Raw genomic sequence first — 57,671 nt, 5'->3', positions numbered from 1 at the left:
AAGCATTGTATTACTTCTATTTTAAATCAAAAAAGACTCCCGACAAGTACGATTTTCATCGAGTTTGTCGACAGTCTGAACTGCCTTTACGGCAGTCCATTTAAATTTCTTCGGATAAGAGGCTTTTCCTGGTTTTTAAACGGTAAAACCTTCTGAAGTCTTTTACCAGAACCTTTATGACAGAATAAAAAGGTATAGCAATCAGGATTCCGATAAAGCCATAGATCGATCCTGCAGCCATTAAGATAATAATGACTGTGAGCGGATGGAGGTTAAGGCTTTTGCCCATCACATGAGGTGAGACAAGATTGCCTTCAAGGAGCTGGACTGCAATCAGAACCATTATGATTTTTAATACCATTCCCGGACCCTGTAATAACCCGATGAATACTGCAGGAATAATTCCGAGAACAGGACCTAGAAAAGGTACAACAGTCAGGAACATGGCAAACACTGCTAATATCAAAGCGTAATCCAATCCGATAACTTTATACCCTGCATACATCAATACGCCATCGACAACTGCCACGATAAACTGGCCGATTACATAGGAAAATAAAGTTTTGTCTATATCGCACAAAATACGCTTGCCTTCTTCCTCGTGTTTATCGGGGAGGTATTTTAAAAGAAAAGGCCTGAGTTTATGATCATCCTTGAGAAAGTAGAAAAGGATAAAAGGTACAACGACGATTACAGTGACTATGCTTGTAATGGTTGAAAACACCTTCATTACGTTTTCTCCTGCCCCTGATAAAATGGTTTCCAGAAAGTTTAAAACTTTATTTTTGACACGATCATAGGAGAACATGCCCATATTATTTTCCTCAACCACTTTTTCCGTTTCATCCGATAAGTCCTCCATTTTAGCAGGAAGGCTTTCGCTGATTTCAGCTATCTGGCTGCCTATTGTAGAGCCGAGCAAGTTAAATCCTAAATACCCTAAACCCAGTACCACTGCAAAAATAAGGAGAATGCTCGCTGTTTTGGGCATAACCCTTGAAACAACCCTGATGAGGGGTCTTAGTATATAGTAAAAAATGCCGGCAATTAAAACCGGAAAGAAAATAGTTGCAATCAGGGCACGGATCGGCCATAAAAAATAATCAATCTTCCCGAGTAGAAAAATGATGATTAACACGAATATGGTGCCTGCCGCATATTTAAAAAATGGTTTATTGATCCACATGTATATACCTCAACCTTTATGTATGTATTTAGTATTCACTGTTCCTTTTTTTAAACAGTATTAAACACCGGTTTAAGAATCTATGTAAGAGGAATAGTTTAGGAATGAACCATATAACAGGTGAGGGAATCTGACTATGCTATTTTTTAAGAATGTAACGTTGCAACAGGCGCTGTTGTTTTTATTGTTTGCAGGAGTAATATTAACTGCCAAATGGACAGTTAACTTACTCGTGAAAAAGAAGAGTGGCAATTCCGTACATCATGACCGGATTATGCAGGGAGTTTCTTCACTCGTGAATTGGGCTGCTTTTTATGGAATTATCATTCTATTCTTGTTCTATTTTTCAAGGGAGAAGTGGCTCTTTTATACTTTGTTCACAGCAGGGGAAGTAGATGTGACGCTATATTTACTAATTGTAGCGTTTTTGACAGTCTCGCTTGCAAATCGGATCGTAAAAGTATTTACCAAATATGTATTAACATCTGTTTATGAATTCTATGGAGTCGATCGGGGACTGGGCTATTCATTCAACAGAATGATCTATTACACCGTCATGGTTGCAGCGCTCGCGATCAGCTTGACAACGGTTGGGCTGGATTTAACAGCGGCTGCAGCAATGCTGGGGGTTCTGGGTATTGGGATAGGTTTCGGCTTGCGCAATATTGCCGGTAACTTTATTTCAGGTATTATCATTCTCTTCGAACGGCCGATTGAAGTTGGGGAAGTAATAGAGATTAACAAAAAAATCGGTAAAATAGAAAGCATTCGTCTCAGATCCACTATCATCCGCACAGCTAAAGAGGGGACCCTGATTGTGCCAAATCAATACTTTATCGAACAGATCATTAAAAACCGGACAGGCTCAGAAATGCTGGCACAGGTTCAAATCAGCGTAGTATACGGTACTGATACTGAGAAAGTCGAAAAGCTTCTGAGAGAAGCAGTGGCCATGGCAATACCGAAAACAAAAGGAGTTCTAAGCGCACCTGCACCTGATATCCGATTTATCGATTTTCGCAGCAATGCCATGAACTTTCTGATTGAAGTCCCTGTTGCAAACTCTGAAGCCAAGCAGAAATTTGAAAGCCGGCTAAGACATGGAATTGCAGCAAGTTTTTATAAGAACGGAATTGAGCTTGCTTTAACACCGCTGCTGACCAGTGAATGACGGGTTCGATTAATAGAAAAAATAACAAAAACACCAGCCCGCTAAGCCGCTGGTGTTTTCCATAGTGAAAGCTACTTTCCTAACAAAGCTTTCATTCCAAGATAAAGAATAGCAAGACCAAAGATGATCATAGCCAGGCTGCCGACAATGGTGAAAAAGCTGGCAATACCTGAAGTAATAACTGCAGAAACAGGTACCATTGTCATGCCGTAGCCAGCAAGCATACACGCAAGATATAATAATGCCAATTGATACATTATAGATCCCTCCCTTCAATACTAAGGTATGTAAAGGAATGAATCTTGTTTGGTCTAATATCCCGAATCTTCCGAATAACTCAAAATAGTGCTTTAGAATTATTTATTGATTCTGCTTTGCTTCCTGTACAGCTATGATTTTCAGAGCAGTTAATTCTTCATCCGATAATCTTTCAGTTAAGAGACTGTATAGTTCCTTTTGCTCTTCAGCAGTCAGTCCGCCTTTTACTTTTGAGAAACTCTGCCGGATTTCATCCATCGAAAAGCTTTCTGAAATCTTCTTTACTGCCTCTTCTTTTGTCTTGATTGGCAATGACGTCATTTGAAGATCTGCAGCTTTTAACTCATCCATACTGTTCCCAAGCAGAGCCGCTACGTCGGGATCACTTGCAAGCATTTCAAGATCATCCGCAGTGATGCTTCGGGCAACTTCTGTCATTACTTTATTTGAAATCAAATTCATTGAAGCAAAATAAATGAGAAAACCCAATAGAATTAAAGATCCTCCGGTAATTAGCCAAAAAATAATTTTTTTCAAGGTTTGTGGCTGCTCAAGAAACGAACAGTTCCATTCACACTCCTCTCACTTTTTTCTTCTTAAATTTTATATGGTTATTTCCTTCTTTTGCAAATCTTTCTTTTATGCAGAACGTATGTGCTATAATAAGTGAATAGAAAATTAAGGGGCCGTTTCAATGGATAATAAGATAAAAATATCAGTAAGATCGCTGGTTGAATATATTTACAAGAGCGGCAGCATTGAAACAGGCTTCCGTTCAGCAGTGCCGCTTACAGAAGGAACAAGAATTCATCAGAGAATTCAAAAGCTTTATGGGGAAGAAGATCAAAAAGAAGTGTATCTGCATGCTGGATTTTCTTTCAACAACCTTGACTTTCATCTTGAAGGAAGATGTGATGGGCTTATCAACCAAAATGAAGAACTGATTATTGATGAGATTAAGTCTGTATCTTTCCCTTTATCACAAATTGATAAATTTGCTTATCCTGTTCATTGGGCTCAGGCTAAGTGCTATGCTTTCATGTATGCCAAAGACCATAATATTTCAAAAATGACAGTTCAATTAACATATGTACATGCTAAAACAGGTGAAGTGAAAAGATTTCAGCACAGTTATGCTTTTGGTGAACTGGAAGCATTTATAGTGCATCTTCTCGAATCATATTCACCATACGCAGAATTAAGGGTTCGACATCAAAAGAATTTATTAACAGGTCTTAAGGAACTGGCTTTTCCCTTTCCGGCTTATCGAAATGGCCAGAGGAAACTTGCAGGGGCAGTATATAAGACCATTGCTGAAGGGAAAAACTTATTTGCCAGCGCACCTACAGGTATCGGCAAATCCATTTCCACCCTTTTTCCAGCATTAAAAGCTATCGGGGAAGGACATATTCAGAGGATCATCTATGCCACGGCTAAAACCATTACCCGCCAGGCTGCAGAAGGGGCCATTAGCCTGATGAGGGATAAAGGATTGAATCTTAAATCGGTTACAATAACGGCCAAGGACAAAATTTGCTTTAAGGAAGAAACCGAATGCCACAAAGACAGCTGCGAGTTTGCCAATGGATATTACGACCGGATCAATAAAGCAGTACTTGATCTCCTGACAAAGGAGAACATGATAACCAGATCGACAATTGAAAAATATGCGATGAAACATAAGGTCTGCCCTTTTGAATTTTCATTGGATGCTGCATATGCAGCTGACATTATTATTGGTGATTACAATTATATTTTCGATCCTAAGGTCTCGCTGAAGCGATTGATGGAAGAGGAGAAAAAGAAAACGTCGCTCCTGATCGATGAAGCACATAACCTTGTTGACCGCGGAAGGGATATGTATTCAAGCGTGCTTGAGAAATCAGCCTTTCTTCAATTGAGCAGAAGATTTAAGGGAAAGGATGCAAGGTTACAAAAAAGTGCAAAACAGATTAATGGAATTTTTATTGCATTAAAAAAGAAATGTGGTGAAAATCAGGAAATCGCAGAAAAAAATCTCCCTGAAGAACTTTTTGAAGTTCTAGAGGAATTTGTTCATTGTGCCGAAGACTATCTGGGGCAAAACAGAGATAATATGGATGAAGAATTGCTGGAAGTATTCTTCGCTGCCCAGAACTTTATAAGAATAGGAAAACTGTATGATGAAAGGTTCGTAACGTATATTCAACAGCAGAGAAATAACCTGGTCATTAAGTTATTTTGCCTCGATCCATCGAATCTTTTGACCAAGGCCAGAAAAGGGTTTAAATCAGCTATCTTTTTTTCTGCTACCTTAATGCCTCTTACTTATTATTTGGATATGCTTGGCTTTCAAGAGGAAGATTATATTTTAGCCGTTCCTTCTCCTTTCTCAATAGATCAGGCAAAGGTTTACATACAGCCGCTCTCAACAAGATACCGTGACAGGGAAGAGTCTATAAAACCGATCGTCAGCACTATTAAGGACATACTAAAGGAACACAAGGGAAATTACTTGATCTTCTTTCCATCCTATCAATATATGGAGAATGTCCATCGACGGTTACTTGATGAGGAACTGACACTAGACATAATCATTCAAAAGACAGGGATGGATGAAGGAGAAAGGGAAGGGTTTCTGGATGCATTCAAGCCTAATCCTTCTGGAACTCTGTTGGGGTTCGCCGTCATGGGCGGAATTTTTTCAGAGGGAATTGATTTGCAGGGTGATCGGCTGAATGGTGTATTTGTAGTGGGTGTAGGGCTTCCACAGCTAGGATTTGAACGCGATATTATAAAAGCTTATTTTAATCAGCAAGGGAAAAACGGTTATGATTATGCTTATACTTACCCTGGAATGAACAAGGTTCTGCAGGCAGGAGGCAGATTGATACGTTCTGAAAAGGATACGGGAAAAATTGTCTTAATGGATGACAGGTATATGCAGGCAAAATATCGGGCCTTGCTGCCAGAGGAATGGAAGGATTATGAAGTATTAAGAAAGTAAAAACATCCTGCTCAAAGAGCAGGATGAGATCTTATTATTTAGTGATGACAGGGCCTTTCGGTGCCTGCATTTTTTCAAGCGCTCTTTCAAAAACCGGGTAAAAGAATTGTACAACAAGTCCGAGTGTCAATGTTACCACGATTGTGCCTACTCCGATTGCACCTCTGAATAAAAACGCAAGCAGCAAAGCAAAGCTTTCGCTGATGATCCTTGAATTCCTTAAGTTTAATCCAAATCTTGTATGAATCGCTACCATTAAGGTATCCATAGGGCTTGCCGGAAATTTAGCCTGCAGATAGATGGCAACTCCCATTCCCATCGAAAGGATTCCAAGGAACAGTATGATTGATTGCATTGCCAATGTCTGCGGTGAAAGGTCATCAAAAATAATGAGAAGCCAAAAGTCTATTAGTGCGCCAATTATCAAAATAGAAATGGCTGCAAGGGCTTCAGGCTTTTTTTTCATTAGAAAGGCATTTAAAAAAATGAGTACGATTCCATTTATAAAAACAAAGGTGCCGACTGTTAAGTTAAACATTTGCGATTCACCGACAGCCAGGGCATCCCATGCAGAAGCTCCGAGATTTGATCTGATAATCAGGGCTACACCCATTGTCAGGATCAGCATACCAAAAATAAAAAATAAAAGACGTTCTTTCATGAAGACTCTCCAATCCAACTATGTTTAATTTTAGCTTGGCCCTTTTGAACATCAATACTCCTTCAGCATTGAAATTATGAAGGGAAAATTCATTTTACCATTAAAATATAGTGGGTAACAGGAAATTATATTAAAAATTGTTGGCTTTTGAAGGAAAAAGGCGAAAGATATAAAGGAGATATCCATTTTCATTAATTTGAAATTGTGCTATATTATTTTACATTCGTTCACCATTTATTAATGAAGTTTCTACAAAATTTTCGTATATGTACAATTTAAGAGGTGAAACCACACTAATGAAAAAGTTATTCAAGTCGCCTGAGAAACTGGCGAAAAGCAGTCTTGCTGTATTCTTTCTGACTGTTATCCTTTTTTGGCTGAAAACGTATGCAGCCTATCGCATTGAATTTAATTTAGGGATTAATAATGACATACAGCGATTTCTACTGTTTTTGAATCCGTTAAGTTCTACACTGGTATTCCTGGGATTCGCTTTGTTTTTTAAAGGGAAATGGCAATCAGGCATGCTAATTGGCTTGAATTTATTCTTATCCTTCCTGCTTTATGCAAATGTTGTTTATTATCGATTCTTTAACGATTTTATCACTGTTCCTGTTCTCATGCAGGCCAAAGTAAATGGGGGACAGCTCGGAGATAGCGCACTGTCGTTAATGTCTCCGTGGGATATTTTTTATTTTACAGACACTCTTCTGCTTCTTTTCCTGGCAGTTAGGAAATGGTATAAACCTGGTAAGAAAATTAGCCGAAAACCGGCGATAGCTGTTATGGTTGCAGGGATTATTGTCTTCTTCATTAATCTTGAAATCGCCGAGAAAGACCGTCCTGAACTGCTTACACGTTCCTTCGACCGTAATTATTTGGTGAAATACCTTGGTGCATACAATTTCACGATTTATGATATAGTCCAAAACGCGAAGTCTGCCAGCCAGCGAGCTCTTGCAGATACGAACGATGCGACTGAAGTAGAGAACTATGTTAAAGCGAAATACGCACCTCCGAACCCTAATTACTTTGGAAAAGCCAAGGGCATGAATGTTATTTATGTATCCATGGAATCACTTCAGACTTTTATTATAGACTACAAGCTGAATGGTAAAGAAGTTACCCCATTCCTGAATTCACTTGCACATAGCAGCAAGACATTCTACTTTGATAACATAGTCAACCAAACCGGACAGGGAAAGACTTCAGATGCTGAGTTTATGATGGATACATCACTATATCCCATGTCACAGGGAGCTGTTTATGTAACGAAAGCTCAAAATACATTCCATGGCACACCAGCTATTTTAAAGCCGCATGGCTATACTTCAGCAACTTTCCATGGAAACTACAAGACGTTCTGGAATCGTAATGAAATGTATAAAACCATGGGATATGATAAGTTTTTTGATGCCGAGTATTATGATATGAACGATGAAAACACAAAAAACTATGGTTTAAAAGATAAGCCGTTTTTTAAGGAATCCATGCCGATGCTGACCAGTCTTCCACAGCCGTTTTATACAAAATTCATTACTCTTTCTAATCACTTCCCCTTTAAAATGGATGAGTGGGATACTGAATTTCCAGCAGGAGAAACAGACAATGATGTGGTGAATCATTATTTTCAGTCAGCGAACTATATGGACCAGGCACTTGAACAGTTTTTTAATGATTTAAAGGATTCCGGATTGTATGACCATACAGTAGTTGTTCTGTATGGCGATCATTACGGAATTTCAGAAAATCATAATAAGGCAATGGCTAAGGTGATTGGAAAAGAAATTACGCCATTCCAATATGCCAAGCTTCAAAGAGTGCCCGTGTTCATACATGTACCTGGAGTGAATGGCGGCATTGTCCACAACATCGGCGGACAGGTAGATGTGCGACCGACATTACTTCACCTGCTGGGCATTGATACAAAGAATTACCTTGAAATGGGATCAGATCTTTTATCAGAAAAACACCGTGAAGTTGTCCCATTCCGAAACGGCAACTTTATTTCACCGACATATACCCAAATTGAAGAAACCTGCTATTATACGGAATCCGGGGAAATAGCTGAAGCTAATGCTTGTAAATCACTTTTCGATCAGGCGAAAAAAGAACTGGAAATGTCAGATAACATTGTTTACAAAGACCTCCTGCGATTTTATAAGCCGGAAGGATTTGTTCCAATCAACCGGAATGATTATTCATATGTAAAGAAAGAGCTGCCATTTAAAGAGGAAAGAAATGGGACGGGTATACAGAAGTAACATTTTAGGAGCGGAGAGATAACTCTCTGCTCTTTTTATGCCGATATTGGCAGTTTACTACCGGAATGCAGGGGTAGAGTATCTTTGGATAGAGTTTATAGAAAGGTGGATATAATGTTTACTCAATCATATGAAGAATGTGTTCAGGCTTGTATAGAGTGTATGGAGGCCTGTAATGTATGCTATGACGCTTGCTTAGGGGAAGAAGATGTTCAAATGATGGCAGACTGTATTCGGTCGGACAGAGAGTGTGCGGAAATCTGTGCCTTTGCAGCTAAGTCAATGCAGTCTAACAGCCCTTTTGCCAGACAAATTTGCACTCTGTGTGCAGACATTTGTGAAGCGTGTGGAAATGAGTGCAAAAAACATAATCACGCTCACTGTCAGCGCTGTGCTGACGCTTGCTTTAAGTGTTCGGAAGAATGCCGTAAAATGGCTGCTTAAATTAGCAGAGAAAAAAGACATCCAGCAGGGTGTCTTTTTTTAATTTAGGTAAATTAAAATATTTGTTTATAAAGGTTGTATATGTTTTTATGCAAGGGGGAGTATTAATTTAGTATTATTTCATACCTGTTCCATAATTTCTGCACAATTTATTGCCATACTAACTTCATGAAGTAAAGGAGGAATTGAATATGTTATCCAAAAAAAAATTCGCCATTTGGTTTGTTTCTCTGACTGCCGCGCTTACTCTAACTGCCTGCGGCGGAAATAACGGCGATACTGGACAGAATGGTACCAGCAAAGACGAGAGCACTACGAATAAAGAAAGCAACGGCCATTCAGAAGGAACAGCAGACCGAGTTTCACAGAAAGTTTTTTCAAAGAACTCACTCCATTTCAAATCAATTACTTCTATAATATAGTCGAAATGTTTGAAGAAACGATGCAGTAGAGGTATATGTTTTAATAGGACTCTAGAAGGTAAAATAGAATAGTGATTAATACTTACGAAAAAAAGTATACAGTTCATTCAGGAGGTTTTATTAATGAGCGAATGTAAATTGGACCATACTCAGGAAGATGTTCAAAATAAATTTGAACAGCAGAGAGGTTTCCTTCCGGAAGATATGCACCCGCTGTTTCAGTCATTTTTCCAGCAGGAACATACACAGGATATTTTAAATGAGGTATTCCATCTGCTGAAAAAATTTGATCTTGCTTCTGAAGAAGAGCAAACAGAGCGTGTCAACAGGCTTTACCTTGTATTAAAAAATGTGTAATGATGAATTGCCGCATCTGACTTATGCGGCAATTTGTTTGTGTATTACAATTTTTTTGTAGCTATTAAAATTTTATTTTAATTATATTGTTTTCATGTTATTATTAATTGAAGAGAAATATAGATTAGTAAAATATTGAAAGCGATTTCATAAAAGGGAGTGACAAAGTTGAAGGAATGCCATAGACCTGTTTTTGATTTGGCGATCCGGACTGCAGATATGCTTGTGCGAATGTTTGGTTCCCGCTGTGAAGTGGCCGTGCACGATTTCAGCGACTTAAAAAAATCGCTTATCCACATAGCAGGAGATATAACAGACAGAAAGATTGGCTCTCCCATCACCGACCTTGTATTGAATGAATTAGCCGAACATAAAAATGATGTAAATGATATTGCGAATTATAAAACACAGTCCAAAAAAGGAAATGTCATGAAATCATCTACGATTTTTCTCCGGGATGATGAAAATAAAGTAATCGGCGCACTATGCCTAAATTATGATATAAGTCTGCTCATGCAATTCGGAGGAGAAATTGAACAATTTATCAGCTTTGATGAACATTCGTCTAAATCGGAAACCTTTTTTAATTCTGTGCAGGATGTTATTCATGAGATGGTAGATCAGGTTCTTCAGGGCTTTAAGAAGGCACCTTCATTGATGACGCTTGAAGAAAAAGTTGAGTGTGTACGCCAGCTTGAAGACAAAGGAACATTCCTCATTAAAGGGGCAACTGATTATGTCGCATCTGTTCTGGGTGTTTCAAAATTCACTATTTATAATTACCTTCAGAAAATCAGGACAATAAATGAGCTCCATCCGGAAGCAGCCTTGGAGCATAAATAAGACGAGTTATTAAAATAGACGCTGTTAGCAAAACAGCTATATCCATATATTACAATAAAAATAAAGGGGCATACAAAATGAAATACAGATCAGCATTTGATATTATCGGCCCGGTTATGATCGGCCCATCAAGCTCTCATACAGCTGGAGCCGCACGTATTGGACGTGTTGCCCGAACTCTTTTGGGAAAACAGCCGTCCAAAGCAGAGATTTCCTTATATGGTTCATTTGCAAAAACCTACAAAGGACATGGAACGGATGTGGCAATTGTCGGCGGTATCCTTGACTTTGATACCTTTGACGAGCGCATCCCTTCCGCCCTGCAGTTAGCTGAAGAAGCTGGAATTGATGTCATTTTTACAGTAGAAGATACCGTCACTGACCATCCTAATACGGTAAGAGTGAAGCTATCTGAAGGTGATCGTGAAATTGAACTTGTAGGGATATCCATCGGCGGCGGAACCATTGAGATAACTGAACTGAATTCCTTTGAACTTAAATTATCCGGTGAACATCCTGCCATTTTAGTTGTTCATAACGATCAGTTTGGAGTTATCTCCGCTGTAACTAATATTTTATCCAAGCACCAGATCAATATCGGCCATATGGAAGTTTCACGCAAAGAAAAAGGAAAAATGGCCATCATGGTCATAGAAGTGGATCAGAAGATTGGCCAGGAGGTAATGACGGAGCTTGAAGGGCTTCCGAATGTAACACAAATTATTCGAATGGTTGACTAATAGTTAGCTGGTCATCAGGAGGGAAAGTCTAATGTTATTTAGAAATGTTGCTGAGCTTATAGCTCTCGCTGAAAATAAAGGTGTAAAAATAGCTGAAATCATGATTCAGCAGGAGATTGAAGTAACCGGATTAACGCGTGATGAAATTATTGCCAAAATGGACCGGAACCTGACTGTCATGGAACAGGCAGTAGAGAGGGGACTGAAAGGGGTAACATCTGTAACAGGACTCACAGGCGGCGATGCAGTTCTTCTGCAAAAGTACATTCAGAGCGGAAAGGCTTTATCTGGAAATGTTTTATTGGATGCTGTCAGCAAAGCAGTTGCAACCAATGAAGTAAATGCTGCAATGGGCATAATCTGTGCCACACCGACAGCCGGTTCAGCGGGTGTGGTTCCAGGTACTTTGTTCGCTGTTAAAGAAGTTCTCAAACCAACGCGTATGGAAATGATCGAATTCCTATTTACTTCTGCGGCGTTTGGCTTTGTTGTGGCAAACAATGCTTCTATCTCAGGTGCAGCTGGGGGATGTCAGGCTGAGGTGGGGTCTGCAAGCGGAATGGCGGCAGCTTCCATAGTAGAAATGGCAGGCGGAACACCCAAACAAGCAGCTGAAGCTATGGCGATCACATTAAAGAATATGCTGGGCCTTGTGTGCGATCCGGTTGCCGGACTAGTAGAAGTTCCATGTGTAAAGCGGAATGCAATGGGAGCTTCCAATGCTATGACAGCTGCAGATATGGCTCTCGCCGGAATTACGAGCAGAATACCATGTGATGAAGTCATTAATGCAATGTTCCTTATCGGGCAATCCATGCCTTCTGCACTAAGGGAAACTGCTGAGGGCGGACTGGCTGCAACGCCAACCGGCAGGAGGCTACAGGAAGAAATTTTCGGGAAAAAACAGTAACTTATAACACCAGTTCACTAGTGAATTGGTGTTTATTTTTTGCAGGAAAAAAGGTACTATTACTTAGGAATACGTTTTAAAAAAAGGGAGAGAAATAAGCGCTTGAAAGTTATAAGAGGGACTATTATCACTGTTGTTATTTTATTTATGCTGTTAATGAGCATAGCAGAACCTGTGGCTTTTATAGGATTAGCAGTCTTTTTAATTGGTTTATATTTAAATAACCAGCACCGTAAATATAAAATAAATTTTAAAAGATCGGGCTGGATTATGGCAGCAGGCTTCATTTTATCCATATTTCTAGCAACTGCAGATTCCGATGCGTCCGAAACTGTAAATGAGCCAGAGAAAGAACAGATACAATCAGAAGAGACTAAAGCAGATAAAAAAGCTGAAGAAGAAAAGCTTGCCGGAGAAAAGGCTGAAGAAGAGGAAGCGAAGAAGCAAGCTGAGGAACAAGCACGGCTAGAAGCAGAACAGGAAAGAAAGCAGAAACAGGAAGAAGCTGAAAAACAAAAACAGGAGCAGGAACAAAGCCAGGCTGCAGAGAACTTAGGCTTGGAATTAGTTACCGTTGGCAGAGTAGTGGACGGTGACACAATTGAAACCGCTGACGGCAGGAAAGTCCGCCTGATTGGAGTAAACACTCCCGAATCAACAACAAGAGTGGAAGAATACGGGAAAGAAGCGAGTCAATTCACAAAATCTGAGCTGACCGGCAAGAAGATCTGGATGCAAAAAGATGTGTCAGACACCGATCGATATGGCCGCCTGCTGAGAATTATTTGGCTCGACATCCCGGCGGATGATATGGACGAGGATGAAATACGTGAAAATATGTTCAATGCCCATTTAGTTTTAGAAGGGTATGCGGAGCCATCCACCTACAATCCGGATGTGAAATACAGTGAGTACTTCAAAAAATTCGGCAGGGAAGCAAGGGAAGCCAACAAAGGGTTATGGGCCCTTGGAGAAGAAGGAACAACAAAAGGGGATCTGGATTCTAAAGCTGTGAGCGGTTCTTCAAGTAATACCGATAAAAGCATGTCGAATGACAGCAGCGGTACAGCCGGCAATTCAACTTCTTCAGAAAGCGGTTCAGAGTCCTATCAAAACTGTACAGAGTTAAGAAAGGTATATCCTAATGGAGTGCCATCTACACACCCTGCATATGACTCAAAGCATGATCGAGATAAGGACAATTATGCTTGCGAACGATAAGAGAAGGGCTGGCTCAAGATATGGAGCCAGCCTCTTTTAATTTCAATTGGACACTCGCCATATGATGCATAAATTAAAATGGTCAAGTACTCTATGAAGTTCTTTTATGGTGGCCATTCAATTTAATAAGAGAGCCTCGTTTAATCCAATAATGAAAGTTTTCTGCAGGGAAAACTCCGCGTCCATTCGATCTGTCCATTTGAATAACAACACTGTTCTGGGTCACCTCCAGAATTTTAAGTGTTTGGGAACGGTTAAGATTTGGCATGAACGTACTAGTGATTTCAAATTGCATATCCTTATCCAGGTCCAATGGTGGCACCTCCTGATTGTTTTATTAAAATTATTATCCCCATTCAAAATTTTTCTATCCAATTATTGGCCGGTATATTTTTGGTCCTTATTCCATGACCTTGTGAGATAAATTAAACTTTTGAATATTTGAAATTAACGATATAATTCAAAGGAGTACATGATTTTTCATAAGAAGGTGACATGTGTGAGAGAAAAGATTAAAGTAGGATTAATTGGGATGGGTGCTGTAGGGGAAAGAATACTCCGTCAATTTCATCAGCATAAGGAGTTTGACATTGCAGCACTTTGTGACCAAAATGCTGAACGACTAGATAAGTTTAAGGCTGAGCTGCCGGATGTAACATTGCTTACCAATTATTTGGATTTACTTCAGGATGAAACCATTAAGCTTATCTATTTGGGAGTTCCGCCAAAATATCATCATCCTATAGCAATGGATATTATAAACAGCGGCAAGCATCTTCTTTGTGAAAAGCCTCTGGCCAATTCAATTGAAGAGGCAATAGAAATGTGTGAAGCTGCTGTGAATGCCGGGATTATCCACGCTATGAATTTTCCCATGGCATATAGTCCGGTATTTAAATTGTTTAAGCGTAAGATACATAATGGTGAACTGGGCAGGATTAAAAAAGTTGAACTGCACCTGCAGTTTAAGCAATGGCCGCGTGAGTGGCAGCAGAACGATTGGATATCAAGCAAGGAACAGGGGGGCTTTATCAGGGAAGTAGTCCCCCATTTTATTCACATGATTCACGATACCTTCGGAGAATTGGATATTGTCCATTCTTTTGTTGAATACCCTGAAGATGACCGATTATGTGAAACAAGCTTTTCAACCCTATTAACGCTGCCAAACGGAATTCCGGTTGTGTTTAACGGAATAGCCGGAATCGGGCAGCAAGAACATTTGTCTTTTAAAGTTTTTGGTGATAAAGGAACTTTAGATATGCAGAATTGGAGAATTCTGGTTCAAACTGGCATTGAAAAGAGCGGAGAAATTATAAAGCTTGATGAACCTGAAACCAGTCTTCCTGCAGAACTTTTGAAAGCAATAAAAGGAGATAAAGCACTATTGGTATCCTTTAAAGAAGGCAACCAGGTGCAAAAGGTATTAGAAAGAATCCTGTTGAGTTGATCAGGGGCACATTTGTGTCTCTTTTTTCTTTTGATGCCAAGAGTCATTTTCAAGAAAGAATGCTCGAAAAAAACAGGTGTCTTAATGTATAATAATTTAGTGAGAGTTCTTCAGAAAATTGAAGACTCTATTACTTATTTGATCCAAAGTTGAAAGAGAGTGGGACATATGGGCCGTAAATGGAACAATATCAAAGAAAAGAAAGCCTCAAAGGACGCAAATACGAGCCGTGTTTATTCCAAGTTTGCACTTGAGATATATGTGGTTGCCAAGCAAGGGGAGCCTGATCCTGAAGCAAACCAGGCCTTGAAATTTGTGCTTGAGCGTGCAAAAACATATAACGTGCCAAGAAATATCATTGATCGCGCAATAGAAAAAGCAAAAGGTGGTACGGAAGAAAACTATGACGAGCTTCGCTATGAAGGATTCGGGCCTAACGGATCAATGATTATCGTTGATGCATTGACGAATAACGTAAATCGTACAGCATCTAATGTACGTGCTGCATTCGGTAAAAACGGTGGAAACATGGGTGTGAGCGGATCTGTTTCCTATATGTTCGACTCAACCGCTGTTATTGGAATTGAAGGCAAATCAGAGGAAGAAGTACTGGAAATCCTAATGGAAGCTGACGTAGATGCACGTGATATTCTGAAAGAAGAAGACACTGTAATTGTTTATGCTGATCCCGATCAATTTCATGCAGTTCAGGAAGCATTCAAATCCGCGGGTATCAATGAGTTTGCTGTTGCTGAATTAACAATGCTCCCGCAAAATGAAGTCACCCTGGAAGCTGATGCACAAGCGCAATTTGAAAAGTTGATCGACACCCTTGAAGATCTGGAAGATGTCCAGCGTGTTTATCATAATGTTGATTTAGGTGAATAATGGAAAAGAGGAGTCCGCTTAATAGCAGGGCTTCTTTTTTATTTTGGCTCTTTTCGTATAAATTGTTGTTTTTCACTTATCAATGTTGTCCTTTGATTGCAGTGAGAGAATGCTCGCTTTCCACGGGGCGGGCGGTGAGCCTCCTCGACGCTACGCGTCTGTGGGGTCTCACCTGTCCCGCTACTCCCGTAGGACGTTGAATAAGCTACCTTTAGTAAACACCGCACGAAGAGAATGCGAATGCATTTTCGAGGATCTCGCACCTTCCACTACAATCAACTCAGTAAATATAATATAAATAGCAACAAACTTTGCGAAAACAGCCTTCATTTTTAACGGTTTATTATAATATTTTTATGTTAACTAAGACTGACCTTTTTATGATTCATTTCTAAGAAACGAAATTTAATTTTGTCGAAGTCAATTAGAAAATGGCTGTATGTGTGAGATTATGGTGATACCAGCCGATATCTGTCGAATAGCAGAATGCTAGCTCTTGCTATTTTCTTGCTAAAAACAGTTAATGCCAGCAACTTCCTTTGAAAGTGTTTAATTTGGCTGTTGGAAAATAACTGAAATAATGATTTATGTGTTTTAATCACTGCAGTGATGGGAACAAAAATAGGGAAAGGAGAGTTTTACACATATGAATACATTTAAGGTTATTTATACTTTTGAAAAAGGCGTTACCGTAACAGAAGAGGTTGAAGCAGAAAATAAATCCGAGGTAATCGGCAGCATTAAAGATCTGGAAGGATTTGTTGAACTGACATGTACTGAAGGTCACTATCACCGATTTGATTTCGCTGATGTAAAGTTAGTCACAATTACAGAATAAAAAGAAGGTCAGAATTGGCCTCCCCATGAGCCCGCTTAATTAGCGGGCTTTTACTTTCTAGCTAAATCCCCAGTCAGATTATACCTCTGTGGTGCATATTTAATAAAAAGAAACTTATGTTTATCCAATGCATCAAAATGTTTAAAAACATCGTGAACATCATAAGGCGCTCCCATTTCCCCATTCTCACCAGCAGTTCAGCTCAAACCTGCGACTTTGTTTCTTTATTACATCTTATAATTAAATAAATTGTATAAACCTACTTTAGAGGTAATAAATGCTAAATAGCGATTGATTTATTCATTCAAATTGTGTAATATTACACTAATAGAACCGATAGAATATTATTCTATCTAAAAGAGGTGGATCCCTTGAACCCACAAACAGAAAAATATCATCACGATATATTTCATGCTGAACTCACTAAATTGAAAGAGAAGGACTATATTTCATCAGAACATTATGAAATAACTCTAAAAGCCCATCATCAGTACTATCAGGACCTTGAAGAGCAGAAAAGAGAGCAGATTCAGGCGGCAAAAGTCGCAGAAGAAAATAGAAAAAAGGCTATACTGCCGGCAAAAGAAATTGTGAAGAAGAAGATATCTCAGGAAGAAATCCGTGAAAGGAACATTTCCTGGTTGCTGAATATTGGAGTAATTCTGCTCCTGATTGGCGGACTTTTTGTGGCAACAAGCAACTGGGCGACAATGTCATATTTCATGAAAAGTGCATCCATTGCAGTGGTTTCGCTTCTTTTCTATGGCTTTGCGTATATTTCCGGAAAGCTGCTGAAAATTGAAAGAACATCATTTGCTTTCATTGTTCTTGGAAGTTTATTTTTGCCAATATTTATATTGTCTGTCGGCTGGTTTGAACTACTTGGCCCGTATCTTTCTTTCTATGGAGAAGGACGCTATATACTTGGAACGGCTGGCAGTTTAATAATCATCCCTGTGTATTGTGTATTTGCATACAAACTGGGCTCACGTCTTTTTGTCTGGTTTGCATATTTTGCCCTGAGTGCATGTGCTGGTTTTACTCTGAAAGCATTCAGTCTTGAAAATGACGGCTTTTATCTTGGATTGATGGTTTTCAATGCTCTTCTGTCAGCAGCTTATCATCGCATGAAAAAGCATGCCAATCTTAAATTGTTTTCACAAGAACTGGTTTACTTTGCTCAAATCAATTTAGTGATCTCGACTTTATTGATGCTAGCCTTTTTCAATAGCCATATTTTTTACAGTGTGAATATCCTGCTGACTGCAGCTGTGTATTTATCGATGGTGTATGTCACAGGCAGGAAGGAGTTTCATTTCGTCTTCAGCCTGCTAATTGTTTATGGTATCTATCAGTTGATTGAAAATAGTATGTTAGTTACATCTGGTCCGGTTTTCTATGCGCTAGCAGGAATTGGTTTTCTATTTGTTCCTATGGTTATGGATAAGCAATATTCCTGGGAGAAGATTTTCAGACTGACCAGTGCAGCAGTTTCAATACTTGCTTTCCTTTATATTTCAATCGAAGGATTCCTGTTAACAGCCGGGGAGCCTTCTGTATCACTGCTGCTGGCCTATACAATACTAGCGGGGCAGTTTATATATTTGGCAAATATTATGGGACACAGGCTGTTTGCTTACCTGGCACCTGTTTTTTTAGCTTCTGCCCTATTCCAAGCAATTCTTATGCTGGATAAAATAATCCTGTTCACCAATTTATCAATACCTATATTCTTTAGTGGCTTTGTGCTTTTTATCAGTTTCGGGTATCTGCTTAAATATCCGGTCTTAAAAGTAGTGAAATCAAGCTCACGCGATGTGGCAGTCACTAGTATGCTGTTTTCAGCTGTAATAGCTGCAGGCCTTCTTGATTGGCTTGCTGCAGGCACGATGCTATTAATCTTCAGCTTAGTACTGTACCTCATGAATAAGGTTGAAAATAGGGGCTTTTATACAGAAACGATTCCTTGGGCTACTCCCTTGTCAATCGGGTTTGCCTTTATGCTTTATGGTGAACATCTGCGAAGTTATTCAAGCTTTTATCGGAATGAACTGGGTATGGCCATGAATACAGTAATGGCAAGTATAGCTCTCCTTATCCTTTATGTCATTCTTTCTAAGAAAGGACATCAAACTCAAGCCAAAAACGTGTTTTTAATTTCGCTGGGATATTATACAATCTCACTGTTTACTGCCACTGCTTTGTCGATCAATGAAATTTGGATGAGGCCTGCAGTATTTATTGGAGGTATAGCATTGTACCTTGCCCTATATCAATTCCATAAGCAAAGCTGGATTCCGTTTGTGACAGCATCGATTTCACTTTTTGCTTACTTTATGATTTTGATTGGTTTACCATTTAACTTTACATTTTTTAATTGGGTTCAATTTCCTTTAGGGGCATGGATCCTCCTTGGTTCGGCTTTTTATATATCTAAAAATGATGTTGTCCTGGCTAGAGGGTTTAGCTGGATTGGCCATATGTTCATGCCCTTTGCCATGATCCTGACATTTTTCCTTTACAGGGAAAATAGTATCTGGCCATTTATAGCCACCCTGGCAGTCTATTGGATCAGTTTCAAGGTTTCTGCTAATGAATGGAAAGTAAAGATATTCCTTTACAGCTCTTTTATAACTTTGTATATGGTGATTTTGACAGGTATGGAGCATATTTGGGAGGAGAGTTATAGTGAGTATGCCATATTATCAGTCAGTTGTGCCGTATTTTTATTCTGGATAACGGGTAAAACTCAGGATAAACAGAGGAGTGTTTACTTCTTAGTACCCTGGTCTGTGATTGGGCTATTGGCTTTTCTGGTGTCATACCCCTTTGGAGTTCTTCCATTTATCGTATCTATAACCTATGCAGCAGGGTTAATCTTATATATGCATAGAACCAGGCTTGATATATTAGCTGTTATTCCATTAGTGTTACTGTATGCAGCAGTACTTAAATTCCTATTCATTAACGGTATTGCTCCAGATATGAAAATTATGATGGCTGCAGGCTTCGGCATGGCTGCGGTTTTCATTGGCAAAATGGTATACGCTAAAATTTTCATGGGCAAAAAAGCTGATAGCTACACAATTATTTCCCTGCTATTTTTGCTTACTGCTTATCTTTTTCCAGCGGTTTCCCTATGGGCGGAAGTTCTCCCTGGACTACTGATTAGCGCATTATTGTTTTTACAGAGAAACAGAGTGACATCCAAATACAATAGGTTGCCTGAATTGCTGGCAGGAGCAGTATTACTGGAGCCATATTATAGGATATTAAGAATTATTGAAATACCGGATCTTTTTATAAGAGAGGTATATGTTCTCCCTTGGATCATACTGATTATATTTGTCAGGAAAGTCCTGAAAGGGCAATATTCTAAGCTGACCAGTAAAATTCAGTGGGGAGTTCTCATAGCAGTATCCCTGCTGCTCGTACAGGATGGCCTTGCAAATAATACGGTTTATGATGCACTTATAGTCGGCACGCTCTCTCTGATCTCGATGCTTGCTGGCACTTTTTGGAGGATAAAGTCTTATTTCTTTGTAGGTTCAGGGGTTCTGCTCCTGAATGTACTGCTTCAAACCAGACCATATTGGGGGAACCTCCCTTGGTGGGCGTACCTTCTAATTGCTGGCTCTATTCTAATTTCTGCAGCAAGCTATAACGAATGGCAGAAACAAAAAACAGCAAAAGGTGAAGAGCTACTAATATCTAAATGGAAGAATAACATAGTAAATAAGTTAAAAGAATGGTCATGAGAAATATTACCTAGCCCTTTAATATATGGGCTAGGTCTTTTTATTAGCTTTAGAATAAATAAGTAAATTTTCAGAAAATAAGTTGACTTTTTCCTGTTTACACGGTATCTTTGTGTTAAATATATAACACTTATTTTATCTAACGATATTTAAACGTTATATTAAATTATTATCCTAATATTCTGGGAGGTCATGTCTTGATTCTGCATGATATTGAAACGGAAAGCCGCGAAAAGATAGAGGAATTGCAGCTGGACCGGCTCAGGCAGACAACGGAGAGAGTATATAACCATGTGCTTTTCTATCAAAAAAAGTTTTTGGAAAGTAATATTACACCTCAAGACATTACCAGCCTGGATGATATTCAAAAGCTGCCATTTACTAATAAAGCAGATTTGCGGGAGCATTACCCATTCGGTCTTTTTGCTGTGGATAAAAAAGAAATTGTGCGTCTGCACGCTTCTTCAGGAACGAGCGGAAAGCCAACTGTAGTGGGCTACACCCGAAATGACATCGAAATGTGGAGCAATCTGATAGCCAGGGCAATCTCCTTAGGAGGAGGTCAACCTGGTCAGGTATTGCATAATGCTTATGGCTACGGGCTGTTTACCGGCGGATTGGGCATGCATTATGGCAGCGAACAGCTTGGCATGGCAACCGTACCTGTTTCTGGTGGAAATACTGAGAGACAAATTCTGCTGATTCAGGACTTTAAGCCGGAGGTTATTTGCGGAACTCCTTCTTATGTTCTCAATTTAGCAGAGAAGATGGAGGAGCGGGGAATCGACCCGGCAAGTACCTCATTAAAGTTTGGGATATTTGGGGCTGAATCCTGGTCTGAAGAAATGCGGAAAGCACTTCAAGCTAAGCTTGGAATTAAAGCATGCGATATTTATGGGCTGAGTGAAGTGCTTGGACCAGGTGTAGCCATGGAATGCCATGAGGTTCAGGATGGCCTCCACATTGCTGAGGATCACTTTTTTGCAGAGGTGATCGATCCAATAAAAATGACACCGCTTCCAAACGGTGAAGAAGGTGAGCTTGTTTTTACAAGTTTAACGAAGGAAGCTTTTCCTGTCATCCGCTATCGCACCGGGGACATCGCCTCCCTTTCAAAAGAGAAATGTGCGTGCGGAAGAACCACGATCCGCATGAGCCGTGTGAAAGGCCGAATCGACGATATGCTCAATGTAAATGGTGTGAACGTCTTTCCGTCCGAAATTGAACGTTGTATTCTTCAGATGCCGGAGCTTGCTCCCCATTATCAGATCCACGTGCATAATAAGGGAAGCTTAAAAGCTTTAGAGCTTCATGCTGAATGGAATGAAGAGTTTTATAGAAATATGGGGGAAGCGGAATTCGTAGAAAAGAAGATTCAGGAAGCGTTGAAACAAAACTGCTTTATTACCATTAAACTGGTTCTCCATCCGCCCAAATCGCTGCCAAGATCGGAAGGGAAAGCTGTCAGGATTGTTACTCAGGCCATAGTAAATGAAGTTACCTGAACGAACTATTTTAAACTCACTGGGGGTGAAACACATGTCAGAAGCTCTTTTCTACCAAGAGATGACGGAAGAAGAAAAATATGAGCAGTTTATGAAACGCATTAATACAGGAGAAAAAATTGAAGCGGATGACTGGATGCCGGAAGATTATCGAATGACATTAATCAAGTTAATTTCAATGCATGGAATCAGTGAAATTATGGGAGCGCTTCCTGAAAAGGAATGGGTGCCGAAAGCCCCTTCACTAAAACGCAAGCTTGGGATCATGGCGAAGGTGCAGGATGAGATGGGGCATGGTCAGCTGCTGCTTCGTGTTGCAGAGGACTTAATGAAACCTCTCGGCAAAACCCGTGAAGATATTATGCAGGATTTATTCAGCGGAAAACTGAAATTCCATAATGTCTTTCATATGGAAGCCCCTACATGGGGGGATGCCGGCCTGATTGGCTGGCTGGTTGACGGCGCAGCTATCATTACCCAGACCAATATGCTTAACGCCTCATATGGCCCTTATGCCAGAGCCCTTAAGAGAATTTGTGCAGAAGAGGTTTTTCATGCTCAGCATGGTGAAGCCATCATCATGGCGCTGGCTGAAGGAACCGACGAGCAAAGAGCGATGGTTCAGGACGCCGTTAACCGCTGGTGGGAAGCGCTGTTAATGTTCTTTGGCCCGGGTGATGCCTCCACAACAGGAACTTCCAAACAGGACACAACGATAAAATACAAAATTCGAACAAAGACCAACGAGGATTTAAGACAGGACTTTTTTACAAAATATATTCCACGCGTTCTCTCGCTTGGCCTCACTCTGCCGGACGAGACGATGCATTTCGATCAGGAGCGGGAGCTGTGGATTTATAAGCAGCCTGATTGGAATAGGTTCAAGGACATTATTAAAAATAATGGGCCAAAATCTCAGGAGAGGCTCGGCCTCCGACGCACAGCTTATGATACTAACAAATGGGTGCGCGAAGCTCTCAATACTGCAAATTAAACTGTTCAGATGGGAGGGGTACCTTTGGGTAACGAAGGATTCTATCAGGAATTTGAAGTTTTTAGTCAAAGAACCGATACCTCGCCTCTGCAATATCAATTTTCCCTGCTGGCGCCAAATCGGGAGCTTGCACTCGTCATGGCGCAGGAAAATTTTATGAGGAGAGAGGCGGTTGCTGATATCTGGGTGGTCAAACGCTCTGATATACGCAAGCTGACGCCGGAAGAAAAGCAATCACTTCAGCGTCTGGATAACAAAGAATACCGCACGACTAAAGGATATGGATATCTGAAGAAAAAGTGGCGCCACTATGAGCAGGAAATGCTTGATGAAAAGGAGATTCTTTCATGGGGAGGGGTGAAAAAAGGTGAATGAGCCAGCAGGAAATATACCAATCGACTCTAAGATTAAACCGGCACTGACATCATTATTGTATCAGCTGGCTGACGATGATTTCATCCTTGCCTACCGGGGTTCAGAATGGCTTGGCCTGGCGCCCCATATAGAGGAGGATGTCGCCTTTTCATCTATCAGTCAGGATACCATGGGCCATGCGGCCATGTTTTATCAGCTGTTGTCCAATCTCGGTGAAGGTAATGTAGACAGTCTTGCACATGCAAGAGAGGCATCTGAAAGGCAAAATGCTGTCCTTTTAGAATTGGTAAATGGCCCTGGTCATTACTTGTCTTCAGCTCAATATGACTGGGCATTTGCAGTTGTAAGGAATTATTTTTATTCCCAAGCGAAAAAAATCAGATTGGACTCTCTGAAAAACTCTTCTTATCAGCCTTTAGCCGAGGTAGCATTAAAGGTCAATATGGAGCTTTATTACCACCTTCTTCATTGGAAAACCTGGGTCATACAGCTGATGCAGGCTGGCGGAGAAGCCAGAACGAGAATGGAAGCGGCCATTGGGAAGGTCTTAGCGGATTTCGAAGGAGTATTGAATTTGGGGCCACTGGCAAAAGAAATGGCTGAACATGACCTAGTTGAAAAGGAAGAAGTTTTAAAGCAGCGCTGGCTGTTTATCATGAAGCCTGTTTTTGAATCTGTCAATCTGTCAGTCTCAGAAGCGGATATTGCTATGAAGAATGGAAATGGCCGAATAGGAGAGCATACTGCCGACCTGGATGACGCCTTGTCCACTTTGAGCGAGGTGTATAGCATAAATCCAGCTGCAAGCTGGTAAGTTTTCTAAAGGGTGATGTAAATGGAGCAGGATCAAATGTTGATAAAAACCGCGTTAGAAGCGCTTCACAATGTTAAAGACCCTGAAATAGATACCATTTCAATCGTTGATTTAGGAATGGTGGAACAGATTAAGGTGGAGGGCCAGTCAGTTTTGGTTAAACTCCTGCCTACTTTTATGGGATGCCCTGCCTTAGATATTATTCGAAAAAACGTTGAACATGAGCTGGGAAAAGAAGGGATTTTTGAAAAAGTAGAAGTCCAGTTTATCTATCATCCGCCATGGACGTCTGACCGGGTAACTGAGAACGGCAGGATAAAGCTTAAGGAATTCGGGATTGCGCCACCCCCAAAATTCATAAGTGAAACAGGCGAATGGCATGTGGATTGCCCTTTTTGCGGGTCTGCATACACGACGATGGATAACCTTTTTGGCCCCACAGCCTGTCGCAGCATCTTATACTGCAAATCCTGCAGGAACCCTTTTGAAGCTATGAAACCAGTATCAACTATGATGTAGCAGGCTCTTTATTTAAATAAAATCCAATATCTAAAACTATTAAAAATGGAGAGGAAGATGACAAATGGTAAAATTAATCGCTCTTTATAAGCATCCAGAAAATAAGGAGGCATTTGATAATCATTATTTTAATACGCACGCGCCTCTTACGGCCAAAATTCCGGGTCTCCGCAAAATGGAAGTTACAAGGATTGTCGGCAGCCCTATGGGAGGCGAAGGGAAGTACTATTTGATGTGCGAAATGTACTATGACAGCCATGAAGCACTGCAGGAAGCTATGAGAACTGACGAAGGCAAGGCATCAGGCAAAGACGCCATGAAATTTGCAGGTGATATTATCACACTTATGATCGGTGAGGAAGCAGATGAGTAAAAGCTATGAAACTATTGATGTTTCACAGCAGGGAAAACTTGGTTTAATCGCTTTGAACCGGCCCAAGGTTCTAAATGCAATAAACCGCACGATGGTTTCAGAGATTCTTGCTGCAATGGAGGGCTTTGAGGCAGACTCAAGCGTCAAGGCCATCGTATTAAGCGGCAATGGAAGGGCCTTTGCAGCCGGGGCAGATATTGATGAAATGGCAAATGATCATGCCATCGATTTTGAGCTTCGCAATCAATTTAAAGATTGGGATCGCCTTGCCATGATTAAGAAACCGATAATTGGCGCGGTACAGGGATTTGCCCTCGGTGGAGGCTTTGAGCTTGCGTTATGCTGTGACTTGCTTTTTGCGGCGGATAACGCTGAATTTGGATTTCCGGAAGTGAACCTGGGCGTTATGCCTGGTGCTGGCGGCACGCAAAGGCTAACTAAGCTCGTCGGAAAGACGAAAGCAATGGAATGGCTTTTTACCGGTAAAAGAATCTCGGCGAGAGAAGCCCTTCACCATGGCATCGTCAACCAGCTTATAGCAGAGGAGCTTCTGTTTGAGGAAACGATAAAAGTGGCTGAACAAATTTCAAGCCAGGCGCCAATCGCTATTCGTCTCATTAAAGAAGCGGTCCTAAAGGCAGTAGACACTTCTTTAAATGAGGGAATGGAATTCGAAAGAAAGAATTTTTACTTATTATTCTCTACAGAAGATCAAAAAGAAGGAATGAGTGCCTTTATTGAAAAACGCAAGCCTCAATTTAAAGGAAAGTAGAGGAGGTATACATAGCGAATGTTTGAAACCGTAAAATACGAGGTCACAAACGGTATAGCATGGATATCGTTAAACCGGCCGGATAAGCTGAATGCATTTACTGAACAGTTAAATAAAGAGGTTCAGCAGTCAGTAAAACAGGCTGGCAGGGATAAAGAAGTCAGATGTCTTGTCATTACAGGTGAAGGCCGGGCATTCTGCTCCGGCCAGGATCTTCAGGGTGTAAATGAGGACATGGATCATGGAGAGGTTCTCCGGAGGTTCTATAATCCGTTGGTGATGGAGATTCATAGATGTGAGAAACCTGTTATTGCAGCTGTAAATGGGGTGGCAGCAGGTGCTGGAATGAGTCTGGCACTAGCCTGTGATTTTAGGCTCCTATCTGAAAAAGCCAGTTTCTTAGAAGCCTTTATACATGTCGGGCTGGTGCCTGACGCCGGAAATCTATACTTTCTGCCTAAGCTGATCGGTCATGCCAAAGCCATGGAGCTTGCAGTTCTCGGTGAAAAAATTAATGCAGAGGAAGCCAAAGAGCTGGGCCTTGCTACAAAGGTAATTCCAATGGAGCAATGGCAGATTGAAATAACTGCTTTTGCAGAAAGGCTTGCAAGTATGCCAACAACCGCGATAGCCATAATCAAGAAAAATCTGAAAGCGAGCTGGGAATCCACTCTGGAAGATAGTCTGGAGCGGGATGCGCAAGGACAGCGGATTGCGGGCTTAACTCTTGATCATAAAGAGGGTGTTGCGGCATTTATGGAAAAGCGGAAGCCTGTGTTTCAAGGGAAATAGCTATTGTAAAAGGCTGTATTCGTAAAGTTTGTTGCTATTTATATTATATTTACTGAGTTGATTGTAGTGGAAGCTGCGAGATCCTCGAAAATGCATTCGCATACTCTTACTGCAATCAACGGACAACATTGATAAGCGAAAAACAACAAATTATACGAAAAGAGCCTTGTAAAATAAGAAAGTTGAACTTCAATTAGTGGGGTTTTACTGCCAGTTAGACTGCGATAAAACTAGAATTAATTTTTAGAATATTTGCCCGTTATATGGTTTGCGAGCATCTCGTACGGGTGCTCGTCTTTTTTTAAACTGAAAGGGGGATAATACCTTGAAAAATATTGTCGTAATCGGTTCAGGTGTGATGGGGCGCGGGATTGCGTATGTCAGTGCAGTCGGTGGCTTCCATACAACCCTTGTAGATATCAGCCAGGAGCAATTAATCCGGGCGGAAAAAGAGATTGACAGCATCTTTGAAAAAGGGCTCGCGGGGAATAAAATTACAGCTGCTGATATGGAAGAAAGCAAGAACCGTCTTGAATATTCTGTAGGTCTTGCACAGCATGTAAGTGAAGCAGATCTTGTTATTGAAGCAGTCCCTGAAGTGATGGATATAAAGAAAAATATTTTTGAAGTGATCGATCAGCACGCCTCAGAGCATTGCTGTTTTGCAACGAACACCTCTACCATGAGTCCAACTGAGATTGGATCCTTTACCAATCGTCCGGACAAAGTAATTGCCATGCATTTCTTTAATCCCGTCCATAAAATGCCGCTTGTAGAAATTATTAAAGGGCTTGAAACGAGCGAAGAAACAGCACAGTTAATAAAACATGCTGCCGAGCAGATGGGAAAAGAATCAGTCGTCATAAAAGAGTTTCCTGGCTTCGTGACGAGCAGGATCAGCGCGCTCGTGGGGAATGAAGCATTTTATATGCTGCAGGAAGGTCTAGGCACTCCTGAAGATATTGATAAAGCCATTAAGCTTGGGTTGAATTATCCAATGGGCCCGTTTGAACTGGGCGACCTTGTCGGCCTCGATACGCGCCTGAATAATTTAAAATACCTTCACAGTAAGCTGGGTGAAAAATATCGGCCAGCACCCCTCCTTGAACAATATGTAAAAGCTGGCAGGCTTGGACGCAAAACGGGCAGAGGCGTTTATGATTACACTGCAAGAGAGGGTGTCAGGCAATGAGAAAAGCAGTAATTGTGGATGCAGTCCGGACACCGATAGGAAGATATAAAGGTGTGTTAAAGGATATACGTCCTGATGATTTGGGAGCCATCGTTATTAAGGCCCTGCTGGATAGAAATCCCGTGGTGAACCCTGCAGAAATTGAAGAGGTCATATTGGGAAATGCAAATCAGGCAGGAGAAGATAACCGCAATGTCGCCAGGATGGCAGCTTTGCTCGCCGGTTTGCCTGTCGAAGTGGCTGCTACAACGGTTAACCGGCTTTGCGGTTCTGGTTTAGATGCTGTAAATTATGCTGCACGCGCTATTTTAGCGGGAGAAGGAGATGTTTTTATTGCAGGCGGCACGGAAAGCATGACCCGTGCACCATTTGTCATGGCAAAGCCGAGCAGCGAGTATCCGAGAGGGAATATGGAAATGTTCGACACAACTATAGGTTGGCGATTTACAAACAGCAGGCTTGAGACTATATATGGTGCTGAAAGCATGCCAAAGACCGCAGAAAATGTTGCAGAGAAATATGGTATTTCCCGTGAAGAACAGGACCGGTTTGCTTTTGAAAGCCAGAAGAAGGCAAAATCAGCAATTGAAAAAGGCTTATTTGACGATGAAATCATCCCTGTTACATACATGGATAAAAAAGGGAAGGAAATCACGATTTCACATGATGAGCATCCTCGTCCGGAAACATCTTATGAAAAGCTCTCACGTTTAAAACCCATTTTTCAGGGCGGTACTGTTACTGCAGGCAATGCTTCAGGGGTTAACGATGGTGCCTCTGTGTTGCTGCTGATGTCAGAGGAAAAAGCCCGTGAACTGGGATTAAAGCCCCTTGGAACTTATATTGTTTCCGCGGCAGCAGGGCTTGAACCGTCGATTATGGGAGCAGGTCCTGTTTTTTCCACTCAGAAAGCCTTAAAGAGGGCAGGACTTGCCATGAGTGATATAGATTTAACTGAATTAAATGAAGCATTTGCTTCACAATCTATCGCCTGTATCAAAGAACTGGGTGCAGATCCGGAACTGATAAACGTGAATGGAGGAGCGATTGCATTTGGCCATCCGCTTGGGGCGAGCGGCGCACGTATTCTGACAACATTATTGCATGAGATGAAGCGCAGGAATTCAAAATATGGCCTGGCAACGATGTGTGTAGGCGTCGGGCAGGGAATTTCAACTATTGTTGAGCGCTGACAATAGAGGCACTAATTCTCTATGGTCATTGTGTTCTTAATGATTTTAGTGCTGGTCTACGAAGGCAATTTATTTAGTATGCTGAAAAAGTTTTCAAACCTGCCTAACTTTAGTACAATACTTTATAACGAAATTCTTCCGTTCAACCGGCATGATGAAATGAGGATGAAGGCAAGTTGAATACAAGATCAATGATTTTCACACTTTATGGTGATTATATTTCACACTATGGAAGCAAAATTTGGATTGGCAGTCTTATAAAGCTATTAAGTGAATTCGGGCACAATGACCAGTCTGTCAGAGCTGCTATTTCACGCATGAATAAACAGGGCTGGGTGAGTGCAGACAAGATCGGCAATAAAAGCTACTATTCCTTAACGCCAAGAGGCCAGAAAAGGATTGAGGAAGCGGCTAAACGTATTTTTAAATTAAAGCCTGAGGAGTGGGATGGCGAGTGGCGCATCCTTATGTATACGATCCCGGAGGAAATACGCAATGTGAGAGATGAATTGCGCAAGGAGCTTGTATGGAGCGGTTTTGGATCCATGTCCAGCAGCTGCTGGATCTCGGCTAATAATCTTGAGAAACAAGTATTTGATTTAATTGAGAAATATGATATTGCCGACTATGTCGATTTCTTTATTGCCCGATATGCAGGTCCGCATAAAAATATCGAAATTGTAGAAAAAAGCTGGAACCTGACAGAAATCAATGAAAAATACCAGGAATTTATTTCCCAATACAGCCAGAAATATATAATTGATAAAAATAAGATCCTGAAGGGAAATATGACTGATGCAGAATGTTTCGTAGAAAGAACGAAGCTTGTGCATGAATACCGGAAATTTCTATTTTATGATCCTGGACTCCCTGAAGAGCTTCTTCCTGATAAGTGGCTGGGCAGTCATGCTGCTGCCTTATTCAGTGAATATTATAAAGAATTAGCAGAACCTGCATCCAGATTCTTTGAAAGTGTTTTTAAAGAAGGAAATGAACTGAAAAACAGAGCGGCTGATTATGACGCATTAAATCACCCTTACATGGTTGAGTGAAAAAAGAGCCATTTTTCTGCATAGGAAGCAGGATGGCTCTTTTTTGTATTTCACTAATTGTCAAATTGATGAAATTAATATAACATTATTTTAACGAAGGGGGAATTCAGTTGAATATATTAATAGACATTTTAAATATTAAATATCCAATCATCCAGGGCGGCATGGGGAATATCAGCAACGCCATTTTGACAGCCGCCGTCTCTGAAGCCGGCGGTCTTGGCACTATCGGAGCAGGAACAATGCCTCCGGAGGAAGTTGAGAAGATAATAGTAGAAACTAAGAGTTTAACAGATAGGCCCTTTGCCGTTAACATTGCCTTAAGTGTTTCCCCGTATGTTAAGGAAATCTTATCCCTTATCATTAAACATAAGATTCCTGCAGTATCCCTTTCGGCTGGAAATCCTGCCCCTTTTATACCTAAGCTGCACGAAAATGGGGTGAAGGTCATTACAGTGGCTGCTTCTGTAAGACAGGCGCTAAAAGCAGAGGCAGCAGGAGCTGATATCATTGCGGCAGAAGGGTATGAGGCAGCTGGAATCAATAGTGCTCTTGAAACCACTACACTCGTATTGATCCCTCAAATAATAGACCAAGTCTCAGTTCCTGTCGTGGCAGCCGGAGGAATCGGTGATGGCAAAGGGCTTGCCGCTATGCTTGCCCTTGGGGCGAGCGGTGTACAAATGGGCACGAGATTCATAGCAACCAAAGAGGCGCCATTTCATCCGGAATATAAAAAGAAAATCATTGAAGCATCTGATCATGAAACCCTTATTGTGGGGCGTTCAGTTGGCAGGATACGAAGAGTGATTGCCACCGGTTATGCCAATAAATTGCTGGATTACGAAAAACAAGGAATCTCTCTTGATGAGTTTAATCTATTAACTTCTGAAGATTTTCATAAAGTTGGAGCAATAAATGGAAACGGCAATGAAGGTTTTATGAACAGCGGGCAAATAGCCGGCCTGATTTGTGATCTCCCGAGCGTAAAGGAGCTTCTGGAAAAAATGATAGAGGATGCGGATCTTCAGCTTCATAAGGCAAAGAAGCTATTAAATTAGCAAGCAGGGCTGCTCACCTGCTTGCTTTTTTTTTAAAACAATTTATTAAAATATATCAAATTTTTAGAATATTATTGACACTCTTGGGCGCGGGGTGATAATATAACGTTGTATTTACGATATCTAAAGTAAATATCATATAAATGGTGATAACCATTTATCTTTTTCGTTATGTAAGCGTATACAAAAAGGGTGTAAGCTATCAGCATGCTGATAGTTAAATAAAGTAGTATAGGGGGTCAAATAATGAAAAAATCGTTGAAAACTTTTTCTTTATTAATGGCTGCAGGTATGCTTGTTTTGAGCGGCTGCGGACAGGAGAAATCCGGTGGTTCTTCTTCAGAAGGTAATGAAAAGAAGCAGTACACTATTGGCATCACACAATTTGTCGAGCATCCTTCCCTGGATGCAGCTACAGAGGGATTTAAAAAAGCTTTGGAAGATGAAGGATTCAAAGAAGGCGATAATGTAAAATTTGATTTCCAAAATGCTCAGGCTGATATGAACAATACCCAGTCGATCGCTAATAACTTTGTAGGCGATAAAGTGGATATGATTTTTGCAAATGCCACTCCAAGTGCCGTTAGTGCTCTTAATGCGACTAAAGACATACCAATTCTCTTTACATCTGTTACAGACCCTGTTGGAGCCGGTCTTGTTAAATCATTCGATCAGCCTGGAGACAATATTACAGGCACAACTGATAACCATCCGGAAGGAACTTCTAAAACAATTGATTTTATGATTGATGAAGCGGGTGTTAAAAATATTGGCATCATCTATAATTCCGGAGAGCAAAATTCCGAAGTTCAGGTAAAACAGGTAAAAGAACTTGCAGAACCAAAAGGAGCTAAGATTGTTGAAGCATCTGTTTCAACTTCTGCTGAAGTTAAACAGGCTGCCGACTCCCTTGTTGGAAGAGTGGATGCCATCTATGTCCCAACGGATAATACGGTTGTATCGGCTCTTGAATCCGTTATCTCTGTCGCTGACAGTAAAAAGATTCCTTTATTCGTCGGTGAGCTTGATTCCATGGAACGCGGAGCTATAGCAGCCAGCGGTTTCAACTACTTTGATCTGGGTTACCAGACAGGCAAAATGGCAGCTGAAATCTTAAAAGGAAACAAGAAGCCTTCAGAAATTCCGGTTGAGCTTCCTGGAAGCCTAAAACTGGTCATCAACAAAAAAGCAGCTGAAACACAGGGGCTGGAAGTAAAAGAGGAATGGGCTGATTTCGCAGAGTTCTTTGAAGAGTAAAAATCCGCCGGCTGGAAACGCAAAAATCCGGCCGGCTGTTTTTAAGCTAAAACAAAATAAAGGGTGTGATTCTTAGTGTTTACAGCGATATTCGGTGCATTCGAGTCAGGAATTATCTACGCAATTATGGCACTTGGAGTATATCTTTCGTTCAGGGTCCTAGACTTCCCGGATTTAACGGTTGATGGAAGTTTTGTGACAGGAGCTGCTGTAGCTGCAACTATGATTGTCAGCGGGGCAAATCCTTTTTTTGCTACAGTCACTGCATTATTCGCAGGTTTTATTGCCGGCTGCATTACGGGTATTATTCATACTTTCGGAAAGATTAATGCTCTGTTATCAGGAATCCTGATGATGATTGCTCTATATTCGATAAACCTTCGTATTATGGGTAAATCAAATGTTCCCCTCCTGAACACAGAAACAGCCATTACACATGTAAGAGATTTCTGGGATAAAACAGGAATCGATTCTTTCTTCAATGCTATTTTATCCATGGTAGGGCTTGGTGACAGCCTTCCGAGAACATGGGGCATTATTCTCTTTATGTTAGTTGTCACATTGACGATAAAATTTTTGACAGATCGCTTTCTTAAGACTGAGATTGGTTTAGCCTTAAGGGCAACAGGTGACAACAAGAGGATGATCCGCAGTCTTTCCGCCAATACCAATATGATGGTGATTTTGGGGCTGGGCCTTTCCAATGCAATGGTCGCTTTCTCAGGAGCACTGATTGCCCAGCAGGGAGGATTCGCCGATGTTGGTATGGGTATCGGAATGATTATTATCGGACTGGCTTCAGTTATCATTGGTGAAGCCTTGTTCGGAACAAAAACAATTGCCAGAACAACTTTAGCGGTTATTGGCGGCGCAATAATTTATCGTATCGTTGTTACTATGGCGCTAAGGGTAGAGTTTCTGGAGCCGGGTGATATGAAGCTTATTACAGCAACAATAGTCATCCTTGCGTTAATAATGCCGAAGATTATTGACCGCACGAAGGAGAAGAAACGGAAAGCTAAAAGACTGGCAGGAAGCATGAACATAAGTGAATTGCCATCAGGCAGAAAGGGTGAGGCTGGTGCTGCAATTAAATCAGATTCATAAAGTCTTCAATGAAGGAACACCTGATGAAAAAATCGCACTTGATACAATCAATCTTACATTAAATGAAGGAGACTTTGTTACAGTCATAGGAAGTAATGGGGCAGGAAAGTCCACTTTAATGAATATCATCTCGGGCGTTATGATTCCCGATGTGGGGTCTGTTTTCATTGATAGCCACAACGTAACGGGCATGTCGGAATATAACCGGTCAAAGCTGATAGGCCGGGTTTTTCAGGATCCGATGGCTGGCACTGCCCCGTCCATGACAATCGAAGAAAATCTCGCCATGGCGTATTCACGGAATAAAACAAGAACTTTACGAACGGGAGTGACAAAAAAGCGCAGAGACTATTTCCGTGAAGTTCTTGAAAGTCTTCATCTTGGCCTTGAAAACCGTTTAAATGCAAAGGTCGGTCTCCTATCAGGAGGAGAACGGCAGGCACTTTCATTATTAATGGCAACCTTTACAGAGCCTTCCATTCTTTTACTGGATGAACATACAGCAGCTCTCGATCCGGCACGTGCAGAGCTTATTACAAACCTCACAAAAGAAATTGTTCAAAAGTACAATTTAACTACTTTAATGGTCACTCATAATATGCAGCAGGCATTGGATTTAGGAAACAGGCTGATTATGATGGATAAAGGCCAGATTATACTTGAAGTAGATGATGGGCAGAAACAGCATCTGACAATTGAACAGCTATTGAATGAATTTCAACGTATCCGCGGAACAAAAATGGCAAGTGATCGTGCATTGCTTTCTTAAGATAATAAAAGGATTAGCCAATTTGCCGGTTAATCCTTTTTACATGGAATAGAATCAAAAGAATTTTTAAAGTTTTTACAATTTATTGACTATTTATTTAACGTAATGGTATCATATCGTTAAATAAACGTCATACATATTATTGTTAAAAAGGGAGGAGTGTTATGAAACCTGGGCTGCAGATTGGGAATCAGGCAGTTATCCGTGCAGTGGTAACCCCTGAAATGTTCGCACAATTTGAAGGAAAGGTCATTCATCCTGTCTATTCCACCGTAACCATGATCTACCACATGGAGTGGGCATCCCGCCTCCTGATCACCCCCTATTTGGATGAGGAAGAAGAAGGGATGGGTGGAGCTGTTTCCGCCAGGCATTTATCTCCATCACCTGAAGGATCCCCCCTTGTTATTACAGCTACAGTATCCAAGCTAGCAGGAAATGCTGTCTACTCAACTGTTACAGTCCACAATGGAGAAAAACTTGCTGGCGAAGGTGAAGTCAAACAGGTGATTCTGAAGAAAAGCAGGATTGCAGACCTGTTAAAGAAAGATTATAAGAATAGCAGTATCAGAGCCACAGAAAAGGGATTTTAATTAATCATATTGTAAGCGCTATCATATACAAAGGGGAGAATGAAATGACAGATATGTTTCAAAAAATTAAAGACCATGAACAGGTGGTATTCTGCAACGATGAATCTACCGGACTAAAGGCAATCATTGCTATCCACAGCACAAGGCTGGGACCGGCTTTGGGAGGCTGCCGCATGTTTCCGTATCAAAGCGTTGATGATGCCCTTGAGGATGTCCTCCGATTATCAAAAGGCATGACCTATAAATGTGCTGCTAGTGATTGTGACTTCGGAGGCGGGAAGGCTGTCATTATGGGGGATCCATTAAAAGATAAAACGCCTGAGCTGTTCCGGGCTTTTGGACAATTTGTTGAATCACTGAATGGACGCTTCTATACAGGGACAGACATGGGTACTACTACAGAGGATTTCGTTCATGCTCTCAAGGAAACGAATTGCATTGTGGGGGTTGATGAGGTTTATGGGGGTAGCGGCGATTCTTCCGTACCTACAGCCCAGGGAGTTATTTACGGCCTGCAGGCAACAAATAAAGCACTAAACGGAACAGATGACCTTTCAGGCAAAAGTTATGCTATCCAGGGACTTGGCAAGGTTGGATATAAAGTCGCAGAAAGACTGCTGGAGGAAGGCGCAGATTTATTTGTGACAGATATCAGCCAGCAGGCAATCGACCAGCTTCTCAGCAAGGCGAAAGAAATCGGGGCAGGCGTGAAGGTATTATCCAGCGATGAGATATATGAGGCGAAGGCAGACTTTTTTGTTCCTTGTGCAATGGGCGGCATCATTAATGATGACACCATCGACTTGCTTAAAGTCAAAGCAATCGTTGGCTCTGCCAATAACCAGCTAATGGATATGCGCCATGGTCAAATCCTTAAAGATAAGGGGATTTTATATGCTCCCGATTATATTGTAAATGCAGGGGGATTAATCCAAGTCGCAGATGAATTATATACACCTAATAAAGAAAGGGTACTCCGCAAAACGAAAGCTATTTATAACTCTCTTCTGAACATCTACGAACATGCTGAAGCAAATGGAATTACAACAGTTGAAGCATCCAACCAATTCTGCGAGAGCCGCATTGAAGCACGTACACGCAGAAACAGCTTTTTCTCCCATATGAAACGCCCGAAGTGGGCAGTAAGAACTTAATTTTTTTTGCTTAGATAACAATATTTGTACCGTATTAAAGTTCTTAAAATAATTTACCAGCCAAAGGGTGAGAAGATGGAAAATCACTTTCCAATCAGGCGAATAATGGACGAAAATGGAACGATCGACAATTCTGAATATAAAGAAGAAATAACTGAAAAGCTTGCAAAAGAGTTTTATAGATATATGGTTAGAATCCGTACGTTTGACCGCAAAGCTATATCACTTCAGCGGCAGGGCAGGATAGGCACATATGCTCCTTATGAAGGACAGGAGGCTTCTCAGGTCGGAACGGCTATTGCACTAGGGGCGGACGATTGGATGTTTCCTACGTATCGTGACCACGGAGCAGCTATGACTTTTGGCCATTCACTGCGAAACATCCTGTTGTTTTGGAACGGAAGAAATGAAGGGTGTGTGCCGCCTGACGGAAAGAAGATTTTCCCTCCAGGCATTCCGATTGCGACACAGATCCCTCATGCAGCTGGGGCTGCATTCGCTGAAAGAAAAAAAGGCACTGCCAATGCAGCTATTGCTTATTTTGGTGATGGTGCCACCTCAGAGGGGGATTTCCATGAAGGCTTAAATTTCGCCAGCGTATTTAAAGCTCCGGTGGTCTTTTTTAATCAGAACAATCAATACGCTATTTCTGTTCCGTTTGAGAAGCAGATGAATACAAAAACGATTTCCCAGAAAGCCCTTGCATATGATATTCCGGGAGTCAGGATCGATGGAAATGATGTTTTCATAGTTTATTTTGAAACACTGAAAGCTTTAGAGCGGGCCCGTAAAGGTGAAGGGCCGACACTAATAGAATCCGTGACATGGAGATATGGTGCACACACTACAGCAGATGATCCATCCAAATACCGCGATCAATCGGAAAGCAATAGCAGAAGACAGGAGACTGACCCAATTTTAAGGCTGGAGCGCTGGATGAAAAATGAAGGAATATTTGATGGAGAATGGCAACAGGCAATAGAAGAGGAAGCAGCAGCTGAAGTAGATAAAGCTGTAGCAGAAATGGAAGATTTTCCTCCTGCAGATCCAGCGGTTATTTTTGATCACGTCTTTGCTGAGCCTACGTGGCAAATCAAGCAGCAAAAAGAAGAGTATCTGAAGCTGATTGGAGGCGGCCGATCATGAAAACGGCAGTTGGAGCTAAAACCATGACATTAGTGCAAGCTATTACGGATGCTTTAGATACCATGCTAAATGAAAAGGAAGAGGTTTTGCTGCTGGGCGAGGATATCGGCAGGAACGGCGGAGTATTCCGTGCTACCGAGGGTCTCCAGGTTAAGTACGGGGAAGGCCGTGTTATCGATACGCCTTTAAGTGAAGCCGGTTTTGTCGGAGCGGGGATTGGAATGGCTGTTAATGGATTTTTGCCGGTGATCGAAATTCAATTTCTCGGCTTTATCTATCCTGCATATGAACAAATCATGACTCATGCTTCAAGGCTTCGGATGCGGACAATGGGACATTTTACAGTACCGATGGTCATAAGGGCTCCATATGGAGCGGGGGTTAGGGCTCCTGAAATTCACTGTGATTCGACAGAAGCTATTTTCACTCACATGCCCGGCATCAAGGTCGTCTGCCCCTCCAGCCCTTATGATGCCAAAGGACTATTGATTGCTGCGATTGAAGACCCGGATCCGGTACTGTTTCTTGAGCCGATGCGCTGCTATCGTTCGGCCAGAGAGGAAGTGCCTGAAGGGAAGTATACGGTTGAAATAGGAAAAGGGAAAAAACTCATGGATGGGGACGATATAACGGTTATCACTTGGGGAGCCATGGTGCCGGAGGCTATGAAAGCAGCAAAGCAGATGAAAGAAAATAACGTACATTGTGATGTAATTGATTTAAGAACCCTATTTCCACTGGATAAGGACATAATTGCAGAATCTGTTCAAAAGACAGGAAGAACGGTTATTGTCCATGAAGCGCATGCCACCGGCGGAGTCGGAAATGATGTGCTTGCCATCATTAATGATACATCCTTTTTATATCAGAAAGCACCTGTTGAACGGGTTACTGGATTTGATGCACCGGTTCCATATTTTGGTTTTGAGGACCATTATCTGCCAACTCCGGCAAGGATTCAGCAGGCAATAGAAAAAGTAATGAAGTATTAGGAGGGGAAGCCGTGGAGGTGAAACTGCACGATATTGGTGAAGGAATGACGGAAGCAGATATTAATTGCTTTTTAGTTAAGCCGGGGGATGCAGTCAAAGCTGACGATCCGCTAGTAGAAGTACAGACAGATAAAATGACTGCTGAAATACCTGCCCCGAGAGCAGGTGTTATTAAAGAATTTACAGTGCAGCCCGGCGATACGGTTAAAGTGGGTTCGACCATTTTAATTTTAGAATCGGCTGGTGAGGAAGTGGCCGAAAAAGAGAATGCCGTTTCTATTGCTGGCTACACACCTTCGCCGCAGAAGCAAAAGCATTCTTTTGCTGCATTAAAAGGAAAACGGGTTCTTGCCTCTCCTTTCACAAGAAAAATAGCGCGCGATAATGACATTTATATTGAGAAAATCAGTGGAACTGGTCCTGCTGGCCGTATCTTGGATGAAGACATCTATCAGTACATAGCTTCACTTCAGACGAAGCCGGCCCATGTTGGACAGGAAAAAGCAGCTTTGAATGAAAATGAAAAAAGCTTTCCTGCTGAGAAACAAGTCATTCCGTTTAGGGGCAGAAGAAAACAGATTGCCAGGAAAATGGCACAATCTCTCTTTACCATTCCCCATTGCACCCATTTTGAAGAGATTGATGTGACCGAGCTGATTGCTTTCAGAAATGAGCTTAAGCTTTTAAACAAAAATATATCAGCTACAGCCTTTTTCTTGAAGGCTTTATCAATTTGTCTGAAAGAGTTTCCTGTATTCAATGCAGTGCTGCATGAAGAAAAGGAAGAAATCCATTTGGCAGGTGAACATCATATCGGTATTGCGGTGGATACGGATGAAGGGTTAATCGTTCCTGTCATTAAGCATGTAGAAAATTGTACAATCAGAGAAATTCATGCAGAAATGAAACAGCTTACGGAAAAAGCTATGGAAAATAAGCTTTCTGTTAAAGAAATATCTGGCGGGACATTCACAATCAGCAATGTGGGACCTCTAGGTGGAAGCTTTGGAGCGACTCCAATTATCCAGCATCCGCAAACCGCTTTAGTATCTTTCCATAAAACAAAAAAGATGCCAGTTGTAACCGATGATGACCAGATTGTCATTCGGTCAATGATGAATATATCAATGTCTTTTGATCATAGAGTTGCAGACGGGGCTACAGCTGTACGCTTTACAAACCGTTTTGCCGAATTGATTAAAAATCCGAAAATGCTTCTTTTGGAGATGGTATAAATGGTAGTTGGAGAACTGGCACATGAGCGTGATGTCATCATAATCGGCGGTGGACCCGGGGGCTATCATGCAGCAATCCGCGCTGCTCAGCTAGGGCGAAGTGTTACATTAGTTGAACAGGATCAGCTTGGCGGGATCTGTTTAAATAAAGGCTGCATACCTTCCAAGATCCTCACACAGTCTGCTGAAAAATTCATTTCATTTCAGGAAGGAGAAATCTGGGGGCTTGAAGGAGGAAATATATCATTAAATTTAAACAAGCTTCAGGAATACAAGCAGAAGAAAATTGATCAGCTTCGGGCAGGAATTGAAGCTCTCTGTCAAGCTAATAAAATTGAAGTTCTAAATGGTTCAGCCTTTTTTCTGTCAGAAGATAAGATTGGCATCGAAAATGGAGACCAATTTGATGTTTACCGATTCCAGAATGCCATAATTGCGACCGGCGGAAGATCTGAGAAACCTGTTTGGGCCAGTGAAATAAGTGAATTGGTATTTGATCAGCATTCCATTTCAAACTTGAGTGAGGTACCTAATAAACTATTAATCTATGGCAGTGATTATATTGCCCTCGAAATAGGTATGGCTTATCAGGCTTTGGGATCTAATGTGACTCTGATCTTTGAAGATGGCAAAGAGGATTTTGATTTTGATCAGTCCATTTGCCGGGAACTGAAGAGGATTTTAAAAAAGAAAAAAATAGATATTATAAGAAATTCCGAAGTGTTGGAATTGCAGCATAATGAAGAATTGTTAACTGTAGCTTTTGAGAGTAAAGGAAGAAGAGAAAGTATTTCATGCACACATTTGTTTATTTCTTCTTCCATAAGACCCAACACTGACCAGCTGGGGCTTTCCCGCATAGGGGTGGAGCAATGTGAAGCGGGGTTCATAAAGGTTGACTGTCAAAGCCGGACAACACAGAAACATATTTTCGCAGTCGGTGATGTAACAGAAGGTCCTGCCCTTGCTGTAAGAGCTATTAAACAAGGAAAAACAGCCGCTGAAGCAATTGCAGGAATTAAATCGGAGTCAGATTTCCACTTCATTCCGATTGCAGCGCATACACAGCCTCCTATTGCGAGTGCCGGGTTAACGGAACAGGAAGCCATTAACATGGGCTATGACATTGAAATTGGTGTATCCTCATTATCTGCCAACGGCTTTAGCACTTTGAGCGGGAAAAAAGATGGTTTTATAAAAGTGATCAGCTGCAGGGAAAAGCAAGTTCTGCTGGGTATCCACATGGTAGGTTACGGAGCAATAGAACTAATTTCAGCCGGAATTACTGCATTGGAAATGGGAGCAAGAGATGAAGATTTAATTTTCCCTAACTACCCGCATCCAAGTATAAATGAAGGGTTGCTTGAAGCTGCAGAAGCTTTAAAAAATTTGGCTGTTCACAAACCGCCACAAAGCAAAAAAACACAAAAAGTAAAAGTGTAACTTCCTTTAATGCAGGAGTGCATTATAGCTTTAACTTGAACTCTTGAGAACATTTACAAGTTTCCTATATGATAAATTCAAAATATTATTAATATTAAAATGGAGGGGTTAACATGCAAGATGAAAAATTGTTAAATGAACAAAAGGCAGCCGATTTCTTTCCTGTTAAGGAAGTAGATTATTTAGAAATCTATTCAGGAAATGCAAAACAATCCTGCCATTATTTCTGCACAGCTTTCGGCTTTAAGCCAGTTGCATATTCCGGTCTGGAAACAGGGAATAGAGAGACAGTCTCTTACGTTCTTCAGCAGAGAAAGATTCGCCTGGTGATCACAGGAACGTTAAATGACAGTTCCAGAGTTTCAAATTTCATTCATAAGCATGGAGATGGTGTGAAAGATATAGCATTAGCTGTTGATGATGTTGAAAAGGCATATAAAGCAGCGGTTGAAAGAGGTGCAATCGAAATACAGCCTCCAGCTGAGATAAAAGATGAACATGGCGCGATTAAAAAGGCAGTAATTGGTACATATGGAGACACCATTCATACACTTGTTGAACGGAATGATTATAAAGGGGTTTTCATGCCTGGCTTTGAGCCTTATCAAACTGGAGTGCCATTTGAGGATGCAGGCTTTATCGGCGTCGACCATGTGGTTGGAAATGTAGAGAGAATGGAGGAATGGGTAAATTATTATGCAAATGTAATGGGCTTTAAGGAAATGAAGCACTTTACAGATAAAGACATTACAACAGAATATTCCGCTCTAATGTCTAAGGTTATGCATAATGGCGGCAGAATTAAGTTCCCGATTAACGAGCCTGCAGAAGGGAAGCGGAAATCTCAGATTGAAGAATACCTTGAATATTACAACGGGGCAGGAGTACAGCATTTAGCCATTCTGACAGAAGATATTGTCAGCACTGTCAGCACCCTCCGTAAAAATGGTGTAGAGTTCTTAAGCACTCCTGATTCTTATTATGAAATGCTTTCTGAGCGCGTTGGGAAAATTGATGAAGAGATAGACAAATTGAAGGAATTAGATATTCTCGTTGACCGTGATGACGAAGGCTATCTGCTGCAAATTTTCACGAAACCAATCGTAGACCGTCCGACCCTATTCATTGAAATCATACAGCGTAAAGGTGCCAGAGGGTTTGGTGAAGGCAACTTTAAAGCACTCTTTGAATCTATTGAACGCGAGCAGGAAAGACGGGGAAATTTATAACTTTTCAGCTTGAAAGGGAGAAAGTATTTCTCCCTTTTTTAATAAATTTCAGAGGGAGGCAATCCAGATGGCTAGAATCCAGACAAAAAGAGCCGTGGAAAAGATTGTTTCTTATCCGCTTGGCAGCAGCCCGGAAGAGATCAAAGAAATGTACAATTTAATGGCTGTCCGGAAAATGTCTGATAATGAAAATGTATATGGCTGTTCACCCGAAGTCAGGAACAGCATCAGCAAAGCGATGAACAGTCTTTACTTTTACCCGGATGGCACTGTATCCTTGCTCAAACGCAAACTGGCCGGCTTCTATAACATTAGAGAAGATAATTTTCTGGTCAGCAATGGTTCAGAAGAAATCATCCGATTATTGACTAGAGCATACATAAGTGCTGGAGATGAAGCGGTCATGGCACAGAATACATTTCCGCGATATGAAACAAACGTCCTGATTGAAGGAGGCAGTGCGATAACGGTGCCGCTGCAAAAGGGAACACATAACCTAAGTGCCATGTATGAGAAGATAAACGAAAAAACAAAAATGGTGTTTGTCTGCAATCCCAACAATCCTACAGGAACAATAGTCGGAAAATCAGAACTGCTGCAATTCATTGATAAAGTTCCTTCAAATATACTGATTATTCTTGATGAAGCATACTTTGAATATGTGAATTCTGAGGATTATCCTGACTCTATATCGCTTCTTGAAGAGAGGCCTAACTTAATCATTCTAAGGACTTTCTCCAAGATCTATGGGCTTGCCGGACTCCGTGTCGGCTATGGAATCATGCATCCTGAGATCGTGAATGACCTTCATAAAGTTAAAGATGTTTTTAATGTCAATCACCTGGCACAGGCAGCGGCTTCTGCAGCACTAAATGATCAGGACTTTATAAAGGAATGTGCACATAAAAATGCCGAAGAGATGAAATTTGTGTGCCAAAAACTAACAGAATTACATGTAGGCTATTTTCCTTCCCAAACTAATTTTATATATATTTTCAGCCAGCTTCCTATTGCAGACAATTTGATTGCAAATGGCTTAGTAGTCCGAAAAATGAAGCTTGAAGGCTATCTTGATGCTTTTCGGATGACTTTAGGAACTAGGGAAGATAATGAAGCGGCATTGGCTGTGATTAACAAACTTCTAAATGAAAGGGCGGTGTAAAACATATGGAATTAAATCCACAGAGTCTTGAATGGAAAGACGCATATAAGCTGATGGTCGGCTCCATTCTGCCGCGGCCCATTGCGTTTGTTACGAGTATGGATACAGAAGGGAATGTAAATGCAGCTCCATTTAGCTTTTTTACTGCCATATGTGCAGATCCGATGCTGATTTGCTTTTCACCGATGCGAAAAGGGACTGATGGTTCTAAGAAAGATACGCTTACTAATATTGAAGTCACTAAGGAATTTGTTATTAACATCGTCAGTGAAGACTTTACCGAAAAGATGAATATTTGTGCAGCAGATTATCCGGCTGATACAGACGAACTGGCCGCAGCAGGTCTCGAAAAAGAAAAAAGTGCCGCTGTCAAGCCGCCTCGGGTTAAAGAATCAAAGGTCCATTTGGAATGCAGTCTCTATCAGGTACTTCACTTTGGAGAACATCCCGGTTCAGGAAGCCTGGTAATTGGAAAAGTCGAGCATGTGCATGTTGCTGATGAGCTTTACGAAAATGGAAGGATTAATTCCGAAAAGCTGAAGCCTGTTGGCCGGATGGCAGGACATATTTACACGAGGCCTATGACTGATGTATTTGAATTAATTCGAAAAACGGATCCAAGGTGATGCTATGAAATTCATAACCTTTCAAAAACCCAATGGATCCATAAGAGCGGGCTGGCTAAAGAATGAAGAGTATGCGGTCGATATGCATGAAGCGACCAATGGTGTTCTTCCAAAAACAATGCTTGAGTTTCTTGAAAATCATGAATTTTTTATGGAATACCTATCTTTAAGCACTAAACTGAAGAATACCGATAGAGGAGTATATCCATTATCAGACGTCAAATTAATGGCTCCACTGCCAAATCCAAAAAGCTTTCGGGATTTCTATGCTTTTGAAGAACATGTAAAAACGGCAAGGTCCAACCGCGGACTTGATATGATTCCCGAATGGTATGACATACCTGTTTTTTATTTTTCCAATCATCTAAGCATTAAGGGGCCGAACGAAGAGATTTCCCCTCCTAAGGGTTGCCAGTGGCTAGATTACGAGCTCGAAATTGCTTGTATCATCGGTAAAGAGGGAAAGGATATAAAAGCTGATAATGCAGATGATTATATTTTCGGATATTGCATCTTAAATGATTGGAGTGCAAGAGATATTCAGCGCAAAGAAATGAAGGTAGGTCTAGGCCCAGCCAAAGGGAAGGATTTTGCTACATCTATCGGGCCATATATCGTAACAAAGGATGAGCTTGAGAACTTCCGTGTTGAAAATGGCTATGATTTTCTCATGACTGCAAAAGTTAATGGGACTCTTTTATCAGAGGGGAATATGCATGATATCTACTATTCCTTTTACGAAATGATTGAAAGGGCTTCTGACGGTGTAACCCTCTGCCCGGGTGAAATGATTGGTTCCGGGACTGTTGGCAGCGGCTGCATACTTGAGCTTGGCACTGATGTTCACCGCTGGCTGAAACCGGGAGATGAAGTTGAGCTTGAGATTAGCAATCTCGGAATATTAAAAAATCGCATTGCAAATCAGTGAGGTGGAAATATGTTTTATCGCCAAATGGGGAGAATCCCGCACAAGCGCCATACGACATTTAAAAAATCAGATGGAACATTATTCAGGGAACAGGTAATGGGGACAAAAGGTTTTTCCGGGACACAATCCATTCTTTATCATCACTACATGCCAACGGAAGTAGCGCGAACTGAACTGATCGGAAAATATGTTCCTGAGTATGAAGATCAGGAGAGCTTAAAGCATCGGCATTTGTTCACTGATAAAATTGAAAAGAAAGGGGATGCACTTTCAGCAAGGGAATATCTGCTCGGGAATGATGACCTTTTAATAGGCACCATAAATATTACTGAGCCGATGAAAAGCTTTTACCGTAATGGGGATGGAGATGAGATGCTCTACATTCACTATGGAACCGGAAAAGTTGAGACCATGTTCGGAACTTTATCCTATCGCCCGGGAGATTATGTCATTATTCCGATAGGCACCATTTACCGGGTCATTCCGGACAAAGAGCAGTTGACTAAAGTCCTCCTGGTGGAGTCTTTCAGCCAGATTACAACACCAAGAAGATACCGGAATGAGTATGGGCAGCTGCTTGAGCATAGTCCATTCTGTGAACGGGATATCCGGGGACCGGAAACTCTGGAAACTTATGATCAAAGAGGAGAATATGAAGTTATCACCAAAACAAGAGGATACTTGCACTCTCATATCCTGAATCATCACCCGCTTGATGTGGCGGGCTGGGACGGCTATCTTTATCCGTGGGTCTTTAATATAGAAGATTTTGAACCGATTACCGGAAGGGTGCATCAGCCTCCGCCGGTCCATCAGACATTTGAAGGACATAACTTTGTTGTGTGTTCCTTTGTTCCCAGATTATACGATTATCATCCGGAGGCAATCCCTGCCCCTTACTATCACAGCAATGTCAACAGTGATGAACTGCTGTACTATGTGGAAGGCAATTTCATGAGCAGGAAGGGGATTAGAGAAGGCTCCATCACCCTTCATCCAAGCGGGATTCCGCATGGCCCTCATCCTGGAAAAACTGAGGCCAGCATCGGGAAAAAGGAAACACTAGAGCTCGCTGTTATGATTGATACATTCAAGCCTTTAAAACTAGTGAAAAACGCTAAGTTAATTGAAGATGAAAATTACATGTTCACTTGGGTTGAATAGAAAAAAAGCACTTTCATTTTACTTTCCTTTTGGAGAGTGCTTTTTTAACTTTCGTTTTGCCATATAATGGCCAATGTTCCCTCACCGGCATGGGCAGCGATCGTTGAACTTATATCACCAATGAGAATATCAAGCCGCGGAAAATAAAACTTTATTTCTTCGGCCATTTCCTCCGCTTTGGCTGGTACATTCCCATGCATGATTTGAACTTGGGGAATTGTGTGGTTTTCATAAGAATTTCCAAGTAGTTCTATCATTCTTTTAAATGCTTTTTTTTCTGAACGGACTTTATCAAACAGTTCAAACTCCCCGTCCCGATTAATGCGGATAATTGGCTTTATTTTTAATATGCTTCCCAACAGGTATTGTGTGCCAGACATTCTGCCGCCTTTATAAAATTGTTCAAGGCTTCCAAGCAAGATATAGTTCTCTGTTTTGTTTGTCTCACTTTGCAGGATATCTGCAATTTTATGTGCCGGCACATCATTTTCAGCAAGCTTTAATCCTTTATTGATCAATGACGTAATGGCATAAGACATGCATTTAGAATCAACTCCAAAAATAGGGAAATCAGCCAGCTCTGCTCCGGTTAAACAGCTATTCAGCGTGCCGCTAAGCTTGCTGGATACATGGACAGCAACTGCAGCATCATATTCATGCTTCAATGATTCAAATAGTTCGGTAAATCTTCCGGCAGAGGGCTGCGAGGTTTTTGGAACTTCTTTTTCATTCCGAATCCGGCTATACAGCTGATTTGTATTTAAATCAATACCATCTTCATAGGATTCCTCACCGAATGTAATGGTTAGAGGAACTACATAAACGTCGGGATGTTCCAGCAGCTCCTTAGTAGCATAGGCCGTGCTGTCTGTAATCCAGGCAATTCTCTTTTTTGTCATGAATGTTTTAAGTCCTTTGTTTATTATTTTGGTATAAATTGAACCGCTTCCATTATTGAAAAACTCCCCTCATTATACACGAATAGACCATTACCTGTATTGCTTTTAAGTGATCCATTTATAGGAAATATCCTTAGTTCGATAGTCAGAATGTTTATACTGAGCACTTGAAGGCAAATAAGAATCTTTTGTGAACAATGTATGGAAATAATAAAATGGGATCGAAAAACGGAAAAAGGGGCTGGGACAAAAGCATTTCGACCAAAGAAAAAAACGAACTATTATTCGAAATTCTGATTTAGAGTTTCGTAATAGTTCGTTTTTTTTATTTTTATTACTTTTTAAAATAGAAATCATTCGGCTTTAACAACGGACAATTTAGTTCTGTCCCAGCCTCTTCCATAATCTAAATTAAAAAACTTTCGTTGTCCAATCCTCACAATTCCAAATATCTGTCGCAATTTCACGATAGAAATCCGGCTCGTGGGAGACCATCAAAATACTACCGCGATATGCCTTTAGAGCACGTTTTAATTCTTCTTTTGCATCAACATCCAAGTGATTGGTAGGTTCATCCAGAATTAATAAATTCGTTTCTGTGTTTAAAATTTTACATAATCGAACTTTTGCTTTTTCGCCACCAGAAAGGACTTCGACTTTACTTTCAATATGTTTCGTCGTTAACCCGCATTTTGCAAGAGCAGCACGAACTTCAGCCTGATTCATACTTGGGAATTCGCTCCAAATCTCTTCAATACAAGTGTTGTAGTTTGACTGTTTAACTTCCTGCTCGAAGTAACCGATATGTTGATATTCACCGCGTTCCACTTTCCCCGAAATGGGGTTAATCAAGCCAAGAATACTTTTTAAAAGAGTAGACTTACCAATACCATTAGCACCCACGAATGCAATTTTTTGTCCGCGTTCCATTTTCAAATTCAGAGGACGGGAAAGTGGTTCGTTGTAACCAATAACAAGATCTTCAGTTGTGAAAATCCAGCGGCTGGCTGCACGTGCTTCTTTAAAATGAAACTCTGGTTTCGGCTTCTCTCTTCCCAATTCAATAACTTCCATTTTGTCGAGCTTCTTTTGACGGGACATCGCCATATTACGAGTTGCCACACTTGCCTTGTTGCGGGCCACGAAATCCTTTAAATTGGCAATTTCCTGCTGTTGGCGCTTGTATGCAGCTTCGAGCTGCTGCTTTTTCATTTCATATACATTTAAGAAGTTATCATAGTCGCCAACATAGCGATTCAATTCCTGGTTTTCCATGTGATATATCAAGTTAACAACACTGTTTAAAAATGGAATATCATGTGAAATCAAAATAAATGCATTCTCATATTCCTGTAAATAGCGCTTCAGCCATTCGATATGCTGTTCATCCAAATAGTTTGTAGGTTCGTCCAGTAATAGGATTTCAGGCTTTTCCAGCAAAAGCTTAGCAAGCAACACTTTGGTACGCTGTCCGCCGCTTAGATCATCTATATCTCGATCAAGTCCAACTTCGTCTAATCCCAGGCCACGGGCAACTTCCTCAACTTTTGAATTAATTTGATAGAAATCATTACTATCTAAAGTTTCTTGTAGCTCTCCAACTTCTGCAAGTAATGCATCGATATCAGCACCTTCATCACCCATTTTTGCATAAAGTTCATTGATCTCTGTTTCAGCATCAAAAAGATATTGAAAAGCAGTACTCAAAGCTTCACGCATTGAAGTGCCTTTTTTAAGGACAGCATGCTGATCTAAGTAACCAACACGAACTTTTCGTGACCACTCAATTTTCCCCTCGTCGGGCTGCAGCTTGCCGGTTACAATATTCATGAAAGTAGATTTACCCTCACCATTTGCCCCAACCAGTCCAACATGTTCACCTTTTAAAAGCCGAAATGACACATCATTAAAAATCGCACGATCACCGAAGCCGTGACTTAAGTTTTGTACATTTAATACGCTCATTTTTTTTACCCCTTCTCTAACTATTCCATGTGGATATCTTACTAGATTTAGACTGTTTTTTCTATCTAAAGTTATTTCCCGCTTCATTATCGGATAAATTGAAGTTGCAGCAGTAATGTTGGGGATCAGAAGAGGGGGGGAATACTAAAAACTTCACCACCAAAAAAGGTGCCAAGTAGCTTATGGCACCTTTCGCTATTTATAGTACTTTACTTTACTCCCTGCGGCACTGCCAGACCAAGGCCTTTAGCAATTCGTGTACCATATTCAGGATCCGCTTTAAAGAAATGCTGAATCTGGCGAATCTTAATTTCTTCTTTTTCTACTGGTTTCATAGCAGCAACAATGTTCGCCACAAGACGGGAGCGTTCCTCTTCACTCATTAAACGGTATAGATCACCGGCTTGTGTGTAGTGATCATTATGATCATATGCAACACTTTCAGCTAAACCGGATACAGGGTATGCAGCCTGCTTGTGCTCAGGTGCTTCTGTTGGTCCTCCAAAGCTGTTTGGTTCGTAATAAACAGATCCTCCGCCGTTGTTGTCAAAGCGCATTTGGCCGTCACGCTGATAGTTTTGCACCTCATTTTTAGGACGGTTGATTGGCAGCATCTGATGGTTTGCACCTACGCGGTAGCGGTGTGCATCATGGTAAGCAAACAGACGGCCCTGGAGCATTTTATCAGGAGACACATCAATACCAGGTACCAGTGTTCCAGGCGAGAAGGTTGCCTGCTCTACTTCAGCAAAGTAATTTTCCGGATTTCTATTGAGAACCATACGTCCGACTTCAATTAATGGGTAATCTTTTTGTGACCACACTTTAGTAACATCGAATGGGTCAAAACGGTACGTATTTGCATCCTCAAGAGGCATAATTTGCACGCAAAGTTTCCACGATGGGTAGTCTCCATTCTCAATTGCATTAAATAAGTCCTCTGTATGGTAGTCCGGATTGTCGCCAGCTATTTTAGCTGCAGCTTCAGGACTGAGGTTTTTAATGCCCTGCTCTGTTTTAAAGTGATATTTCACCCAGACTCCTTCGCCTTTAGCATTTACCCACTTGAAGGTATGGCTTCCGAACCCATGCATATGCCTTAAAGTTGCAGGGATGCCGCGGTCGGACATTAAGATGGTAACCTGATGAAGTGATTCAGGTGACAGGGACCAGAAATCCCAAACAGCTGTCGGGTTTTTCAGATGTGTCTTGGGATCACGCTTCTGTGTATGGATAAAGTCAGGGAATTTGATGGCATCCCGGATAAAGAATACAGGCGTGTTGTTTCCTACAAGATCATAGTTTCCTTCTTCTGTATAGAACTTAACAGCAAAGCCGCGCGGGTCGCGAACTGTATCAGCAGAGCCCAGTTCACCCGCAACAGTTGAAAAACGGACAAACAAAGGCGTTTTTTTACCTACTTTTGATAGAAATGCAGCTTTTGTATACTTTGTGAGGTCATTTGTAACTTCAAAATAACCATGTGCACCCGCACCTTTTGCATGAACAACTCGCTCAGGCACACGTTCTCTATTAAAATGAGCGAGCTTTTCCAGCAAGTGTACATCTTGAATCAATGTTGGCCCTCTAGAACCTGCAGTCATTGAATTTTGGTTGTCGCCAACTGGGGCACCCCAGCTTGTAGAGAGATTATTCTTTTTTGTCATTTAAAAATCACCTCATAAAAATTTTATAACTTGCTTATAATCTTAATGATAACATTTCTCAAAGTAAAATCAATACTTTTTTATAATTATTATAAATAAATACATATTACTAATAAGTAAATGATATAATAGGGCACGGGTAGCTTGTTTCTAAAGGGCGTTACTATATGTATATTTTCTTTTTTTCCTGAAAGAACTTGTTTTTTGGAACAGGGGGAGAGGAAGGAAGAGGAACTGAAACACAAAAAAACGGACGGTTAGGACCGCCCGTTTTTTCAGCTGATATTTTCCCTTATGATCGGCATGCTCATACATCTTGGGCCGCCACGGCCTCTTGAAAGCTCTGAGCTAAGAATTTCAATGACTTCAACCCCATTTTGCCGGAGGACATCGTTTGAGACATAGTTTCGATCATATGTCACAACTACACCGGGAGCAATAGCGAGTGTATTGGAGCCGTCGTTCCATTGTTCGCGTGCCGCTGCAATTGGGCAGCCTCCGCCGCAGGGGATTAACACTAGTTCATTAAGATGAAGGACTTCTTTCAATGTTTCTTTCAGTGAGTTTTTCTCTGTAATCTTAAGAGTTTCTGAATTATTCTCCTGTTCCAGTATATAAATCTTCATACTGCCATCTCTGTCTTCAATAGCAGGGTGGTAGGTGAATTTATCATGATCAATCATGGTGAAAACCGTATCCAGGTGCATGAATGCGCGAATCTTAGGGATTTCAACTGCCACAACCTTTTTAATGGCATCCTGACGGGAGAATAACTCCCGTGCAAGTTTTTCAATTCCTTGTGCTGAAGTTCTTGCACTAACACCGATGGCGACCACTTCTTCACTTAAAATCAGTTCATCTCCGCCTTCAAGGGAGTACAGATCATCACGCTTAAAGAAAGCAGGAATCTCATGTTTATTAAAACGAGGGTGATGATTCATGATGGAGTCCATAAAAATGGATTCCCTTCTCCTCGCAGGCTCATGCATTCGATTAATGGTAATACCCTCACCTATAACCGCAGCCGGATCCCGTGTAAAATAGAGGTTCGGCATCGGGTCCAGATAAAAAGGGTAATGGTCCGGCATCATTTCATGAAGATGAATTTTCTTATCCTGATCAATATCCGATTTAACGACACCGGCCATCACTTTCTTAACCAGTTCATCAGGAGGAAGTGATAAGAGATACTCTTTCACTGTATCGTAGGAACCATTGATATTAGATTGGCTTTCCCATAAAACCTTTTCAATGAAAGCCAATCTTGCCTCGTCCTGCTGTATAGCTTCTGTCATCAATTTATCGAGATATAAGACCTCAATTCCCCGGTTGCTTAAAATATTTGCGAAATAATCATGTTCTTTTTGAATGGCAGGCAAAAAGGGAATATCATCGAATAAAAGTCTTTTCAAATACTGAGGCGTAAGATTTTCGATTTCCTTACCCGGCCTATGCAGAAGGACCGTCTTTAATTCTCCAATTTCCGAAGTTACATTTAGCGGATGTTTCATTATAATAAATACCTCCAAAGGCTTAATGCCTGACCTATAGTTCTATGTTTGATAGGTTCCCTGTGCAATCATAGAGTAAACAGATCAATTGTGTGTATATTTATTCAATTCAGCTAAATTTGCAGTTAAATTTTTTCTAGATAATAGGGAAAACTGTTTTAAAGGAATTTCAAAGAAACACTAATAGGAATCTGTCCTTCATAAGTGTACAAAATGAAAAAATGTGTTAAAGTATAAGTTGGAAAAGCCTTTACATAGCTATGTTTGTTAGCTTAAAAATGTCCGCTCTGAAAATACAGTTGTATATGAGTTAGCGACAATCGATAAAAAAGTACTGGGGGATACTGATATGACCAGCAAAATTTTAGATGCTTTTTTACAGGAAAACCTGGAGGATTTAAAGGATAGAGGACTTTACAACGTAATCGACCCACTGGAAAGCCCTAATGGTCCAATAATCAAAATCAACGGCAGGGAACTGATTAATCTTTCATCCAATAACTATTTAGGCTTGGCGACTGATGAAAGACTAAAAAAGGCCGCAAATGAAGCAATTGAAAAATTTGGTGTTGGAGCAGGTGCTGTCCGCACGATAAATGGAACGCTTGAACTTCACACGAAACTTGAAGAAAAGCTGGCTGAATTCAAACATACAGAAGCAGCTATCGCATACCAATCCGGATTTAATTGTAACATGGCTGCTATTTCTGCTGTCATGGATAAAAATGATGCGATTTTGTCGGATGAGCTGAACCATGCATCCATCATTGATGGATGCCGCTTATCCAAAGCCAAGATTATTCGCGTAAATCATTCTGACATGGAAGATTTAAGAGCTAAAGCGAAGGAAGCGAAAGAATCTGGGCAGTACAACAAAATCATGGTTATTACTGACGGAGTTTTCTCAATGGATGGGGATATCGCGAAGCTTCCTGAGATTGTGGAAATTGCAGAAGAGTTCGATCTGATAACATATGTGGATGATGCACACGGTTCAGGAGTTCTAGGAAAGGGAGCAGGCACTGTTAAGCACTTCGGCCTTTCCGACAAAATCGATTTCCAGATCGGCACACTTTCAAAGGCAATTGGTGTTGTTGGTGGATATGTGGCCGGTAAAAAGGATTTAATTGATTGGCTGAAAGTACGCAGCAGACCATTCCTATTCTCTACATCTTTAACACCTGCGGATGTAGCAGCAAGCACGAAAGCTATTGAAATGCTTATGGAAAGCACTGAACTGAATGAAAAGTTATGGGAAAATGCCAACTATCTTAAGGACGGGCTGCAAAAATTAGGCTTTGATATAGGCTACAGCGAAACGCCGATTACTCCTTGTATTGTTGGGGATGAAGTAAAAACACAGGAATTCAGCATAAAGCTAAATGAAGAAGGCGTTTATGCAAAATCAATCGTCTTCCCGACTGTTCCAAGGGGAACGGGCCGTGTCAGAAACATGCCAACTGCAGCACATACGAAAGAAATGCTGGATCAGGCAATTGCAATTTATGAAAAAGTCGGCAAGGAAATGGGAATTATTTAAGTTCGGCAATATATACAAGCTAAGGCAAAGAGGAAACGTGGAGGAATACTATGAAACGCATTATGATTACGGGAGCATTAGGTCAAATTGGCTCTGAACTTACCTTGAAATTAAGAGAAACCTACGGAACGGATAATGTTATCGCAACAGACATCAGAAAAAATGATTCTGAGGCTGCTAATTCAGGACCATTTGAAATGGTTGATGTTACCGATGCAAAATCAATGATGGACACAGCAAAGAAATATAATGTTGATACAGTTATTCATATGGCTGCTCTTTTATCAGCTACAGCTGAGGCTAACCCGGTATTTGCATGGAATTTAAATATGGGCGGGCTTATGAATGCACTTGAAACAGCAAGAGAGTGCAATGCACAATTCTTTACGCCAAGCTCCATTGGTGCATTTGGCCCTTCTACACCTAAAGACAACACTCCACAGGATACGATTCACCGTCCAACTACCATGTATGGTGTGAATAAGGTTGCAGGCGAATTGCTGTCGGATTACTACTATTACAAGTTTGGTGTGGATACCAGAGGCTTGAGGTTCCCTGGTTTAATCTCCTATGTAACTCCACCAGGGGGCGGAACGACTGATTACGCTGTTGAGATCTATTATGAAGCCATTAAAAATGGCCGCTATACATCCTACATCGACAAAGGCACATATATGGATATGATGTATATGCCAGATGCGCTGAATGCCATTATTGATTTAATGGAAGCTGATGCAGACAAACTCATCCACCGCAACTCCTTTAATGTAACAGCAATGAGTTTTGAACCTGAACAGATTGCGGCTGAAATCAGAAAGCATATCCCGGGATTTGAAATTTCCTATGAAGTGGATCCTGTACGCCAGGGAATTGCAGACAGCTGGCCGAATTCGATTGATGCTTCAACAGCAAGAAAAGAGTGGGGATTCAAAGCAGAATTTGATTTAGCAAAAATGACTGCTGATATGCTTGATAAATTAAGAACAAAATTATAATCATATTAAAAGGGACGCCGCCAGGCTGTCCCTTTTATAATTTTATTTTGAAATGGCTGAGAAGAAATTCCCTTTTTTCCTCTTCGGTAAGTTCAAATTTATTTTTTCCGGATTCTTCAGACTTGGTAACAGTTAATCCTGATAGTGTAGTACGGCCTTCCTTTGTAGCTATAGTTGCCAGATCTCCATGTGTAAAATGGGATTCAGGTGAAGTCTGATTAAATAAACAGGCATCATGAAAGTCGTCAAGCTGCACCGGCCTATCAGAAAAACGGTATAGAATTTTCCAATTGTCATTCTCAAGACGCTGAAGATCAAACTTTCCTTCAGCTGTCGCTTTAATCCTGTATGTTCCGCTGACATCAGTTTTTTCCTCACCTGTTAGTGGCAGAGGCTGTCTGACGGAATCACCAAACCCCACATCAACCAAATACGGAAGTTGGTGCATATAAACCAATATGGCGGCATGAGAATCTTCTCTGGCCCATCCATCAGGCTTTTTAACGGTGCAGGAAATAAGATGTGATTGAAATCCCAGTTCTGACAGGAGAAGTTGAAACAGACCGTTTAATTCATAGCAAAAGCCTCCCCGGATCCGTTCCAGTATTTTCTCAGAAAACAAATTTGTGTCCAGTCTTATAGGGATTTTTCGTGTCACATCCAGGTTTTCAAAAGGAATATTGAGCATATGCCCGCTTTGAAGATCTGCCAGAAATTCAAGATTCAGATTACGTTCAGCCGAAACTTTAATTCGCTGCAAGTATTTTTGTGCATCCATCAAATCACTCCATATATTTTCTGCTTTCTATTTAGAAGGAAAAACAAATCGATTTGCAGTAATAAAACAGTTATACTAGAATGTCTATATACTTACATTCTAACAAATAACACATGGGGGTTAAAATATGGCATATGAAGTAAAAGTTGAATTTTGCATGATGTGAAACTACGCACCTAAAGCCGCGAGTTTCGCGGAAGAGCTATTTACGCATTTTCATTCTGAGATCTCGAAAATGGAACTGGTTCCAAGCAAGGGAGGAGCTTTCGAAGTAACAGTCAATGGAGTAAAGATTTATTCTAAGCTGGATACAGGTGTTTTTCCTAAAACCAAAGAAATCATCGAAAAAATGCAGAAATAACAGCAAAAAACCTTCTCCGGTGGGAGGAGGTTTTTTGCTGTTCTATGTAAATAAAGGGTAAAGGCAACCCCTATCTCAGTTTATCAATCGATGATTATCTCTCTATTGAATCCCGGTCCTGCTTCATATTTATTAATAAAAATCTCTAATATCTCATTTGCAAAATCTGCACGAACCATTTTATTTATAACGGAGAAAGGCAGTTTAACTTTTCGCATGCATGGTTGTCCGCGCCGAACTGCTTTTGTCTCATCTATTTTAGCAGCCTTGATAATTACGGTGTCATCATATAAGGAAACGGTTACATCTTTTGAGGCACACCCCGTTAAAAGTGCCTCAACAATAATCTGTGTTTCTGTATCGTATAAGTCGATGCGGAATGTTATCTGATCCAAATAAGAGGAAAGCGGGTCCAGGTAATAATCCTCCATCCATTTTTCCAATTCACTCAAATTAAACGGATGGAAATCTTCCTTTTTGTTCAACTTCAAAACCCCCTTGTTTCCTTCTATAGTATTCATTTTATGCGAATTAGTGAAAAATGGTATAATAACGGGGCAAATGCTGGAGGGATATTATGAAGAGTACAGTCAGAAAAATTTTGCCGGTACATGAACTGCAAAAAGACCGGCGTTTTATTTATTTAATGAAACAGTATGGACTTGACTTTATACATACAACCAACATGGTGAAAGAGGTAATTTCTGATATTAGGAATACTATTCTTGCAGGGAATTGGACCGGTGAGGAGCCCGGTACGGAAAAGTTTACGGACCTTATATTTCAAACAGCAGAAGAGGTAATCTCTGTTCGGTATGGCTATACACTTAAAAGGGTTATTAATGCTACTGGCACTGTTCTTCACACTAATCTTGGCCGGGCACGGTTAAGCAAGTCTGCAGCAGATCATATGCTTGAAGCAGCTATGAACTATTCCAATTTGGAGTATAATCTGGGTAAAGGCGAACGGGGATCAAGGCATAGTCATCTGGAAAATCTGCTCAAAGAACTGACAGGTGCAGAAGCAGCCATGGCAGTCAATAATAACGCGGCTGCCGTTTATTTCATTTTAAGAGCTCTTGCGGATGAAAAAGAAGTAATCGTTTCCCGTGGACAGCTTGTTGAAATCGGAGGCTCCTTCAGGGTATCAAGTATAATGGAAGAGAGCGGGGCAAAGCTCGTTGAAGTGGGAACAACAAATAAAACCCACCTGGAAGATTATAAAAAAGTGATAAATGAAGATACAGCTATGATTATGAAGGTACACACGAGCAATTTTAAAATTATTGGTTTTACGAAAGAAGTCGGCACCGGAGAACTTGCCAGCTTATCAAAAGAAAAAAACCTCATATTTTATGAAGATCTGGGCAGCGGTGCACTATTTGATTTTAAAAGCAAAGGAATCGGAAATGAACCAGCAGTCAGCGATGTATTAAAAATGGGGGCCGATATCGTTTCTTTCAGCGGAGATAAGCTTTTAGGCGGTCCTCAGGCAGGAATTATTGCCGGAAGAAAGGATTTAATCGAAAAGCTGAAAAAACACCAGCTTGCCCGGGTTCTCCGTGTAGATAAAATGACAATAGCTGCTCTTGAAGGCACTCTTATTGATTACTTAAAAGGCGAAGAGGGTCTCAAAAATATTCCGGTGGTCCATGATGTTTTGATGACCAGTGACGAACTCAAAGTAAGAACGTCCCAATTCATTAACAGATTACAAGTCGCCGGAAACGATTATGTATGCTCAATGAGACAGAGTACAGGGCAGGTGGGAGGAGGCACGATGCCTGAGGTAAAGCTTCCATCCTGGATTGCTGTTTTAAAACACCTTAAGTATTCAGCAGATCATATCGGCCGCCAATTAAGGATTAATTCCTCCATAATAGTCAGGATTCAAAAGGAAGAAATTCTGATTGACCTTAGGACAGTAACTCCTGAAGAAGAGGATACTATAATAAATGCTCTAACTGCTGTTTAAAGAGAAGAGGCTGGGACATAACTAGTTTCAAATAGTGAAAAAGATGAATTTGAGCACATTCAAATTCATCTTTTTCTATTTTTAGTAGTAAGAATTGCTATGCTCTCAGTGATTGGCAGTGAATTTCCTTAAATTC

Annotated in this window: 54 protein-coding genes and 1 pseudogene; 44 read left to right on the top strand and 11 right to left on the bottom strand. The window is 40.9% G+C overall.

Annotated elements, in window-relative coordinates:
• Positions 1 to 100: 100 nt before the first annotated feature.
• On the bottom strand, positions 101 to 1,186 hold the full coding sequence (locus M3205_RS13970; protein ID WP_251170466.1) for an AI-2E family transporter: 1,086 nt from the start codon (positions 1,184 to 1,186) through the stop codon (positions 101 to 103).
• A 136-nt stretch (positions 1,187 to 1,322) separates the two neighbouring features.
• Here M3205_RS13970 and M3205_RS13965 point away from each other — a divergent pair, with 136 nt between their 5' ends.
• The gene (locus M3205_RS13965) at positions 1,323 to 2,357 is read left to right on the top strand and encodes a mechanosensitive ion channel family protein (protein ID WP_251170465.1); all 1,035 of its coding nucleotides are present in this window, start codon (positions 1,323 to 1,325) and stop codon (positions 2,355 to 2,357) included.
• A gap of 71 nt (positions 2,358 to 2,428) precedes the next feature.
• On the opposite strand, the gene M3205_RS13960 is transcribed toward M3205_RS13965, so the two are convergent.
• Complete coding sequence (locus M3205_RS13960) at positions 2,429 to 2,614, bottom strand: hypothetical protein (RefSeq protein WP_251170464.1); 186 nt, start codon at positions 2,612 to 2,614, stop codon at positions 2,429 to 2,431.
• A 103-nt stretch (positions 2,615 to 2,717) separates the two neighbouring features.
• A complete protein-coding gene (locus M3205_RS13955) occupies positions 2,718 to 3,152 on the bottom strand; it encodes a hypothetical protein (protein WP_251170463.1) in 435 nt (144 codons plus the stop codon).
• A gap of 157 nt (positions 3,153 to 3,309) precedes the next feature.
• On the opposite strand from M3205_RS13955, the gene M3205_RS13950 reads away from it, so the two are divergent.
• Positions 3,310 to 5,601: an ATP-dependent DNA helicase gene (locus M3205_RS13950; protein WP_251170462.1), complete on the top strand. Its 2,292-nt coding sequence runs from the start codon at positions 3,310 to 3,312 to the stop codon at positions 5,599 to 5,601.
• 34 nt (positions 5,602 to 5,635) lie between these two features.
• Here M3205_RS13950 and M3205_RS13945 read toward each other — a convergent pair whose 3' ends face one another.
• Positions 5,636 to 6,262, bottom strand: a complete 627-nt coding sequence (locus tag M3205_RS13945) for a YczE/YyaS/YitT family protein (RefSeq protein WP_251170461.1) — start codon at positions 6,260 to 6,262, stop codon at positions 5,636 to 5,638.
• A 296-nt stretch (positions 6,263 to 6,558) separates the two neighbouring features.
• Here M3205_RS13945 and ltaS point away from each other — a divergent pair, with 296 nt between their 5' ends.
• The 8 genes from ltaS (at position 6,559) to M3205_RS13905 (ending at position 13,463) form a co-directional block, all read left to right on the top strand.
• Entirely contained in the window at positions 6,559 to 8,526 is a 1,968-nt protein-coding gene (ltaS, locus tag M3205_RS13940) for a lipoteichoic acid synthase (RefSeq protein ID WP_251170460.1), read from the top strand.
• A gap of 114 nt (positions 8,527 to 8,640) precedes the next feature.
• The gene (locus M3205_RS13935; protein ID WP_251170459.1) at positions 8,641 to 8,970 is read left to right on the top strand and encodes a four-helix bundle copper-binding protein; all 330 of its coding nucleotides are present in this window, start codon (positions 8,641 to 8,643) and stop codon (positions 8,968 to 8,970) included.
• Positions 8,971 to 9,161: 191 nt separating this feature from the next.
• Complete coding sequence (locus M3205_RS13930; RefSeq protein ID WP_251170458.1) at positions 9,162 to 9,392, top strand: hypothetical protein; 231 nt, start codon at positions 9,162 to 9,164, stop codon at positions 9,390 to 9,392.
• A gap of 123 nt (positions 9,393 to 9,515) precedes the next feature.
• Positions 9,516 to 9,749, top strand: a complete 234-nt coding sequence (locus M3205_RS13925) for a group-specific protein (RefSeq protein WP_251170457.1) — start codon at positions 9,516 to 9,518, stop codon at positions 9,747 to 9,749.
• A 168-nt stretch (positions 9,750 to 9,917) separates the two neighbouring features.
• Positions 9,918 to 10,592, top strand: coding sequence for a helix-turn-helix transcriptional regulator (locus tag M3205_RS13920; RefSeq protein ID WP_251170456.1), 675 nt, complete (start codon positions 9,918 to 9,920; stop codon positions 10,590 to 10,592).
• A 77-nt stretch (positions 10,593 to 10,669) separates the two neighbouring features.
• Positions 10,670 to 11,332, top strand: a complete 663-nt coding sequence (sdaAB, locus tag M3205_RS13915) for an L-serine ammonia-lyase, iron-sulfur-dependent subunit beta (protein ID WP_251170455.1) — start codon at positions 10,670 to 10,672, stop codon at positions 11,330 to 11,332.
• 31 nt (positions 11,333 to 11,363) lie between these two features.
• On the top strand, positions 11,364 to 12,242 hold the full coding sequence (gene sdaAA / locus M3205_RS13910) for an L-serine ammonia-lyase, iron-sulfur-dependent, subunit alpha (RefSeq protein WP_251170454.1): 879 nt from the start codon (positions 11,364 to 11,366) through the stop codon (positions 12,240 to 12,242).
• A 102-nt stretch (positions 12,243 to 12,344) separates the two neighbouring features.
• Entirely contained in the window at positions 12,345 to 13,463 is a 1,119-nt protein-coding gene (locus M3205_RS13905) for a thermonuclease family protein (protein WP_251170453.1), read from the top strand.
• Positions 13,464 to 13,554: 91 nt separating this feature from the next.
• On the opposite strand, the gene M3205_RS13900 is transcribed toward M3205_RS13905, so the two are convergent.
• A complete protein-coding gene (locus tag M3205_RS13900) occupies positions 13,555 to 13,785 on the bottom strand; it encodes a hypothetical protein (protein ID WP_251170452.1) in 231 nt (76 codons plus the stop codon).
• Positions 13,786 to 13,962: 177 nt separating this feature from the next.
• Between M3205_RS13900 and M3205_RS13895 the strand changes: the two genes are divergently transcribed.
• The 30 genes from M3205_RS13895 to M3205_RS13750 all read left to right on the top strand — a co-directional run bounded on the left by M3205_RS13895 (position 13,963) and on the right by M3205_RS13750 (position 45,844).
• Positions 13,963 to 14,913 carry a Gfo/Idh/MocA family protein gene (locus M3205_RS13895; protein WP_251170451.1) on the top strand — a complete coding sequence of 317 codons (951 nt, stop codon included), beginning with the start codon at positions 13,963 to 13,965 and terminating at the stop codon, positions 14,911 to 14,913.
• A gap of 168 nt (positions 14,914 to 15,081) precedes the next feature.
• A complete protein-coding gene (locus M3205_RS13890) occupies positions 15,082 to 15,801 on the top strand; it encodes a YebC/PmpR family DNA-binding transcriptional regulator (protein ID WP_251170450.1) in 720 nt (239 codons plus the stop codon).
• A gap of 646 nt (positions 15,802 to 16,447) precedes the next feature.
• On the top strand, positions 16,448 to 16,639 hold the full coding sequence (locus M3205_RS13885) for a hypothetical protein (RefSeq protein ID WP_009334768.1): 192 nt from the start codon (positions 16,448 to 16,450) through the stop codon (positions 16,637 to 16,639).
• Between the two features lie 371 nt (positions 16,640 to 17,010).
• Positions 17,011 to 20,397 (top strand): hypothetical protein, encoded by a 3,387-nt coding sequence (locus M3205_RS13880; RefSeq protein WP_251170449.1) that lies wholly within the window; start codon positions 17,011 to 17,013, stop codon positions 20,395 to 20,397.
• Positions 20,398 to 20,594: 197 nt separating this feature from the next.
• The gene (locus M3205_RS13875) at positions 20,595 to 21,902 is read left to right on the top strand and encodes a phenylacetate--CoA ligase family protein (RefSeq protein ID WP_251170448.1); all 1,308 of its coding nucleotides are present in this window, start codon (positions 20,595 to 20,597) and stop codon (positions 21,900 to 21,902) included.
• Positions 21,903 to 21,936: 34 nt separating this feature from the next.
• On the top strand, positions 21,937 to 22,896 hold the full coding sequence (gene paaA / locus M3205_RS13870; RefSeq protein ID WP_251170447.1) for a 1,2-phenylacetyl-CoA epoxidase subunit PaaA: 960 nt from the start codon (positions 21,937 to 21,939) through the stop codon (positions 22,894 to 22,896).
• A gap of 24 nt (positions 22,897 to 22,920) precedes the next feature.
• Positions 22,921 to 23,271 (top strand): 1,2-phenylacetyl-CoA epoxidase subunit PaaB, encoded by a 351-nt coding sequence (gene paaB, locus M3205_RS13865; RefSeq protein WP_396105749.1) that lies wholly within the window; start codon positions 22,921 to 22,923, stop codon positions 23,269 to 23,271.
• Positions 23,264 to 24,085, top strand: coding sequence for a 1,2-phenylacetyl-CoA epoxidase subunit PaaC (gene paaC / locus M3205_RS13860; RefSeq protein WP_251170445.1), 822 nt, complete (start codon positions 23,264 to 23,266; stop codon positions 24,083 to 24,085). The genes paaB and paaC overlap by 8 nt, the downstream gene beginning before the upstream one ends.
• A gap of 21 nt (positions 24,086 to 24,106) precedes the next feature.
• A complete protein-coding gene (gene paaD, locus M3205_RS13855; protein ID WP_251170444.1) occupies positions 24,107 to 24,604 on the top strand; it encodes a 1,2-phenylacetyl-CoA epoxidase subunit PaaD in 498 nt (165 codons plus the stop codon).
• Between the two features lie 64 nt (positions 24,605 to 24,668).
• Complete coding sequence (locus tag M3205_RS13850; RefSeq protein ID WP_251170443.1) at positions 24,669 to 24,977, top strand: EthD family reductase; 309 nt, start codon at positions 24,669 to 24,671, stop codon at positions 24,975 to 24,977.
• Positions 24,970 to 25,749: an enoyl-CoA hydratase-related protein gene (locus tag M3205_RS13845; protein ID WP_251170442.1), complete on the top strand. Its 780-nt coding sequence runs from the start codon at positions 24,970 to 24,972 to the stop codon at positions 25,747 to 25,749. Before M3205_RS13850 ends, M3205_RS13845 begins: the two co-directional genes overlap by 8 nt.
• Before the next feature lie 18 nt (positions 25,750 to 25,767).
• A complete protein-coding gene (locus M3205_RS13840; RefSeq protein WP_251170441.1) occupies positions 25,768 to 26,541 on the top strand; it encodes an enoyl-CoA hydratase-related protein in 774 nt (257 codons plus the stop codon).
• Between the two features lie 325 nt (positions 26,542 to 26,866).
• Positions 26,867 to 27,733, top strand: a complete 867-nt coding sequence (locus M3205_RS13835; RefSeq protein ID WP_285886338.1) for a 3-hydroxyacyl-CoA dehydrogenase — start codon at positions 26,867 to 26,869, stop codon at positions 27,731 to 27,733.
• Positions 27,730 to 28,926, top strand: a complete 1,197-nt coding sequence (locus M3205_RS13830) for a thiolase family protein (protein ID WP_251170440.1) — start codon at positions 27,730 to 27,732, stop codon at positions 28,924 to 28,926. The genes M3205_RS13835 and M3205_RS13830 overlap by 4 nt, the downstream gene beginning before the upstream one ends.
• 176 nt (positions 28,927 to 29,102) lie before the next feature.
• Entirely contained in the window at positions 29,103 to 29,978 is an 876-nt protein-coding gene (gene paaX, locus M3205_RS13825) for a phenylacetic acid degradation operon negative regulatory protein PaaX (RefSeq protein WP_095242624.1), read from the top strand.
• Between the two features lie 110 nt (positions 29,979 to 30,088).
• On the top strand, positions 30,089 to 31,039 hold the full coding sequence (locus M3205_RS13820; protein ID WP_251170439.1) for an NAD(P)H-dependent flavin oxidoreductase: 951 nt from the start codon (positions 30,089 to 30,091) through the stop codon (positions 31,037 to 31,039).
• A gap of 246 nt (positions 31,040 to 31,285) precedes the next feature.
• Positions 31,286 to 32,296, top strand: a complete 1,011-nt coding sequence (locus tag M3205_RS13815) for an ABC transporter substrate-binding protein (RefSeq protein WP_251170438.1) — start codon at positions 31,286 to 31,288, stop codon at positions 32,294 to 32,296.
• Positions 32,297 to 32,371: 75 nt separating this feature from the next.
• Complete coding sequence (locus M3205_RS13810) at positions 32,372 to 33,403, top strand: ABC transporter permease (RefSeq protein ID WP_251170437.1); 1,032 nt, start codon at positions 32,372 to 32,374, stop codon at positions 33,401 to 33,403.
• A complete protein-coding gene (locus tag M3205_RS13805; RefSeq protein WP_251170436.1) occupies positions 33,378 to 34,172 on the top strand; it encodes an ABC transporter ATP-binding protein in 795 nt (264 codons plus the stop codon). The genes M3205_RS13810 and M3205_RS13805 overlap by 26 nt, the downstream gene beginning before the upstream one ends.
• Before the next feature lie 164 nt (positions 34,173 to 34,336).
• On the top strand, positions 34,337 to 34,765 hold the full coding sequence (locus M3205_RS13800; protein WP_251170435.1) for a thioesterase family protein: 429 nt from the start codon (positions 34,337 to 34,339) through the stop codon (positions 34,763 to 34,765).
• Positions 34,766 to 34,809: 44 nt separating this feature from the next.
• Positions 34,810 to 35,919 (top strand): Leu/Phe/Val dehydrogenase, encoded by a 1,110-nt coding sequence (locus tag M3205_RS13795; RefSeq protein WP_251170434.1) that lies wholly within the window; start codon positions 34,810 to 34,812, stop codon positions 35,917 to 35,919.
• Positions 35,920 to 35,994: 75 nt separating this feature from the next.
• Complete coding sequence (gene pdhA / locus M3205_RS13790) at positions 35,995 to 37,065, top strand: pyruvate dehydrogenase (acetyl-transferring) E1 component subunit alpha (RefSeq protein ID WP_251170433.1); 1,071 nt, start codon at positions 35,995 to 35,997, stop codon at positions 37,063 to 37,065.
• On the top strand, positions 37,062 to 38,057 hold the full coding sequence (locus M3205_RS13785; RefSeq protein ID WP_251170432.1) for an alpha-ketoacid dehydrogenase subunit beta: 996 nt from the start codon (positions 37,062 to 37,064) through the stop codon (positions 38,055 to 38,057). The genes pdhA and M3205_RS13785 overlap by 4 nt, the downstream gene beginning before the upstream one ends.
• An 11-nt stretch (positions 38,058 to 38,068) precedes the next feature.
• Positions 38,069 to 39,292, top strand: coding sequence for a dihydrolipoamide acetyltransferase family protein (locus M3205_RS13780; RefSeq protein WP_251170431.1), 1,224 nt, complete (start codon positions 38,069 to 38,071; stop codon positions 39,290 to 39,292).
• Positions 39,293 to 40,735: a dihydrolipoyl dehydrogenase family protein gene (locus M3205_RS13775; RefSeq protein WP_251170430.1), complete on the top strand. Its 1,443-nt coding sequence runs from the start codon at positions 39,293 to 39,295 to the stop codon at positions 40,733 to 40,735.
• A gap of 113 nt (positions 40,736 to 40,848) precedes the next feature.
• On the top strand, positions 40,849 to 41,964 hold the full coding sequence (hppD, locus tag M3205_RS13770; RefSeq protein ID WP_251170429.1) for a 4-hydroxyphenylpyruvate dioxygenase: 1,116 nt from the start codon (positions 40,849 to 40,851) through the stop codon (positions 41,962 to 41,964).
• A gap of 67 nt (positions 41,965 to 42,031) precedes the next feature.
• Positions 42,032 to 43,126, top strand: a complete 1,095-nt coding sequence (gene hisC, locus M3205_RS13765) for a histidinol-phosphate transaminase (protein WP_251170428.1) — start codon at positions 42,032 to 42,034, stop codon at positions 43,124 to 43,126.
• A 5-nt stretch (positions 43,127 to 43,131) separates the two neighbouring features.
• Positions 43,132 to 43,752, top strand: coding sequence for a flavin reductase family protein (locus M3205_RS13760; protein ID WP_251170427.1), 621 nt, complete (start codon positions 43,132 to 43,134; stop codon positions 43,750 to 43,752).
• Between the two features lie 4 nt (positions 43,753 to 43,756).
• Positions 43,757 to 44,680, top strand: coding sequence for a fumarylacetoacetate hydrolase family protein (locus M3205_RS13755; protein ID WP_251170426.1), 924 nt, complete (start codon positions 43,757 to 43,759; stop codon positions 44,678 to 44,680).
• Between the two features lie 9 nt (positions 44,681 to 44,689).
• Complete coding sequence (locus M3205_RS13750) at positions 44,690 to 45,844, top strand: homogentisate 1,2-dioxygenase (RefSeq protein WP_251170425.1); 1,155 nt, start codon at positions 44,690 to 44,692, stop codon at positions 45,842 to 45,844.
• Between the two features lie 44 nt (positions 45,845 to 45,888).
• Here M3205_RS13750 and M3205_RS13745 read toward each other — a convergent pair whose 3' ends face one another.
• The 4 genes from M3205_RS13745 to arcA form a co-directional block, all read right to left on the bottom strand.
• Positions 45,889 to 46,743: a DegV family protein gene (locus M3205_RS13745; protein WP_251170424.1), complete on the bottom strand. Its 855-nt coding sequence runs from the start codon at positions 46,741 to 46,743 to the stop codon at positions 45,889 to 45,891.
• Positions 46,744 to 47,154: 411 nt separating this feature from the next.
• Positions 47,155 to 48,708 (bottom strand): ABC-F family ATP-binding cassette domain-containing protein, encoded by a 1,554-nt coding sequence (locus M3205_RS13740; protein ID WP_251170423.1) that lies wholly within the window; start codon positions 48,706 to 48,708, stop codon positions 47,155 to 47,157.
• A gap of 209 nt (positions 48,709 to 48,917) precedes the next feature.
• Positions 48,918 to 50,375: a catalase KatA gene (gene katA / locus M3205_RS13735; protein WP_251170422.1), complete on the bottom strand. Its 1,458-nt coding sequence runs from the start codon at positions 50,373 to 50,375 to the stop codon at positions 48,918 to 48,920.
• A 275-nt stretch (positions 50,376 to 50,650) separates the two neighbouring features.
• Positions 50,651 to 51,886, bottom strand: coding sequence for an arginine deiminase (gene arcA, locus M3205_RS13730; RefSeq protein WP_251170421.1), 1,236 nt, complete (start codon positions 51,884 to 51,886; stop codon positions 50,651 to 50,653).
• A gap of 349 nt (positions 51,887 to 52,235) precedes the next feature.
• Here arcA and M3205_RS13725 point away from each other — a divergent pair, with 349 nt between their 5' ends.
• On the top strand, positions 52,236 to 53,426 hold the full coding sequence (locus M3205_RS13725; protein ID WP_251170420.1) for a glycine C-acetyltransferase: 1,191 nt from the start codon (positions 52,236 to 52,238) through the stop codon (positions 53,424 to 53,426).
• A gap of 50 nt (positions 53,427 to 53,476) precedes the next feature.
• Positions 53,477 to 54,421 (top strand): L-threonine 3-dehydrogenase, encoded by a 945-nt coding sequence (locus tag M3205_RS13720; protein ID WP_251170419.1) that lies wholly within the window; start codon positions 53,477 to 53,479, stop codon positions 54,419 to 54,421.
• Positions 54,422 to 54,455: 34 nt separating this feature from the next.
• Here the strand turns inward: M3205_RS13720 and M3205_RS13715 are convergent, their stop codons facing one another.
• Positions 54,456 to 55,199, bottom strand: a complete 744-nt coding sequence (locus M3205_RS13715) for an arylamine N-acetyltransferase family protein (RefSeq protein ID WP_251170418.1) — start codon at positions 55,197 to 55,199, stop codon at positions 54,456 to 54,458.
• A 178-nt stretch (positions 55,200 to 55,377) separates the two neighbouring features.
• Between M3205_RS13715 and M3205_RS13710 the strand changes: the two are divergent.
• Positions 55,378 to 55,560 (top strand): annotated as a pseudogene (locus M3205_RS13710) (Rdx family protein); the annotation flags it as partial.
• Positions 55,561 to 55,643: 83 nt separating this feature from the next.
• Here M3205_RS13710 and M3205_RS13705 read toward each other — a convergent pair.
• On the bottom strand, positions 55,644 to 56,045 hold the full coding sequence (locus M3205_RS13705; RefSeq protein WP_251170417.1) for an Hsp20/alpha crystallin family protein: 402 nt from the start codon (positions 56,043 to 56,045) through the stop codon (positions 55,644 to 55,646).
• A 92-nt stretch (positions 56,046 to 56,137) separates the two neighbouring features.
• On the opposite strand from M3205_RS13705, the gene selA reads away from it, so the two are divergent.
• Complete coding sequence (selA, locus tag M3205_RS13700) at positions 56,138 to 57,535, top strand: L-seryl-tRNA(Sec) selenium transferase (protein WP_251170416.1); 1,398 nt, start codon at positions 56,138 to 56,140, stop codon at positions 57,533 to 57,535.
• Positions 57,536 to 57,671: the final 136 nt, after the last annotated feature.

The sequence above is a fragment of the Cytobacillus firmus genome (assembly GCF_023715565.1).
Lineage (GTDB): Bacteria > Bacillota > Bacilli > Bacillales > Cytobacillaceae > Cytobacillus > Cytobacillus firmus_C.
Note: the sequence above shows the minus strand (reverse complement) of the source record. Positions and strands in the feature narration are given on the sequence as shown.

Excerpts from the sequence above, each read along its gene's own strand:
- M3205_RS13785 (WP_251170432.1), top strand. The coding sequence starts at position 37,062 with ATGAAAACGGCAGTTGGAGCTAAAACCATGACATTAGTGCAAGCTATT.
- M3205_RS13850 (WP_251170443.1), top strand. The coding sequence starts at position 24,669 with ATGGTAAAATTAATCGCTCTTTATAAGCATCCAGAAAATAAGGAGGCA.
- M3205_RS13950 (WP_251170462.1), top strand. The coding sequence starts at position 3,310 with ATGGATAATAAGATAAAAATATCAGTAAGATCGCTGGTTGAATATATT.
- M3205_RS13775 (WP_251170430.1), top strand. The coding sequence starts at position 39,293 with ATGGTAGTTGGAGAACTGGCACATGAGCGTGATGTCATCATAATCGGC.
- sdaAA (WP_251170454.1), top strand. The coding sequence starts at position 11,364 with ATGTTATTTAGAAATGTTGCTGAGCTTATAGCTCTCGCTGAAAATAAA.
- arcA (WP_251170421.1), bottom strand. The coding sequence starts at position 51,886 with ATGAAACATCCGCTAAATGTAACTTCGGAAATTGGAGAATTAAAGACG.
- M3205_RS13890 (WP_251170450.1), top strand. The coding sequence starts at position 15,082 with ATGGGCCGTAAATGGAACAATATCAAAGAAAAGAAAGCCTCAAAGGAC.
- M3205_RS13925 (WP_251170457.1), top strand. The coding sequence starts at position 9,516 with ATGAGCGAATGTAAATTGGACCATACTCAGGAAGATGTTCAAAATAAA.
- M3205_RS13960 (WP_251170464.1), bottom strand. The coding sequence starts at position 2,614 with ATGTATCAATTGGCATTATTATATCTTGCGTGTATGCTTGCTGGCTAC.
- M3205_RS13795 (WP_251170434.1), top strand. The coding sequence starts at position 34,810 with ATGACAGATATGTTTCAAAAAATTAAAGACCATGAACAGGTGGTATTC.
- pdhA (WP_251170433.1), top strand. The coding sequence starts at position 35,995 with ATGGAAAATCACTTTCCAATCAGGCGAATAATGGACGAAAATGGAACG.
- hisC (WP_251170428.1), top strand. The coding sequence starts at position 42,032 with ATGGCTAGAATCCAGACAAAAAGAGCCGTGGAAAAGATTGTTTCTTAT.
- ltaS (WP_251170460.1), top strand. The coding sequence starts at position 6,559 with ATGAAAAAGTTATTCAAGTCGCCTGAGAAACTGGCGAAAAGCAGTCTT.
- paaA (WP_251170447.1), top strand. The coding sequence starts at position 21,937 with ATGTCAGAAGCTCTTTTCTACCAAGAGATGACGGAAGAAGAAAAATAT.
- M3205_RS13750 (WP_251170425.1), top strand. The coding sequence starts at position 44,690 with ATGTTTTATCGCCAAATGGGGAGAATCCCGCACAAGCGCCATACGACA.
- selA (WP_251170416.1), top strand. The coding sequence starts at position 56,138 with ATGAAGAGTACAGTCAGAAAAATTTTGCCGGTACATGAACTGCAAAAA.
- M3205_RS13755 (WP_251170426.1), top strand. The coding sequence starts at position 43,757 with ATGAAATTCATAACCTTTCAAAAACCCAATGGATCCATAAGAGCGGGC.
- M3205_RS13715 (WP_251170418.1), bottom strand. The coding sequence starts at position 55,199 with ATGGATGCACAAAAATACTTGCAGCGAATTAAAGTTTCGGCTGAACGT.
- M3205_RS13740 (WP_251170423.1), bottom strand. The coding sequence starts at position 48,708 with ATGAGCGTATTAAATGTACAAAACTTAAGTCACGGCTTCGGTGATCGT.
- M3205_RS13745 (WP_251170424.1), bottom strand. The coding sequence starts at position 46,743 with ATGACAAAAAAGAGAATTGCCTGGATTACAGACAGCACGGCCTATGCT.
- M3205_RS13815 (WP_251170438.1), top strand. The coding sequence starts at position 31,286 with ATGAAAAAATCGTTGAAAACTTTTTCTTTATTAATGGCTGCAGGTATG.
- paaD (WP_251170444.1), top strand. The coding sequence starts at position 24,107 with ATGGAGCAGGATCAAATGTTGATAAAAACCGCGTTAGAAGCGCTTCAC.
- hppD (WP_251170429.1), top strand. The coding sequence starts at position 40,849 with ATGCAAGATGAAAAATTGTTAAATGAACAAAAGGCAGCCGATTTCTTT.
- M3205_RS13725 (WP_251170420.1), top strand. The coding sequence starts at position 52,236 with ATGACCAGCAAAATTTTAGATGCTTTTTTACAGGAAAACCTGGAGGAT.
- M3205_RS13970 (WP_251170466.1), bottom strand. The coding sequence starts at position 1,186 with ATGTGGATCAATAAACCATTTTTTAAATATGCGGCAGGCACCATATTC.
- M3205_RS13845 (WP_251170442.1), top strand. The coding sequence starts at position 24,970 with ATGAGTAAAAGCTATGAAACTATTGATGTTTCACAGCAGGGAAAACTT.
- M3205_RS13885 (WP_009334768.1), top strand. The coding sequence starts at position 16,448 with ATGAATACATTTAAGGTTATTTATACTTTTGAAAAAGGCGTTACCGTA.
- M3205_RS13720 (WP_251170419.1), top strand. The coding sequence starts at position 53,477 with ATGAAACGCATTATGATTACGGGAGCATTAGGTCAAATTGGCTCTGAA.
- M3205_RS13760 (WP_251170427.1), top strand. The coding sequence starts at position 43,132 with ATGGAATTAAATCCACAGAGTCTTGAATGGAAAGACGCATATAAGCTG.
- M3205_RS13830 (WP_251170440.1), top strand. The coding sequence starts at position 27,730 with ATGAGAAAAGCAGTAATTGTGGATGCAGTCCGGACACCGATAGGAAGA.
- M3205_RS13965 (WP_251170465.1), top strand. The coding sequence starts at position 1,323 with ATGCTATTTTTTAAGAATGTAACGTTGCAACAGGCGCTGTTGTTTTTA.
- M3205_RS13800 (WP_251170435.1), top strand. The coding sequence starts at position 34,337 with ATGAAACCTGGGCTGCAGATTGGGAATCAGGCAGTTATCCGTGCAGTG.
- M3205_RS13935 (WP_251170459.1), top strand. The coding sequence starts at position 8,641 with ATGTTTACTCAATCATATGAAGAATGTGTTCAGGCTTGTATAGAGTGT.
- M3205_RS13945 (WP_251170461.1), bottom strand. The coding sequence starts at position 6,262 with ATGAAAGAACGTCTTTTATTTTTTATTTTTGGTATGCTGATCCTGACA.
- katA (WP_251170422.1), bottom strand. The coding sequence starts at position 50,375 with ATGACAAAAAAGAATAATCTCTCTACAAGCTGGGGTGCCCCAGTTGGC.
- M3205_RS13930 (WP_251170458.1), top strand. The coding sequence starts at position 9,162 with ATGTTATCCAAAAAAAAATTCGCCATTTGGTTTGTTTCTCTGACTGCC.
- sdaAB (WP_251170455.1), top strand. The coding sequence starts at position 10,670 with ATGAAATACAGATCAGCATTTGATATTATCGGCCCGGTTATGATCGGC.
- M3205_RS13840 (WP_251170441.1), top strand. The coding sequence starts at position 25,768 with ATGTTTGAAACCGTAAAATACGAGGTCACAAACGGTATAGCATGGATA.